The organism is Taklimakanibacter deserti (genome assembly GCA_003574785.1).
In genome coordinates, this window is record QORU01000020.1 from 56,988 (window position 1) to 110,968 (window position 53,981).

At 63.8% G+C, this 53,981-nt stretch carries 61 protein-coding genes and 1 tRNA gene (2 of these 62 cut by a window edge); 36 read left to right on the forward strand and 26 right to left on the reverse strand.

Annotated elements, in window-relative coordinates:
- Positions 1-648: the 5' portion of a FadR/GntR family transcriptional regulator gene (locus DS839_RS31570; protein WP_119274525.1), read on the reverse strand. Its footprint begins 36 nt before the window's first position; 648 of the gene's 684 nt are visible here — the first part of the coding sequence; it begins with the start codon at positions 646-648; its stop codon lies off the left edge, out of view.
- 201 nt (positions 649-849) lie between these two features.
- On the opposite strand from DS839_RS31570, the gene DS839_RS31575 reads away from it, so the two are divergent.
- The 5 genes from DS839_RS31575 (at position 850) to DS839_RS31595 (ending at position 5,079) form a co-directional block, all read left to right on the forward strand.
- Positions 850-1,833: an ABC transporter substrate-binding protein gene (locus DS839_RS31575; protein WP_368912030.1), complete on the forward strand. Its 984-nt coding sequence runs from the start codon at positions 850-852 to the stop codon at positions 1,831-1,833.
- A gap of 162 nt (positions 1,834-1,995) precedes the next feature.
- Positions 1,996-2,808: an ABC transporter permease gene (locus DS839_RS31580; protein WP_119274526.1), complete on the forward strand. Its 813-nt coding sequence runs from the start codon at positions 1,996-1,998 to the stop codon at positions 2,806-2,808.
- Positions 2,805-3,599 carry an ABC transporter ATP-binding protein gene (locus tag DS839_RS31585; RefSeq protein ID WP_119274527.1) on the forward strand — a complete coding sequence of 265 codons (795 nt, stop codon included), beginning with the start codon at positions 2,805-2,807 and terminating at the stop codon, positions 3,597-3,599. The genes DS839_RS31580 and DS839_RS31585 overlap by 4 nt, the downstream gene beginning before the upstream one ends.
- Before the next feature lie 8 nt (positions 3,600-3,607).
- Entirely contained in the window at positions 3,608-4,366 is a 759-nt protein-coding gene (locus DS839_RS31590) for an ABC transporter permease (RefSeq protein ID WP_368912031.1), read from the forward strand.
- Between the two features lie 29 nt (positions 4,367-4,395).
- The gene (locus tag DS839_RS31595) at positions 4,396-5,079 is read left to right on the forward strand and encodes a fumarylacetoacetate hydrolase family protein (RefSeq protein ID WP_119274528.1); all 684 of its coding nucleotides are present in this window, start codon (positions 4,396-4,398) and stop codon (positions 5,077-5,079) included.
- An 18-nt stretch (positions 5,080-5,097) separates the two neighbouring features.
- On the opposite strand, the gene DS839_RS31600 is transcribed toward DS839_RS31595, so the two are convergent.
- The 6 genes from DS839_RS31600 to DS839_RS37075 form a co-directional block, all read right to left on the reverse strand.
- Positions 5,098-5,820, reverse strand: coding sequence for a hypothetical protein (locus DS839_RS31600; RefSeq protein ID WP_119274529.1), 723 nt, complete (start codon positions 5,818-5,820; stop codon positions 5,098-5,100).
- 15 nt (positions 5,821-5,835) lie between these two features.
- On the reverse strand, positions 5,836-7,023 hold the full coding sequence (locus DS839_RS31605; RefSeq protein ID WP_162918931.1) for a gluzincin family metallopeptidase: 1,188 nt from the start codon (positions 7,021-7,023) through the stop codon (positions 5,836-5,838).
- 62 nt (positions 7,024-7,085) lie between these two features.
- Positions 7,086-7,811 carry a TfuA-like protein gene (locus DS839_RS31610; RefSeq protein WP_119274531.1) on the reverse strand — a complete coding sequence of 242 codons (726 nt, stop codon included), beginning with the start codon at positions 7,809-7,811 and terminating at the stop codon, positions 7,086-7,088.
- Positions 7,812-8,969, reverse strand: coding sequence for a YcaO-like family protein (locus tag DS839_RS31615; RefSeq protein WP_162918932.1), 1,158 nt, complete (start codon positions 8,967-8,969; stop codon positions 7,812-7,814). It lies immediately after the preceding gene.
- The gene (locus tag DS839_RS31620) at positions 8,962-12,111 is read right to left on the reverse strand and encodes an ATP-binding protein (RefSeq protein WP_119274533.1); all 3,150 of its coding nucleotides are present in this window, start codon (positions 12,109-12,111) and stop codon (positions 8,962-8,964) included. The genes DS839_RS31615 and DS839_RS31620 overlap by 8 nt, the downstream gene beginning before the upstream one ends.
- Before the next feature lie 10 nt (positions 12,112-12,121).
- Positions 12,122-12,253, reverse strand: a complete 132-nt coding sequence (locus DS839_RS37075; RefSeq protein WP_368912032.1) for a hypothetical protein — start codon at positions 12,251-12,253, stop codon at positions 12,122-12,124.
- 133 nt (positions 12,254-12,386) lie between these two features.
- On the opposite strand from DS839_RS37075, the gene DS839_RS31625 reads away from it, so the two are divergent.
- The 8 genes from DS839_RS31625 (at position 12,387) to DS839_RS31660 (ending at position 20,304) form a co-directional block, all read left to right on the forward strand.
- Positions 12,387-13,121, forward strand: coding sequence for a GntR family transcriptional regulator (locus DS839_RS31625; protein ID WP_119274534.1), 735 nt, complete (start codon positions 12,387-12,389; stop codon positions 13,119-13,121).
- 24 nt (positions 13,122-13,145) lie between these two features.
- Positions 13,146-14,183 (forward strand): extracellular solute-binding protein, encoded by a 1,038-nt coding sequence (locus DS839_RS31630; protein WP_119274535.1) that lies wholly within the window; start codon positions 13,146-13,148, stop codon positions 14,181-14,183.
- 234 nt (positions 14,184-14,417) lie between these two features.
- On the forward strand, positions 14,418-15,638 hold the full coding sequence (locus DS839_RS31635) for a mandelate racemase/muconate lactonizing enzyme family protein (protein ID WP_119274536.1): 1,221 nt from the start codon (positions 14,418-14,420) through the stop codon (positions 15,636-15,638).
- 16 nt (positions 15,639-15,654) lie between these two features.
- Entirely contained in the window at positions 15,655-16,716 is a 1,062-nt protein-coding gene (locus DS839_RS31640) for an ABC transporter ATP-binding protein (RefSeq protein WP_119274537.1), read from the forward strand.
- On the forward strand, positions 16,716-17,558 hold the full coding sequence (locus DS839_RS31645; RefSeq protein WP_119274538.1) for an ABC transporter permease: 843 nt from the start codon (positions 16,716-16,718) through the stop codon (positions 17,556-17,558). The genes DS839_RS31640 and DS839_RS31645 overlap by 1 nt, the downstream gene beginning before the upstream one ends.
- The gene (locus DS839_RS31650) at positions 17,559-18,359 is read left to right on the forward strand and encodes an ABC transporter permease (protein ID WP_119274539.1); all 801 of its coding nucleotides are present in this window, start codon (positions 17,559-17,561) and stop codon (positions 18,357-18,359) included. It begins immediately after the preceding gene.
- Between the two features lie 2 nt (positions 18,360-18,361).
- A complete protein-coding gene (locus tag DS839_RS31655) occupies positions 18,362-19,138 on the forward strand; it encodes an SDR family NAD(P)-dependent oxidoreductase (RefSeq protein WP_119274540.1) in 777 nt (258 codons plus the stop codon).
- 23 nt (positions 19,139-19,161) lie between these two features.
- A complete protein-coding gene (locus tag DS839_RS31660; RefSeq protein ID WP_119274541.1) occupies positions 19,162-20,304 on the forward strand; it encodes a mandelate racemase/muconate lactonizing enzyme family protein in 1,143 nt (380 codons plus the stop codon).
- A gap of 52 nt (positions 20,305-20,356) precedes the next feature.
- On the opposite strand, the gene DS839_RS31665 is transcribed toward DS839_RS31660, so the two are convergent.
- Entirely contained in the window at positions 20,357-20,770 is a 414-nt protein-coding gene (locus DS839_RS31665; RefSeq protein WP_119274542.1) for a hypothetical protein, read from the reverse strand.
- 145 nt (positions 20,771-20,915) lie between these two features.
- Positions 20,916-21,275, reverse strand: coding sequence for a hypothetical protein (locus tag DS839_RS31670; RefSeq protein ID WP_162918933.1), 360 nt, complete (start codon positions 21,273-21,275; stop codon positions 20,916-20,918).
- A gap of 430 nt (positions 21,276-21,705) precedes the next feature.
- On the opposite strand from DS839_RS31670, the gene DS839_RS31675 reads away from it, so the two are divergent.
- Both DS839_RS31675 and DS839_RS31685 read left to right on the forward strand, forming a co-directional pair.
- Complete coding sequence (locus DS839_RS31675; RefSeq protein WP_119274544.1) at positions 21,706-21,966, forward strand: hypothetical protein; 261 nt, start codon at positions 21,706-21,708, stop codon at positions 21,964-21,966.
- 385 nt (positions 21,967-22,351) lie between these two features.
- On the forward strand, positions 22,352-24,241 hold the full coding sequence (locus DS839_RS31685) for a CHASE2 domain-containing protein (RefSeq protein WP_162918934.1): 1,890 nt from the start codon (positions 22,352-22,354) through the stop codon (positions 24,239-24,241).
- A gap of 21 nt (positions 24,242-24,262) precedes the next feature.
- Here DS839_RS31685 and DS839_RS31690 read toward each other — a convergent pair whose 3' ends face one another.
- From DS839_RS31690 to DS839_RS37085, 3 genes are all read right to left on the reverse strand, one after another.
- Positions 24,263-24,889, reverse strand: a complete 627-nt coding sequence (locus DS839_RS31690) for a FecR family protein (RefSeq protein WP_119274547.1) — start codon at positions 24,887-24,889, stop codon at positions 24,263-24,265.
- A 74-nt stretch (positions 24,890-24,963) separates the two neighbouring features.
- On the reverse strand, positions 24,964-25,587 hold the full coding sequence (locus DS839_RS37080) for a hypothetical protein (protein ID WP_368912033.1): 624 nt from the start codon (positions 25,585-25,587) through the stop codon (positions 24,964-24,966).
- 12 nt (positions 25,588-25,599) lie between these two features.
- Positions 25,600-26,166 (reverse strand): NAD(P)/FAD-dependent oxidoreductase, encoded by a 567-nt coding sequence (locus DS839_RS37085; protein WP_368912034.1) that lies wholly within the window; start codon positions 26,164-26,166, stop codon positions 25,600-25,602.
- Positions 26,167-26,290: 124 nt separating this feature from the next.
- Here DS839_RS37085 and DS839_RS31700 point away from each other — a divergent pair, with 124 nt between their 5' ends.
- Positions 26,291-27,367: an AraC family transcriptional regulator gene (locus DS839_RS31700; RefSeq protein ID WP_119274548.1), complete on the forward strand. Its 1,077-nt coding sequence runs from the start codon at positions 26,291-26,293 to the stop codon at positions 27,365-27,367.
- Positions 27,368-27,436: 69 nt separating this feature from the next.
- Here DS839_RS31700 and DS839_RS31705 read toward each other — a convergent pair whose 3' ends face one another.
- Positions 27,437-28,396: a hypothetical protein gene (locus tag DS839_RS31705; protein WP_162918935.1), complete on the reverse strand. Its 960-nt coding sequence runs from the start codon at positions 28,394-28,396 to the stop codon at positions 27,437-27,439.
- A 138-nt stretch (positions 28,397-28,534) separates the two neighbouring features.
- On the opposite strand from DS839_RS31705, the gene DS839_RS31710 reads away from it, so the two are divergent.
- The 8 genes from DS839_RS31710 to DS839_RS31745 all read left to right on the forward strand — a co-directional run bounded on the left by DS839_RS31710 (position 28,535) and on the right by DS839_RS31745 (position 37,037).
- Positions 28,535-30,064 carry an N-acetylmuramic acid 6-phosphate etherase family protein gene (locus DS839_RS31710; RefSeq protein ID WP_162918936.1) on the forward strand — a complete coding sequence of 510 codons (1,530 nt, stop codon included), beginning with the start codon at positions 28,535-28,537 and terminating at the stop codon, positions 30,062-30,064.
- 156 nt (positions 30,065-30,220) lie between these two features.
- Entirely contained in the window at positions 30,221-31,915 is a 1,695-nt protein-coding gene (locus DS839_RS31715) for a pyruvate kinase (protein WP_368912035.1), read from the forward strand.
- Entirely contained in the window at positions 31,915-33,240 is a 1,326-nt protein-coding gene (locus DS839_RS31720) for a cation:proton antiporter (RefSeq protein ID WP_119274552.1), read from the forward strand. The genes DS839_RS31715 and DS839_RS31720 overlap by 1 nt, the downstream gene beginning before the upstream one ends.
- A gap of 12 nt (positions 33,241-33,252) precedes the next feature.
- The gene (locus DS839_RS31725; RefSeq protein ID WP_119274553.1) at positions 33,253-33,780 is read left to right on the forward strand and encodes a Cache 3/Cache 2 fusion domain-containing protein; all 528 of its coding nucleotides are present in this window, start codon (positions 33,253-33,255) and stop codon (positions 33,778-33,780) included.
- Positions 33,781-33,813: 33 nt separating this feature from the next.
- Positions 33,814-34,305 (forward strand): Crp/Fnr family transcriptional regulator, encoded by a 492-nt coding sequence (locus DS839_RS31730; RefSeq protein ID WP_119274554.1) that lies wholly within the window; start codon positions 33,814-33,816, stop codon positions 34,303-34,305.
- 52 nt (positions 34,306-34,357) lie between these two features.
- A complete protein-coding gene (locus DS839_RS31735) occupies positions 34,358-34,882 on the forward strand; it encodes a cupin domain-containing protein (RefSeq protein ID WP_162918937.1) in 525 nt (174 codons plus the stop codon).
- A gap of 121 nt (positions 34,883-35,003) precedes the next feature.
- On the forward strand, positions 35,004-36,215 hold the full coding sequence (locus DS839_RS31740; RefSeq protein WP_119274556.1) for a hypothetical protein: 1,212 nt from the start codon (positions 35,004-35,006) through the stop codon (positions 36,213-36,215).
- A 3-nt stretch (positions 36,216-36,218) separates the two neighbouring features.
- Positions 36,219-37,037, forward strand: coding sequence for a hypothetical protein (locus DS839_RS31745; protein ID WP_162918938.1), 819 nt, complete (start codon positions 36,219-36,221; stop codon positions 37,035-37,037).
- 40 nt (positions 37,038-37,077) lie between these two features.
- Here DS839_RS31745 and DS839_RS31750 read toward each other — a convergent pair whose 3' ends face one another.
- Entirely contained in the window at positions 37,078-38,085 is a 1,008-nt protein-coding gene (locus tag DS839_RS31750) for a L,D-transpeptidase (protein WP_119274558.1), read from the reverse strand.
- Between the two features lie 226 nt (positions 38,086-38,311).
- Here DS839_RS31750 and DS839_RS31755 point away from each other — a divergent pair.
- From DS839_RS31755 to DS839_RS31770, 4 genes are all read left to right on the forward strand, one after another.
- A tRNA-Arg gene (locus tag DS839_RS31755) sits at positions 38,312-38,388 on the forward strand.
- Positions 38,389-38,660: 272 nt separating this feature from the next.
- A complete protein-coding gene (locus DS839_RS31760; protein ID WP_162918939.1) occupies positions 38,661-39,785 on the forward strand; it encodes a hypothetical protein in 1,125 nt (374 codons plus the stop codon).
- A 90-nt stretch (positions 39,786-39,875) separates the two neighbouring features.
- Positions 39,876-40,397 (forward strand): DedA family protein, encoded by a 522-nt coding sequence (locus tag DS839_RS31765; protein WP_368912036.1) that lies wholly within the window; start codon positions 39,876-39,878, stop codon positions 40,395-40,397.
- A gap of 277 nt (positions 40,398-40,674) precedes the next feature.
- Complete coding sequence (locus DS839_RS31770; protein ID WP_119274560.1) at positions 40,675-41,490, forward strand: class I SAM-dependent methyltransferase; 816 nt, start codon at positions 40,675-40,677, stop codon at positions 41,488-41,490.
- 52 nt (positions 41,491-41,542) lie between these two features.
- Here the strand turns inward: DS839_RS31770 and DS839_RS31775 are convergent, their stop codons facing one another.
- Entirely contained in the window at positions 41,543-42,448 is a 906-nt protein-coding gene (locus tag DS839_RS31775) for a YihY/virulence factor BrkB family protein (RefSeq protein ID WP_119274561.1), read from the reverse strand.
- 206 nt (positions 42,449-42,654) lie between these two features.
- Here DS839_RS31775 and DS839_RS31780 point away from each other — a divergent pair, with 206 nt between their 5' ends.
- On the forward strand, positions 42,655-43,173 hold the full coding sequence (locus tag DS839_RS31780) for a c-type cytochrome (RefSeq protein ID WP_119274562.1): 519 nt from the start codon (positions 42,655-42,657) through the stop codon (positions 43,171-43,173).
- 6 nt (positions 43,174-43,179) lie between these two features.
- Here the strand turns inward: DS839_RS31780 and DS839_RS31785 are convergent, their stop codons facing one another.
- From DS839_RS31785 to DS839_RS31795, 3 genes are all read right to left on the reverse strand, one after another.
- Positions 43,180-44,061 carry an alpha/beta hydrolase gene (locus DS839_RS31785; protein ID WP_119274563.1) on the reverse strand — a complete coding sequence of 294 codons (882 nt, stop codon included), beginning with the start codon at positions 44,059-44,061 and terminating at the stop codon, positions 43,180-43,182.
- 223 nt (positions 44,062-44,284) lie between these two features.
- On the reverse strand, positions 44,285-44,620 hold the full coding sequence (locus DS839_RS31790) for a hypothetical protein (protein ID WP_162918940.1): 336 nt from the start codon (positions 44,618-44,620) through the stop codon (positions 44,285-44,287).
- A 17-nt stretch (positions 44,621-44,637) separates the two neighbouring features.
- Complete coding sequence (locus DS839_RS31795) at positions 44,638-44,958, reverse strand: hypothetical protein (protein WP_119274565.1); 321 nt, start codon at positions 44,956-44,958, stop codon at positions 44,638-44,640.
- 157 nt (positions 44,959-45,115) lie between these two features.
- On the opposite strand from DS839_RS31795, the gene DS839_RS31800 reads away from it, so the two are divergent.
- Both DS839_RS31800 and DS839_RS31805 read left to right on the forward strand, forming a co-directional pair.
- Positions 45,116-45,349 (forward strand): hypothetical protein, encoded by a 234-nt coding sequence (locus tag DS839_RS31800; RefSeq protein ID WP_119274566.1) that lies wholly within the window; start codon positions 45,116-45,118, stop codon positions 45,347-45,349.
- A 194-nt stretch (positions 45,350-45,543) separates the two neighbouring features.
- Complete coding sequence (locus DS839_RS31805) at positions 45,544-46,584, forward strand: hypothetical protein (RefSeq protein WP_162918941.1); 1,041 nt, start codon at positions 45,544-45,546, stop codon at positions 46,582-46,584.
- Here the strand turns inward: DS839_RS31805 and DS839_RS31810 are convergent.
- From DS839_RS31810 to DS839_RS31825, 4 genes are all read right to left on the reverse strand, one after another.
- On the reverse strand, positions 46,581-46,862 hold the full coding sequence (locus DS839_RS31810; protein ID WP_119274568.1) for a hypothetical protein: 282 nt from the start codon (positions 46,860-46,862) through the stop codon (positions 46,581-46,583). The two genes, DS839_RS31805 and DS839_RS31810, sit on opposite strands and share 4 nt — an antisense overlap.
- A gap of 170 nt (positions 46,863-47,032) precedes the next feature.
- Positions 47,033-47,218 carry a hypothetical protein gene (locus DS839_RS31815; RefSeq protein WP_119274569.1) on the reverse strand — a complete coding sequence of 62 codons (186 nt, stop codon included), beginning with the start codon at positions 47,216-47,218 and terminating at the stop codon, positions 47,033-47,035.
- Between the two features lie 34 nt (positions 47,219-47,252).
- Entirely contained in the window at positions 47,253-47,471 is a 219-nt protein-coding gene (locus tag DS839_RS31820; RefSeq protein ID WP_119274570.1) for a hypothetical protein, read from the reverse strand.
- Positions 47,461-47,673 carry a hypothetical protein gene (locus DS839_RS31825; RefSeq protein ID WP_119274571.1) on the reverse strand — a complete coding sequence of 71 codons (213 nt, stop codon included), beginning with the start codon at positions 47,671-47,673 and terminating at the stop codon, positions 47,461-47,463. Before DS839_RS31825 ends, DS839_RS31820 begins: the two co-directional genes overlap by 11 nt.
- 409 nt (positions 47,674-48,082) lie before the next feature.
- On the opposite strand from DS839_RS31825, the gene DS839_RS31830 reads away from it, so the two are divergent.
- Together DS839_RS31830 and DS839_RS31835 are read left to right on the forward strand one after the other, a co-directional pair.
- Positions 48,083-48,358, forward strand: coding sequence for a hypothetical protein (locus tag DS839_RS31830; protein ID WP_119274572.1), 276 nt, complete (start codon positions 48,083-48,085; stop codon positions 48,356-48,358).
- The gene (locus tag DS839_RS31835; RefSeq protein ID WP_119274573.1) at positions 48,355-48,753 is read left to right on the forward strand and encodes a hypothetical protein; all 399 of its coding nucleotides are present in this window, start codon (positions 48,355-48,357) and stop codon (positions 48,751-48,753) included. Before DS839_RS31830 ends, DS839_RS31835 begins: the two co-directional genes overlap by 4 nt.
- A 10-nt stretch (positions 48,754-48,763) precedes the next feature.
- Here DS839_RS31835 and DS839_RS31840 read toward each other — a convergent pair whose 3' ends face one another.
- Both DS839_RS31840 and DS839_RS31845 read right to left on the reverse strand, forming a co-directional pair.
- Positions 48,764-49,006: a hypothetical protein gene (locus DS839_RS31840; RefSeq protein ID WP_119274574.1), complete on the reverse strand. Its 243-nt coding sequence runs from the start codon at positions 49,004-49,006 to the stop codon at positions 48,764-48,766.
- Positions 49,007-49,210: 204 nt separating this feature from the next.
- Positions 49,211-49,900, reverse strand: coding sequence for a DUF899 family protein (locus tag DS839_RS31845; RefSeq protein ID WP_119274575.1), 690 nt, complete (start codon positions 49,898-49,900; stop codon positions 49,211-49,213).
- A gap of 338 nt (positions 49,901-50,238) precedes the next feature.
- Here DS839_RS31845 and DS839_RS31850 point away from each other — a divergent pair, with 338 nt between their 5' ends.
- Complete coding sequence (locus DS839_RS31850) at positions 50,239-51,273, forward strand: methyltransferase (protein ID WP_119274576.1); 1,035 nt, start codon at positions 50,239-50,241, stop codon at positions 51,271-51,273.
- A gap of 64 nt (positions 51,274-51,337) precedes the next feature.
- On the opposite strand, the gene DS839_RS31855 is transcribed toward DS839_RS31850, so the two are convergent.
- A complete protein-coding gene (locus DS839_RS31855; protein WP_119274577.1) occupies positions 51,338-52,639 on the reverse strand; it encodes an MFS transporter in 1,302 nt (433 codons plus the stop codon).
- Positions 52,640-52,777: 138 nt separating this feature from the next.
- On the opposite strand from DS839_RS31855, the gene DS839_RS31860 reads away from it, so the two are divergent.
- Both DS839_RS31860 and DS839_RS31865 read left to right on the forward strand, forming a co-directional pair.
- Positions 52,778-53,137, forward strand: coding sequence for a DUF488 domain-containing protein (locus tag DS839_RS31860; protein ID WP_119274578.1), 360 nt, complete (start codon positions 52,778-52,780; stop codon positions 53,135-53,137).
- 8 nt (positions 53,138-53,145) lie between these two features.
- Positions 53,146-53,574: a VOC family protein gene (locus tag DS839_RS31865; RefSeq protein WP_119274579.1), complete on the forward strand. Its 429-nt coding sequence runs from the start codon at positions 53,146-53,148 to the stop codon at positions 53,572-53,574.
- Here the strand turns inward: DS839_RS31865 and DS839_RS31870 are convergent.
- Positions 53,571-53,981: the 3' portion of a GNAT family N-acetyltransferase gene (locus tag DS839_RS31870; RefSeq protein WP_119274580.1), read on the reverse strand. It continues 342 nt past the right edge of the window; only the last 411 of its 753 coding nucleotides appear in the window; its start codon lies off the right edge, out of view; it ends in the stop codon at positions 53,571-53,573. The genes DS839_RS31865 and DS839_RS31870 overlap by 4 nt on opposite strands.

Sequence of the window (53,981 nt, forward strand, 5' to 3'; positions counted from 1 at the left end):
TTCCACCGAACGGAGATGCCGGTCCATGGCCAGAGCCGCCGCCTTGAGATCGCGCTCGGTGATCGCCTCGACCAATAGCTCATGCTCATGGAAGCTGTGGTGATCGGGCGGCGGGCGCATGCCATTGTGGCGCAACCTTCCCCAGACAACGGCGCGCCGCACGGCATTGAGGGTGTCGAACAGGGCGATCAGCACCGTATTGTGCGACGCTTCCGCCACCAGCCGGTGCAGGCGGTTGTCGCAATTCTCATATTGGCGCCAGGTCTCGGCAAGGCGCGAGGCCTCGAGGCACTGACGCATCTCGGCGATGTCGGCGGAGGTCGCATGCAGTGCCGCCTCGCGGGCGAGGATCGGCTCGATCGCCAGGCGCGCCTCCATGATCTCGCGCGGATTGCTGGCGGCGGCGAGATCGGCGACGGTCTTGAACTCCTCGACGGGGCGGGCGCCGATGAACGTGCCCTTGCCGACATGGCGCCACAGTTCGCCATTGCCTTCGAGAACCGCGAGCGCCTTGCGCAACTCGCCGCGCGACACGCCGAGCAGGTCGCAAAGCTCGCGTTCCGGCGGCAATTGCGCGTTCGCCGGCAGATCATGCTGGGCGAGATACGCCCGCAGCTGCGTCAAGGCGCCCCCAACCTCATCGCTCATCGTCCCAGGGTCCCGAGCCCCATTTGTCCGTCCGGCCTGCGCATAGGAGCTTCACCTTTTGCCGTCAATATTCTTGACCAATCTTCTTTTCTTGTCAAACCAATCTAGAATTGGTTAAATTCTCCTCGGGTACCCGAAAGACGCGGAATGCGCGAGCGGTCGCCCCAGCAATTGATCGAGAAGCACATGGGAGGTCTTCAGATGAAACCAATTCCAAGAATCCTGTCAGGCCTCGCCGCCGCAGGCTTCATGCTCACTTTGGCGGTCACGGCGGAAGCGGCCGAGAAAGTGCGCGTGGCGCTGGGCGATGTCGTCTCGGTCGAGACGCTCGCTTTCGTGGTGGCGATGGAACGCGCCAAGGACCGCGGCGTCGATTACGAGCTCACTTCCTTTGCCAAGGAGGAGCTTGCCATCCAGTCGATGATCAATGGCCAGTCGGACCTGGGCGTCGGCACGCCCTATGCCGTGATCCAGAAGTCCAAGCTGCCGCTCAAGAACATCTATCAGATGTCGCGGCTCGTCTTCTTCCCGGTCGCGTCCAAGGAATACAAGACCTGGAAGGACATGAACGGCCAGCCCATCACCTTCCATGCCCGCGGCACCGGCACCGAGGCGATCGGCAATATCATCGCCAAGCGCGAGGGCATCGAATTCGGCGAGAGAAGCTACGTGCCGGGCTCCGAGAACCGCATCATCGCCATGATGAACGGGCAGATCAAGGCGACCGTCGTCGATCTCGCCAACAAGAATGTGCTGCTGGCGAAAGCCGGCGACCGCTTCCATGTGCTGCCGGGGCTCGAGGAGCCGGCGAGCGACGAGCTCGTCTTCGCCAGCGAGGCCTGGCTCAAGGACAATCGCGAGACGGCCAATATCATCGTCGAGGAGCTGCACAAGTTATGGCGCGAGATGAAGGCCAATCCGGCCATCATCGAGACCGAGCGCGCCAAGCGCAATCTGATCGCCGACCAGCCGAAGGAAGTGCTCGCCGAAGTCGTGCCCTTCTATACCGAGGCGACCAAGGAGGGCGTCTATGCGCCCCTCGAAAACCCCGCCGACGTGGCCAAGGTCGATTTCCTCTTCTACACCGAAGCGGGCATGATGGAAGGATCGGCCGAGACGCTGAAGGTCGAGGAATTCTGGGACCTGGGCCCGCTCGAGGCCGCGAAGAAGAAACTCGGCGATTGACTTGATCCTCTCTCCCCCTGCGGGGAAGAGGGTTAGGGTGAGGGGGAAGCAGCGGAAAGGTTAGTCGGCGATGCAAGAAGCAATTCACGTCTGTTCCCCCTCACCCTCCCATTGCTGCGCAATGGGTCCCTCCCTCTCCCCCGGAGGGGGCGAGGGTAATCCATGACTCTCATCGCCGAGACGAAGCTCCATCATCGGGCCGGATCCACCTGGGGAGATCTCCTCACCCATCCGGCTGTCCTGTGGCTCGTCTCGGCGGTGATCGTCGCTGCGAGCTGGGAGATCGCCGGGCGCTGGCCGATCAGCCCGGCTTTCCCGCCTTTCTCCGACACCATGGCGGCACTCTTGGGCCTCATCGCCGACGGCTCGCTCGGCAAGGCGCTGCTCATCACGCTGAAGCCGCTCGCCATCGGCCTCATCGCCTCGATCACTGTGGGTGTGGGCCTCGGCGTCCTGATGGGCCTTAACCGCTTCGCCGAGTGGCTGGGCTCGCCCGTCTTCGTCATCGCGCAATCGGCGCCGCTCGCCGCCCTCATCCCGATCCTCACTTTCGCCTATGGCATCGGCTTGACCGCGAAAGTGCTGACCGTCTGCATCATGGCCATGCCGGTCATCGTGCTGAACTCGCTCAATGCGGTGCGCCACACGCCGCAGACATTGCTCGACATGGGCCATGCCTTCCTTGCCTCGCGCCGGCAGATCATCTTCAAGATCATCCTGCCGGCCGCGAGCCCCGTGATCTTCGCCGGCTTGCGGCTCGGCTGCGCGGCGGGCTTCATCGGCGTGGTCCTGGCCGAGCTCCTCATCACGCCGACCGGCATCGGCGACATCATCACCTACAACCAGTCGGTGGCCGAATATGAGAAGATGTATGCGGCGATCTTCGCCATCATCGCGCTGTCGGTGCTGTTCATTTCAGGCTTGGAGATCATCGAGACCACCTTGTTCCGCCCTGAGAAAAGAGGCCGCTCATGAGCCCGCAAGCTGCCCGCAAGGCTGAGCCCGCATCCCGGCCGATGGTCCAGGTGCACCGCGTGTCGAAGATCTATCCGGGCGGCGTCGAGGCGCTCTCCGGCATCTCGGTCGACTTCCCGGAAGGCCAGCTCACCTCGCTGCTCGGACCTTCCGGCTGCGGCAAGACCACCTTGCTCAAGATCATCGCCGGCCTCATCCCCGCGACCTCGGGTCTGGTCGAAGTGGACGGCAAGACGGTGACCGGACCCGGACCCGAGCGCGCTTTCGTGTTCCAGGATTTTGCGCTCATGCCCTGGGCCACCGTGATGCGCAATGTCGCCTTCGGCCTCGAGCTCAAGGGCGTGGCGCAGAGCGAGCGCGAGGCGGTGGCGGAGAAATATATCGCGAGCGTCGGCCTCAAAGGTTTCGAGCGCGCCTTTCCGCATGAGCTTTCGGGCGGCATGCGCCAGCGTGTCGGCCTTGCCCGGGCCCTCTGCGTCAATGCCAAGGTGCTGCTCATGGACGAGCCCTTCTCGGCGGTCGATGAGCAGACCAGGCGCAAATTCCAGGAGGACCTGCTCGAGCTCATCGCGCGCGAGCACAAGACGTTCCTGTTCGTGACCCATTCGATCGAGGAGGCGGTCTATGTATCGGACCGCATCGTCACCCTGTCGCGCCGACCGAGCCAGGTCTCGTCCATCGTCGAGCCGCAGATCGCGCGCGGTCGCGATCCCGACCAGATCCGCCGCGACTCCGCCTATCTCGATACGGTGGAGACGATCTGGCAGAGCCTCAAGCGCTATCTCGACTGAGGAGGGCCATGATAACCATCGGCAAGTTCCGTCTCCCGATCATGAGCTCGCTCCTCATCTGGGCGCTGCTGTGGGAGATCGTCGGACGGTCGGGCGCTTCCTTCGTCATCCCGCCGCTCTCCGCCATTCTGGCGCGCATGGTCGAGATCGTGCCGACCGCCACCTTCGGCGAGGCCCTGTGGATCACGGGCAAAGCCTTCATCATCGGCACGCTCGTCGCCATCGTCATCGGCATACCGCTCGGCGTGCTGATGGGACGCTCGCTCCTTGCCGATCGCATCTTCCTGCCCTGGGTCAATCTGTTCCTGTCGGCGCCGCTCTCGGCGCTGGTGCCGGTCATCATGGTGATCTTCGGGGCGGGCCAGACCACCATCATCCTTACCGTCGTGCTCTTCGCCATCTGGATCATCGTGCTCGATGCGCGCGCCGGTGTGCGCAGCATCACGCCGTCCCTCGTCGAGATGGCGCGGAGCTTCGGCGCCACGCCGCTGCAGGCCTTCGCCAAGATCTATGTCTGGGCGGCGCTGCCCGAAATCCTCTCGGGCGTCAGGCTCGGCCTCATCCGCGCGGTCAAGGGCGTCGTCATCGGCCAGATGCTGGTGTCGATCATCGGCTTCGGCCGCCTGTTCGAGCTTTATTCCTCGCGCTTCCTGATGGAGCATTTCTGGGCGCTGCTCTTCGTGCTGTTCGCCTTTGCCTTCGCGATCAACGAGGCCCTGGCCTGGCTCGAGCGGCGCTTCGAGTATTTCGCCTCATCACGCAACTGAACCTCATCGCAACAAGGAGCAGATAGAATATGGATTTCGTGATCGTCCAGCCGCGACAGGCGAGCCTCAAGGTGAAGGGCACAAGCTCATCCTTTCCGGTGCACCGCATCTATTGCGTGGGGCGCAATTATGCGGCGCATGCGATCGAGATGGGCCACGATCCCAATCGCGAGGCGCCTTTCTTCTTCCAGAAGAATCCCGACAATCTGGTCGAGGACGGCCGGTTCCCCTATCCGCCCGCCTCGAATGACGTCCACCACGAGATCGAGCTCATCGTGGCGCTGAAGGACGGCGGCAAGGATATCCCGCTCGGCCAGGCCCTCGATCGTGTCTATGGCTATGGCGTCGGCCTCGACATGACGCGCCGCGATCTCCAGGGCAAGGCCAAGGATGCGGGCCGGCCCTGGGAAATCGGCAAGGCGTTTGAATCCTCCGCTCCCGCGAGCGCCCTGGTGCCGGCCGATGAGATCGGCCATCCCGCGCAAGGCGCCATCTGGCTCGATGTCAATGGCGAGCGCAAGCAAACCGGCGACCTCAACCAGATGATCTGGAAGGTACCGGAGATGATCAGCTATCTCTCCGGCCTCTTCGTGCTGCAGCCCGGCGATCTCATCTTCTCCGGCACGCCTTCAGGGGTCGGACCGGTGAAGCGCGGCGACCGGCTCCTTGGCCACATCGACGGCATCGGCGATCTCGAGGTGCTCGTGGTCTGAGCGGGCCGGTGGGCTTCGCTATTCCGTCAGCCGGCCGCCGCGATGGGCGAGGTTCATCACGGCCTTATACGCGGTCGGCGAGCGCTTGCCGGGCATGTTGGCTTCCAGAACGAGTTCGTCGATGAAGCCCTGGCTGACTTCCACCTCCACGCAATGATCAAGCTTGTCGACCAGCCACACCCGATAGCCCTCTGCATATTTGTCCTGGTAGCCTGAATCATCATTCGGGATCCGGCCAACCAGGGGAAGAGAGGGTACCAGCATGATCTTGGGCTTGGGGAAATCATAGGTATGCCCTTCATAGGCATAACCGAACATGATTCCCGACGACAGCTTGTCGCCCTTCGTTTCGGTGCCGAGGAGAACCGTGCCCAGGAGCTTCATGGCCAGCCCCAGTTGAAAGGTGGCCCCGGTTGAGTTGGGAGTGGGTCCGGAAGGCCAGAGGGATTGGATGTCGATCGGCTTCCCGGGATTCTTGCGCAAAGTCGTGAGCACCTTGATGACGCGGTCGATCTCTTCCTTGACCCGCTCCGGTTCGCTGAGATCGAACCTGATATTCATGCTCTTGCTCGCACCTTCATTGAAGGACGAGATGGTCACCTTGGGTCCGTCAAAAACGATACCTGGCCTGCCGGGGATGCCGTACAGCCGGACCTGCGTCGGATTGTAGTGACCATCGGCATTGGTCGGCTTGTTGCTGGCATCGGCGGATGTATAGGTCGGTCTATGGTAATCGCTCATGGCCTCTCCTTCTGATCACAAAATCTCGCGCCACAGGAAATTCGCTTCGAACCGCGCTGCCAGCTCCGGCGAGGCGGCATCGCCACATTCGCACAAGGTCATCGCGGCTTCAGCGAAGCTCAAGCGATCGGGATCGAGGCGCTGCCATGCCTGCACCAGGGCCAGCGCCACTTCATCGCGCGCTTCGACGAGCGCCGTCTTGAACAAATAAGGCCGGGCGCGGAAAGCCCCCGCCGTGAACTGCGACAGGCGCTGCATCTGGGCCGCGTCCACGTCATGAATATCGATCTCGAGAAGCCGCGCATCGGCGAGCTCGCGCTCGGCCAGGCGCGCATGGAAGCCCGAGACGATCGTGTCGAAGACGGCGCCGGTGAAAGGCCGCGACTGATCGTGGATCTCGCCCGAGACCTCGCTCATACGGCGTGAATTCCCGGCGAGCCTGATCTGCCGGTCGCCGGTCAGCTCGGCGATGCGGTTGAGCTCGTTGAGCATCAGGAGATTGCCTTCGCAATGGCGCAACAAGCGGTCGAGGCCGGTATCGAAATGCATGAAGCAGAGAAGCGAGATCAGGTCCGAATTCGATTCGTGGAAGGCACCGAAGTCGCCCCTATCGAGGCCGCTTTCCGGCATGCCGAACAAAGAGAACAGGACGGCATGGCCGACCTCATGGGCGATGACATCGAAATTGAGGGCGAAGGGAGCTGCCTCGCCATCGGCGCCGCGGTCGACACCGAGCTCGAGAAAACCGTAGCCCGATTGGGCGTTGCGCCATTCGACCCAGGGAATGATCTCGAGGCTGTCATAGGTGCCGGCGAAGTGCCAGACGATCTCATGGCCGAGATAGCTCTCGACGATGTCAAGCACGCGCTGGACGGAAGCGAAGGCATGGGCGGCGATGAACTGTCGCGTGCCCGGGCTCAGATGATCGAAATGACCGTCGGGCCCCGCTTCCGCCGGCGGATAGACCTCGCCGACGAAGGGCGGCAGGTAGGGGTACTCGTATGGCTCTTTTTCCAGGAGCGGATCGCGCACATGGAGGCGGCGGTTGGCCGGGCCCGGCCGCAGCCGGTCGGGCGGTGTCGATATCCATACGGGCTCGGGCTTGTCATAGCCCGACACATAGGGCGCCTGCGGATAGAGAAGAAAGCGCGTGCCGAGCGGCGAGCTCACACGGTCTTCGCCCGCAGCAGAGGAATCGTCCATTCTGTAACCCCGCATCCGCGGAACCTACCATACGGTCATTTCGTTGGGAACAGACCCGAGGATCATGCATCGGCCGGCAGAGCAATGTTCGCGTGACGAAGGTCGCGAACAAATGCGGTTGTCCAGGTAAAGGGTCGAGGCGTGGGAGGCGGCATGGCGTTAACCTTATCCAGGAAGCGCAAGGCCTGCACGGCGTCATCGCGCTTTTGCTCGACGATATGCCGCTCGAGCATGGCGTAATCCGCCGCGGTCCCGGCCTCCCTCATCACATTGACAAGCGTGCGCTCGCGATAGTTGAGCCGGCGCGCTGCGGTCTCGAGATGCCGGCGCTGCACGTTGTCGATGACGCCCAGGCGCTCGGCGCGCTTGACCGTCTGCACGAGATCGACAAGGGCCAGCGTCATTGCCGCCGATCCGAGCTCCTCCGGCATATGCAGAACCGCCACCGCGTCATCGGGCGCGAAAGCATGGCGGCGGTACCAGCGATAGATGAGGCCTATGCCGATCATGCCATGGCCGTGGAGCTCGGCCGCCCGCAAGGCGCCCATGCTGGCGGCGCCCAAGACCCTGACGCCGCGCGCCATCGCCCATAGGATCTCCTTGTGCCGGACCGCGGGCGCGGACTGGAAGGTGCCATCGATGATGAGGAGCGCGCGGGGTTCATATCGTTGCACGGCCGAGATGACCGAGCCCTGCGCCGCCGGCGGCAGATAGATCGCATCGCATATGTCCTTCGCGGTGGAAAGCGGCAACGAGGGACCAAGGAATATGATGGGCGGCTGCTCCATTCATCCCTCGCTCAAAGGCAAAAGCTCGGGCGCCAAAACCTTGACCGCCGAGAGCCCGGCAAAGGGATGCGTATCGAGGTGCTTGACGAGAAGCGAGGCGAGACCATCGGCGGAGGCCTGCGCGATCAGAAGCTCGAGCCAGTTCGCTCCGGCTTCCGGCGGTGGCGCAAGTACCGAGAAGTCGATCGGGCGCGGCCCCTCCTTGAGCAACTTGCGATGCGCTTCGATCATCGCCCAATCGGGATAGCGGGGATAAGCCAGCCGGGTGATGTCTTCGCGCGCACCGGAAATGGCGGCGAGCCGCGATTGCGCCGCCTCCTGGATCGCCCGGCAGGCCGCGGCGGCGGGATCGAGGCTCGCGGCCGAGCCTTCCGCGGGAAAAGGAATGAGCGTGCCTTGTCCACGATCCTCTTCGAGGAGATGGCACCAGATGACGGATACGCAGGCGCGGGCCTCGACCCGCCAGAGACCGACCAGGAGCCCGGCGCTTTGAACGCGATCGAGAAGATCGTTGAGGACCGGATCGTCGATGGTCGCGCGATCGATGCGGAAGCGCTGGAAGAAGCCATGGGTGCGGTTGGCGGCGGCCAAGGCATCGCGTTCGAAACATTCGAGGAGCCCATGCAGCACGGCGTCATGTTCATTGAGCGCCACCGCGAGACCCGAGGTGGAGGCCTCGAAATAGGCATCTTGGGGATTGAAGGGATAGGTGAAAGCGGTGTGGACGAGGCTGAGCGGAATCATCCGCGATGTGTCGGAGAGAAGGTCGCTCGCCGCCGTCCAGCCCAGGGCTTCGGCGTGCCAGTCGCGCGGACAGTCATTCGAAAGATGCGGGACGAACTGCGCGGGGGGAATTCCGAGGTCGTCCGCCGAGGCGGTGACGGCCTCGAAATGCGAAAGCCGCTCGGCGAAGAAGCATTCCGCCGCTTCGAGTATAGCCGAGACGGCGGCGGCTTCAGGCGTGAAGCCCTTGCCTTGAGCCACCGAATTCGACAGCGACAGAGGGCGCGTGGCCTGCATGACGGGAATGCCGACCCGGTCGAGGCCGGTGATGTCGCCGATGCGGGTGATGCCCAGGGCGTCGATATCCGGCATGAGCCGACGCAGGATCTCGCCGGCCATGGGGCCTTGTCGGCCGTCGCGGCCCGGTTCAGCCATGCGGCAAGGATTCCGGATTGACGATGAGCGTGCATCCGGCCTCGACCGCGAGCTTCGCCCGTTCCACATGCGGAAGGTAGCGCGCGGCGAGATCCGGCGAGAAGCCGAGCGCTTCGATGGTGCGATAGGCGCTGAGCAGCAGGGTTATGGCGTTCTGCTCGAGCGCGATGCCGAGGCTCGCCTCGGCGGCCTCGGTCATCGGTGCGATGTCGGCACCGCTTTGGGCGAGAAGCCGCAGGCGGCGATGATGCAATTCAGCGAGCCAGTAGCGGTGCCCGCTCTTCTCGACCTCGGCGACGGCCGAAGCGACGAGCTCCAGGGCGCCTGCGACATCGCCGGTGCGGGCCAGCAATTCCGCCAGCATGTCATTGTAGACGGGAAGGTCCTCGGGCGTCTCGATCTCGGCGTGGACGGCAAGCCCCTCTTCCATCATTTTCCGCCCGGCGCGCGGATTGGAACGGGCCCCGAGACACCAGCCTTCGAAGATCGTGGTCTTCGCGGCGAGCGATGGCCTGTTATGCCTCACGGCAAGGTCGCGCATGCGCTGGATGAGCGCGCCAAGAGCGTCGAAATCGCGCCGGTAGCGATGGAACATGGCGGCGATGTCATAGGCATGGGCGATGCTGCCGAGATGTGTCGTGGTCTCGGCCCAGGCGCAGGATTGCCTGACCGATTCGACCGCGCGGTTGCCCTGGCCGGTCAGCCACAGGGACAGGCCGCGCTGGCCGAGGCCGCAGACCTTGGCATCGTGGCCGCCGAAAAGAGTGAAGTTTTCTGCCCCGCGGCCGGCCTCGTAATAGGCCATGCCGCCATTGACCGCGTCGATGCAGCTCGCATGATGGCCAAGGTTGAAATCGATGGCCCACACACAGTGGCGCACCTGCAACTGCACTTCGGCGTCGGCGACCTCCCTGAGGTCGGCGAGGATGATCTGGGCGCGCTCGCGATAACCGGCGAAGTCGGGAGAGGTGAACCACCAGCCCCAATAGACAGGGAACAGTTTTGGCTGGTCTTCGGCCTTCTGACGTCTGGCGAGCGCCACACCTTCCGCATAGAGGCGCGCGACCTCGGGCGATTTCTTGCCCTCGATACCGGCGAGGACGGGGCACAAGGCGGCGATCACCTGGAGCTTCAGCTCATCGCGGCGTTCCGGCGGCGCCGTCTCGATCAGGCCCAGCGCATGCTCCAGCATCTGGCGCGCCTCGGTGAGAGCCGACTGCGCCGAGCTTTCCTTCCCGGCGGTGACGAACGCCTCGACCGCTTCCTCCATCCAGCCGGCGCTCTCGGCATGGGCGGCAAGCGCCGCCGAGCCGATCCACGGCGCCAGATCGCGGTTCTCCGCCACCAGGCGGAAGATGCGGCCATGCACCGCCTGGCGCGTCTTGCGCAGCAGGCTCGCATAGATCGTCTCCTGGATGAGCGCATGGCGGAAGGAGAAGGCGGGATAGCCCGGGATGCGGTTGCGCAGCAGGATGCCGGCATCGCCCAAGGCGCGCAGTGCGTCCAGTATGCCCGCGGCATTGACATCGGGCAGGATGCCGCAGAGCAGCGAATAATCGACATCGCGGCCCATCACCGCGGCATAGCGGGCGATCTCCTGGGCCGGACCCAGATTGGCGAGGCGTGCCGACAATATGTTCTCGAAGGCATCGGGACGCGCCGACGACGGTCGCTTGGTCAGCACTTCCGCCGCCTCGATGCGGTTCTCGCTCATCCACTGGCAGAATTCCTCGACGAACAGCGGATTGCCGGCCGTCACCTGATGGATCGGCTCGAACAGGCCGGAAGGCAGGGCCTCGGCGGTTTCGGGCCAGCTCTGCTCGATGGCGAGCCGCGTCGCCTCGCGATCGAGAGGGCTGAGTGCCAGATGGCTCGTTCCGCCATTGCCTGGCCTCTGCAGCGGCTCGAAGCGGCGCGCGGTGACCACCAGCAGGGCGCGATGGCGCCTTACCGTGCGGGAGAGGGCTGAAAGGATGAGATAGGACGTCGGATCGATCCAATGCGCATCCTCGATGGCGATGAGGAGCGGACCCTCGGCCGAGAGGGCGGCGAGACAGCGCTCGGCGGCGCTCACGGCTTTCTCGCGGATGGCGTCGGGCGTGGCGGAAGCGAGGTCGTCATCCGCCTTGCCCTCGGCCCCGAGCAGGAAGGCGAAGACGCGTACCGCCTCCGGATCGTCGATGCCGTTGCGCCGGAACAACGCCTCGATGCGGGCCGGCGACGGCTTGCGGGCGGCGGTGAGGCCGGTATGCGAAAGGGCATGGAGCAGGGGGTGGAGCGTCTGATGGGCGCCGCCCGGGGCGCATTGCAGCAGCAAAAGGCGTTTACGGGTCGCGCGCGTGCTCTTGCGGATCTCATGCAGCAGGCGGGATTTGCCGATGCCGGCCTCGCCTTCGATCAACAGGACCTGGCCGTCGCCATGGAGCGCCTTCTGCCAGCAGTCGAAGGCATGGTCGAGCTCGCGCTCGCGCCCGACGATGCGCGAGGTCACTTTGCCGAAGGCGAAGAAGCGGTCGATATTGAGCTTGTGGCGCAATGCCTGCCAGGCATTCTCGGGCGCGAAGCCCTTGAGGGCCTGCTTGCCGAGGAAGCTGAAGGAAAAAGACCGCCCGGCGAGCTGGCGGGTGAGTTGCGAGACGACGACCGTGTCGGGCCGGGCGATCGCCTGGAGCCTCGCGGCAAGGGCGGGGGCGACACCGGTCACCTGCTCGGGCGCCTGGCCCGCCTCGGCCGCGGCAATGATCGCCATGGACGTGGCGATGCCGACCCGGACATGGAATTCGGAAAGCTTGCGCGCCTGGGCGAGCTTGCGGCAGCCTTCGGTCGTGTCGAGCCCTGCGGCGATGGCGAGCGAGGCGGTATCCTTGGGATCGGTCGGCGAGACGAACATGGCAAGACCGCCATCGCCATGCAGGTCGCGGATCACGCCCCGGTGGCGAGTCACCGCCTCGTTGACAATGGCATGGAAGGCCGCGATCAGTTCCTGGAAATCCTCGAGATCGAGACGCTGCATCATGTCGGTCGAGCCGACGAGATCGTAATAGAGCGCAGTGACCTGCCGGCGCTCGCCCGCCTTGGCGAGATCCGCTTCAGCGGCTTTCTTGCCGCCGGGGCTCAAGGGATTGACCGGTCGCGCTGCCATGCTGGCCTCTTCAGCGCCGCACCGGCAGCGGCGCGAGGGTCAGCGTTTCCGGCCGCGCAACCAGATCCAACCCATTCTTATTGTGGAGATAAAGGGGCTCGCGCTCTTGCTCCGCCGCACAGGAGCCTTCCGGCGTCATCATTCGAATCTTCAACCTGCCTTCGCCGTCTCCCGACATGAATGAAACCGTTTTGCTGGCTTTCCGCAAGGTTGTTGCGACAGATTTCTGGATAGAAGGGACTTGACTCCATGTATCATGTATACATAATCCATAAATGACTTTGAATGAACCTGTCCTTTCGGAGCCCGGCGGGACGTCTCTCGACCCGATCCGACCCCTGAGCCTGCCGCAAATGGTGGCCGACCGGATCGTCGAAGCCATTGGCGACCGGCGCATCCTGTCGGGCCAGCGCGTCTTCGAACTCGAGCTCGCCGAGCAGATGGCGGTAAGCCGGGTGCCGGTGCGCGAAGCCTTGCGCGTGCTGGAGAGCCAGGGCCTGGTCCGGGCGCAGCCGCGCCGCGGCGTCCATGTCATCGATCTCGACGAGCGCTGGGCGATGGAGATCTATGACACGCGCGCGGCGCTCGAGACGGTGGGCGCCCAGCGCACCGCCCAGAACATCCGCCGCCATCCGCCATTGGCGGCGCGGCTCGACGAGGCACTTGCGGCGATCGAGCGGGCGGCGCTGAAGCAGGATCGCATCGAGATCAATCGCGCCGACCTTGCCTTCCACACCCAGATCTATGCGCTCTCGGATTCGCCCTTGCTGCAAACCTTGTGGGCGGCCATGGCGCGCCATGTGCTGATCATGTTCGGCATCACCACCTTCAGGCGCACCGATTTCGACTACATCATCGAGGAGCACCGGCGGCTGCGCCGCGTGCTCGATCAAGGCTCGACCGAAGAGATCGCGGCCGAGATCCCTGTCCATATCGTCGGCCCGCATAAATCGCGCGAGGCCGCCGCCGCGCACTGGGCCGGCCAGGCCCGGGGCACGATCCAAGCCTGATAAAGATAACAGGAGGAAACAGCAATGAAACAGACCTTGACACGCCGTGACTTCATGGCCGTGGCCGGCGCCACCGCCGCAACACTCGCCGCACCGTCCATCTTGCGCGCGCAAGACAAGGCGCTGCGCATCCTGACCTGGGAAGGCTATGCCGAACCCGACTGGGTCGAGCCCTTCAAGCAAGCGACGGGCGCCAGCGTGAACATCGTCTATACGGGCTCGGTCGATGAGATGTTCGCCAAGATGCAGGGCTCGAAGGGCGCGGATTTCGACGTCGTCGCCTTCGATACCTCTTCCTTCGCGCGCTATATCGACGGCGACCTCATCCAGCCGCTCGACATGGCGAAGATCGCCAATGCGCAGCATATCGTGCCGTCCTTCCAGAAGGTCGAGCCGATCATGCGCGGCGATAAGCATTATGGCGTGCCCTTTGCCTGGGGCTCGCTGCCGCTCGTCTATGACACGGAAGCCTTCCCGTCGGCGCCCGAGAGCTGGGCCGTCATGTGGGACGAGCAATATGTGCAGCAGATGATCGCGCTCGATGACGCCAACAACTCCGTGGTGCTCGCCGCCCTCGTGCTCGGCCTCAAGGATCCCTACAAGCTCAGCGACGATGAGTTCAACCAGGTCAAGGAGAAGCTCATCGCCCAGAAGAAGCTGCTTCTCACTTACTACGCGGGCTTCGACGACGGCGTGAACATCTTCGCCCAGAACAAGATCAAGCTCATGTTCTCGATGGGCGAGCCGCAAGTGCCGGCGCTCCAGGCCAAGGGCGTCAAGGCAGCGCTCACCATCCCGAAGGAAGGCGCCATCGGCTGGCTCGACTGCTGGGTGGTGAGTGCCGGCGCCAAGGATGTCGACCTCGCCCATCAATGGATCAATGCCTGCCTCGACAAAAAGGTCGGCAATATCCTCACCACCAAGAAATCCTATGGCAACACCACCGACGATGCGGCCAACAAGAAGGCGGGCATGACCTATGGCGACCGCCTGTCCTGGCTGCTGACGCCGGAGAATTTCGAGAAGCGTGTCGCCTTGTGGAACGAGGTGAAGGCGAGCTGATCGCAAAAATACCCCTCACCCCCGCTCAGTCTCTCCCCTCTCCCGTTGCGAAGCAATGGGAGAGGGTGCCCGAAGGGCGGGTGAGGGCCCTTTGTTCAGCAAGGAATACTTGTCGAGATCAGCGCACACTACGCGAAAGAGCCCTCGTCCGGCCTTCGGCCATCTTCTCCCACGCATGCCGCGCGGGAGAAGGGGAATGAGGGAGAGAGAAGAGAAAGAAACAACGGGAAGACCATGCCGCTCAAGACGCTGTCGCCGGTGATCGCCGGCCCCCGCCCCAAGCTCAAGATCACCGATGTCGAATGCCATGTGCTGCTGGCGCCGGATTACGATCCGCAATTCACCTCCTCCGCCCAGGACAGCTTCGTCATCGTGCTCAGGACCGATCAAGGCATCGAGGGGATCGGCGAATGCGACGCCAATCCCTGGATGGCGAAAGCCTGCATCGATGCGCCGGGCACCCATACAATGGGATTGTCGATCCGCGAGATGCTCCTAGGCGCCGACCCCTTCGAGATCGGCGAGCTCTGGCGCAAGATCTATCTCGGCACCGCGATGAACGGCAGGCGCGGCATGGTCATCCATGCCCTCTCAGCCGTCGACATGGCGCTGTGGGACCTCTGCGGCAAGGCGCTGGGCAAGCCGGTGCATGAATTGCTGGGTGGTGCCACGCGCGATCATATCCTGCCCTATGCCTCGCTGCAGCCGGCGGGTCACCGCTTCGAGGAATATCGCGACGCGCTCTGCCTCTCGGCAGAAAAGGCGAAGAAGCTCGGCTTCAAGGCGATGAAGACCGAAGTGACGATGAACGGACCCTATGCCCATGGCGGCATGCGCGAGAGCTACGACCGCCACACCGAGGTGCTGGCGGCGGTAAGGAAGACGATCGGGCCCGACATCACGCTGATGGTCGATGTGCAGTATCTCTGGGAGGACGCGAAGACCTGCCTGTCGGTGATCAAGGACTGGCGCGATTTCAACTGCTATTTCCTCGAGACGCCGATCTGGTCGGACAATGTCGAAGAGATGGCGAAGCTCGCAGAGGCAGCGCCCATGCCCATCGCCTGCGGCGAGTGGCTGGCGACGCGCTTCGAATTCGAGGACCTCATGGACCGCGGCAAGGTCAAGGTGGCGCAACCCGATGTCGGGCGGGTCGGCGGCATCGGCGAAGCGAAGATCGTCTGCGACATGGCGAAGGATCGCGGCCTCACCATCGTGCCGCATTGCTGGAAGACCGGCATCTCCATTTCGGCCACCGCGCATCTCGCTTTCGTCACCGACACTTGCGCCTTCATCGAATACCTCCCACCACAGCTCTGCGTCGAACGCCTGCGCCGCGAGCTTGCACAAGAGGAGCTCGAATTCCGCTCCGACGGCACGATCCCGCTGCCGAAGAAACCCGGCCTCGGCGTCGAGATCGATTGGGACGTGGTGAAGAGGTACAAGGTGACGTGAATGGAGTCGCATCCCAATGCCGCTTGAGCTGATCGATCTGTCGAAGCGCTATGGGCCGGTGGAGGTCCTGCCGCCGCTCTCGCTTCAAATCGAGGATGGCGAGTTCCTGACGCTGCTCGGCCCTTCGGGCTCGGGCAAGACCACGGTGCTCAGGCTCATCGGCGGCTTCACCCAGGCGACGTCGGGCCGCGTCGTCTATAACGGCGCGGACGTGACGAAGTTGCCGCCGCATCAGCGGCCCTTCAACACCGTGTTCCAGGATTATGCCCTCTTCCCGCATATGAGCGTCCTCGACAATGTCTCCTATGGGCCGATGGTGCAGGGCAAGCGGAACGACCGGACGCGGAAGCTGATCGAGGAGACGCTCGCCGTCGTCGGCCTCGCCGAGATGAAGGGCCGCTATCCGGGCCAGCTCTCGGGCGGCCAGCGCCAGCGCGTGGCGCTCGCGCGCGCCATCGTCTGCGAGCCGAAGCTCATCCTGCTCGACGAGCCGCTCGCCGCGCTCGATGCGAATTTGCGCAAGCAGATGCAGCTCTTCCTCAAGCAATTGCAGCGCCGCATCAGCACCACTTTCGTCTTCGTCACCCATGACCAGGAAGAAGCGATCACCATGTCGGACCGCATCGTGGTGATGAAGGACGGGCGCATCGAGCAACTGGGCACAGCGAAGGACGTCTATTATGCGCCCAAGACGCGCTTCGTCGCCGCCTTCTTCGGCGAGAACAACCTCATCCCGGGCGCGGTCAGCGAGGCGGGCGCCCAAGGCACGACCGTCGATACGCCCTTGGGCGCGCTCAAAGCCCGCGCCGGCGACTTCGCGTCGGCTGCGAAAGTCATCCTGGCGATCCGGCCCGAGCGGCTGCGCCTCGCCGCCCAAGGAGAAAGCTCCTCCCTCACGGCGCGCATCGAGGAGGTCGTCTTCATCGGCGCCACCACGCGGTTGATCCTGAAGCCGTTGGCCTGCGATGATCTGAGCCTCGATGTCCGCATGCCGAGCGAGGTGAACCTCTCCTTCGCCAAGGGCGATCAAGTCCGCCTCGCCTATGATCCGGCCGACGCCGTGCTGGTCGAGGCCTGATGGAACGGCTGTCGACCAGATGGGCGCTCTTCGCTCTCGTCGCGGCGCTGCCCTCCACACTGGTGCTGGCGCCGATCGCGTCCTTCCTCGTCCTTTCCTTCTTCCGCGTCGAGGGCAACCAGATCGTGCGCGACGTAAGCCTCGTCAATTATGTCAATTTCTTCGGCAGCCCAACCTATTGGGGCACCTTCCTCGGCACGCTGTGGCTCTGCCTCGAGGTGATGGTCTTCGCCATCGCCATCGGCTATCCGGTGGCCTGGTTCGTGTGGAGGCGCCGCGGCCGCTCGCGCTATTTCCTCCTGCTCCTCACCGTGCTGCCGCTGTTCATGAGCTATATCGTCAAGCTCTATACGCTGCGCTCTATCCTGGGATTGAACGGCCTCCTCAACCAGACGCTCCTCGGCCTCAACCTCCTCGACAAGCCGAGCCTGCTCTTCCTCTATAACCAGCGCGCCGTGCTCCTGACGATGACGATCATCTATCTGCCTTTCGCCATATTGCCGATCTTCCTCACCCTGGAGCGCATCCCGCACAACCTGCTCCATGCCTCCTCCGATCTCGGCGCCGGGCCCGGCACCACCTTCCGGCGCGTGGTGCTGCCCTTGTCGCTGCCCGGCACCATCGCCGGCAGCCTCTTCGTCTTCGTGCTGGCGCTCGGCGATTTCGTGACGCCGCAAATGGTCGGCGGCACGTCGGGCTTCACCTTCGGCCGGGTGATCTGGTCGCAATTCGGCCTCGCCTATAACTGGCCCTTCGGCGCCGCCATGGCGGGCATCTTGCTCCTGACGGCGCTCGCCGTCATCGGGCTCGCGGGCTATGTCGCCTCCTTGAGGAGAGTCTAGATGAAGGGCCGCGGTGAAACTCTCGCCGATTGCCTCGCCGGGCTCGTCACCCTCCTGGTGCTGGCAGTGCTCTATGCGCCCGTCATCATCAGCGCGCTGTTCTCGGTCGTCGACATCCACAACGGCAAGATCGACTGGGCGAGCTTCTCGCTCTCGCGCTATGTGACCTTGTGGGACAATCCCTCGATCCTCCAGGCCCTCGCCAATACCGCGATCGTCGCCTTGATCGCGGTCGTCATCGCCATGGCGCTGGCAGTGCTCCTGGCGCTCTATGCGCAATGGGAAGGCGCCATCGGAAGGAAGCTCCTCGAGCTCGTGATCTACCTGCCCTTCCTGTTGCCGCCGATCGTCACCGGCCTGTCGCTGCTCGTCGCTTCGAGCGAGATCGGCCTGGCGCGCGGGCTGATGACGGTCGTCATCGGCCATACCGTCTTCGTGCTCGCCGTCGCCTATCGCCTGGTGCTGACGCGGCTCGAGGCCATGCCGGCCTCGCTTGTCGAAGCCTCTTCCGATCTCGGCGCGAGCCGGCTCCAGACCTTCCGCCATGTGCTGCTGCCGCATCTCGCCTCGGCCATCGTCACCGGCGCAGTCCTGGCGCTGACGCTCTCCTTCGACGAGACGTTGATCACCGTGTTCCTGGCGGGCGAGGTGACGACGCTACCTTTAAGGCTGTGGGCGATGATGCGGGTCGGTTTCTCGCCGGAGATCAACGCGCTGGTGACCCTGGTGCTGGTGATCTCGCTGGCGCTCGCCGGCGTCGTCGCCTGGCGCATGCGGCCCGAAGGACAGACAGAGGAGTGACGATGGCTGCGGCACAGAGACTGAAGGACCGTGTGGCGCTGGTGACGGGTGGGGCGCAAGGCATTGGCGCCGCGATCGCGCGGCGCCTCGCCGAAGAGGGTGCCCGGGTGGTGATCGGCGATGTCGACGACGCAAAGGCTAAAACCACGGCACGCGAGATCGGCGGCGAGACACTGCGCGTCGACATTGCCGATGACACAACGGTCACGGCGCTGGCGCAGGCCATCGACAAAGCGCATGGCCGGCTCGACATCCTTGTCAACAATGCCGCCATCCTCGATGCGACGCCTTTCGATGAGCTCACCATGACGCGCTTTGCAAAGGTGCTCGACATCAATCTCAAAGGCGCGCTCGCCGTGACGCTCGCCACGGCGCCCTTGCTGCGCAAGGCCACGAAGGGCGGACGGGTGCTCAACATCGCCTCCATCATGGGCGTGCGCGGCTCCGTCGCCTCGCTTGCCTATTCGACGGCGAAAGGCGGGCTCGTCAATATGACGCGCTGCCTCGCCTGCGACCTCGCCCCCGACCGCATCACCGCCAATGCCCTCTGCCCGGGGTTCATCAATACCCGCATGGCGCTCTTGCCCGACGGCAGCGGCCATGAGCATGAGACGGACTGGTTCAAGGACATCTATCTCAAATATGGCCGCATCCCCGTCGGCCGCGCCGGCCTTCCCGAAGACATCGCAGGGCCAGCCTATTTCCTGGTCAGCGACGATGCAGCCTATGTGACCGGCCAGGTGCTGCTGGTCGATGGCGGCGTGTCGGCGACTTTCTGAACACCAACGAAAAGAGCAACAACATGAAAATCACCCGCATCACCGCAGCCCCTCTTCTCGGCGAGAGTCCGAAAGGCGGCTGGTCGCACGAGATCCGCCCTGAAGATTCCGTCCACACGCTGATCGCCGTCCATACGAGCGAAGGCATCACCGGCTTCGGCAGCGCCTTCACCAATGGCGGGCTGGTCGAGGCGGCGCTGAAAGTACTGGAGCCCCTCTACAAGGACGAGAACGCGCTCGAGCCTGAGCGGGTGACGGAGAAGCTCAACCAGCACACTTTCTGGATGGGGCGCGGCGGCACGCTGACCCATGCGATCAGCGGCATCGACATCGCGCTGTGGGATATTTGCGGCAAGGCACTGGGGCAGCCGGTCGGACGTTTGCTGGGCGGTGTCTATCGCACGCGCGCGAAGCCCTATTGCTCGCTCCTGATGGAAGAGCCCCGGCAGATGAAGGACGTGGTCCAGCGCTTCCATGCCCAGGGTTTCCGGGCCTTCAAGATCGGCTGGGGGCCGTTCGGCCGCAGCGATGATGCCAAGCTCGACGAGGCGATCGTGCGCGCGGCGCGGGAGGGCATTGGCGATGCGGCCGAGCTCTTCGTCGATGCCGGCGGCAGCGATGCCTATTGGCGCCAGGGCCTCAACTGGGCGGTGCGCACGGCGGAGATGCTCTCCCAATATAATGTCGGCTGGTTCGAAGAGGCGCTGCGGCCCGATGCGCTGGAAGATCATTGCGAATTGCGCAGGCGCAGCAAAGTGCCGATCGCCGGCGGCGAAGTGCTGACAAGGCGGCAGACCTTCCTGCCCTGGTTCGTCAAGGGCGCCTTCGACATCGTGCAGCCCGATGCGACCAAGGTCGGCGGCATCAGCGAGCAGCGGCGCATCGCCTGGATGGCGGACGAGTTCGGCATCCGCTATGTCGGCCATGGCTGGAACACGGCGCTGGGGGTCGCGGCCGATCTGCAGCTTGCCGCCGCGATGCCCAATACGGAGCTCGTCGAATTCATCGGCGGCAGCCCCTATGTCGACGGCATCCTCGCCACACCCTTCACGCTCGACAAGGACGGCTATCTGCCCATTCCGGATGCGCCGGGCCTCGGTGTCGCTCTCGATCCCGACAAGGTCGGGCACTATTCGCCCAAGGCACGCGAGCTCTTCGTACGGTGACGGGTCGAGCTTGGCGTGCCATCTCCACCAGCAAGACTGTCGTCCAGTGCAATCAGTGATGCATGGGAGGACTGTCGATCTGCTCGATGCTCTGGAGGTCTTCGAGAATCTGCTTGGCCATATCGAACAGATCGCGCCGCGTGATGCTGAAGACTAGGGCCAAACCGCCGGTCTGAGCCACCAGCACAGGGCCGGCGGCGGTATTGCCAAAGCCGATCCCGGCGCCAGGGATAAACACCCGAGTAGATGCCAGCTCAGCTCTGCGGGTTGTCGTTTCATCAAGTGTCCGTCCTACTGATGTAATGAGGCTGGCAACCAGATTGCCGGCATCCGTCGAAGCAATGGCGGCCTGATATTCGGCGTCATCGGCATTCCTGACAGTGAGAACAATAGTGCTCGGCTCGCGTTCGAAGCGGCCAATCGCAATTTCTTTGATTTTGGGTAATGGCTTTGCTGGGGAGTTCATTGGCTACCAATTTGATGACGAAAAAGGGGGCGTGGTCGCCACGTTCGGCTCGTTCGTAGGGAAGAGGGGACCGGACCTCAAGGGGGCTCAATGCCCGGCCCCCGCCTGCCTAGGTGTTTCGACCTAAGACAAGCGCAGTCCCTTGCTAGAACTTGGCCTTGCTGATCAAATCGGCGCAGGCTCTGGCAACACCGGGATTTGCATTCGTGCTTCCCGGCATCGTCGCCCATCCCGCCTTTTCTATGAGTGACTCGCGCTCGTAGGTACTTATCTTTTTCAGCTCTTCCTGTTTAGTCGTCGTGTCTCCGGCAACCTGAAACTGAGTGAGGCAGATCGGTGCCAGAGCAGCGACAACAGCGTTCGACGCACGTTGTTCGGCCGTTCGCTCAGCGGTGCCGGCTGTCATCCAGCCGCCGAAGGTAAAGCCGACAAGGGCTAAGAGGCCAGCGCCCAATGCCGCGCCCCATAGTGTGGGTTTAAGATTTGATGGAAGTTGCATCGTCATTTCCTTTCTTGAAATGAGCCTCGCGCTATTCAGCCGGGACGTGCGCGAAATCGGCCGCCCCGAGGCAACGAGCACTCGTGCGTTGTTGAGGGATCTCAGTACTGATAACGCGGTAGCAGCGGTTCAGTCGGGAAAAGCACCGCGTTGCCCCTGAACCGCTTTCTCAGTGGAGACCTAGGCTCCGGAAAATGCGGAAGAAAGACCATCTCATGAGAAAGCCTCCATTGCCGACAGGCGGGAGTCGCTATCTCTCAGTCATCTGCGTGCCAGTGGTCGAAACAGATAATCCCATCACCATGCGCCTCTTCTTCGGTTTGTCCTAGCGAAATCGTCCGCGCAGTGAATAAAAGCCGGAAGTGCGTCATTCTGCTTGCAATAGCGTCCCGAAATCCACATGTGAAATACCATTGCAATCAGGGCGAAACAGTCCATGCAAAATCGTACCACGCGCTTCATCTACTCATTTCCGACGCCATTCAAGCTCACCGGAATGGACGAGATCTGCGCTGCGGGAGATTATGAAGTAATCACTGAAGAGGAGCCGATCGGCGATCTTATCGTGCCGGCTTATCGCCGAATTTCCACGACAATCTATATCCCTCCCCCGGTCGGTCGTCCCGGCATCGGACAGATTGTGGAAATCAACCCGGAAGAATTGATCGCGCCGGTTCTCAAACCCTCTTCGCCATGAACAAGGCGTCATGATGAATGCGGTATTTACAGCTGTTGAGCGCAATCTTCTGAGTGACGTTCTACGACAAGCCTGTGCGGACATCGGACCCGTGAATAACGAGATCAGGTCCAAGATTGCGAACCGCATCCTGAGCATGGCGTGCGACGGTGAGAGGGATTTCGAAACCCTGAGGTGTCGCGCCACCTTGGGTCTTGTCCGTTCCGGATGATGCAATCCAGGTGATGCGATATCGACAGTTCCGCGGCGTGGCTTGCTTGCGCGTTTCGTTGCCCGTCTATAGCGGAGGTGCCAATCTCGGAAGTGGACAATCGACCCATCTCGCGGTTTCCGGGCCGCGTTGCCATGCTATGGTCCACAATCTTGGATGATCTTCGGGCTCCTCATGAAGCCGATAAAATCAAGCGCCGGTCTGGTCGCTCTGGTGGGGGGCCTCTGTCTCCTCGCGGCGCTCGCGGCGGCGCTCCTCGACCCCGGCAAGGTCGTGCGGAATCTGCGCGAGGGCGTCTTCGACCGGCTGCTCCTCTGGTCGCCCCGCGCCAATGAAGAGAGCCCGGTCGTGGTCATCGACATCGGCCGCGACGCGCTCGAGGCCATCGGACCCTGGCCCTGGCCGCGCGACCGCCTGGCCGACCTCGTCAACAAGATCGCCGAAGCTAGACCTGCGGCGCTTGCCATCAACATCCTGCTTCCGGCACGCGAGCCGCCGATAGCGGATCCCGCCGATGACCGCGTGGCGCAAGCCATCGCGCGGGTTCCTACCGTCCTCGCCATGCTGCTCGATCCGGCCCCCGATCCGGAGAGCATCATGATCTCACCGACACCGGTCGCGACCCAGGGCGAGGTCGCGGTGCCGGATCTGCTGCAGATGCCGGGCGTGGTGGCGCCGGCACCCGCCTTCGCGGCCAATGCCAAGGGGCTGGGCGTCGTCTCGCTGCCGGCGGCCGAAGGCCAGCCGGTGCGCTCGGTCTATCTCCTCGCCGTGGGCGCAAAGTCGCTTTTCGCAGGCTTCGCCGTCGAAACACTGCGGGCGGATGAAGGCGGCAGCACGCTGATCGCCTCCGCCCCGCCGCAGGTCCTGCGCATCGGCAGCCACGCCGTGCCGCTTCCGGCCGATGGGACGATGCGGCTTCATTTCACGACGAAGACAAGCCGCGAGGCGCGGACGGTGCCCGCCGAGCTGCTGCTCAAGGGCGGCGCGCCGGCGCCGGACCTTGCGGGCAAGATCGTGATGCTGGGCGCCAGCGCGCCCGAAGCCGGCGGTTTGCGGCTGACGCCGGCCGACCCCTTCATGCCCTCCGTCGAGATCGAAGCCGAGGCTGTCGAGCAGATGCTGAGCGGGCACATTCCGACGCGCCCGCCTTCCATGGACTGGATGGAAGCGGTAGTGGGAGGCCTTATCGGACTCCTCGGCATCTTCGCCGTCATCCGCCTTTCGCCGGGTGGTGCCGCCTTGACCGTGCTGGCGCTTAGCGCTCTCTGGGCGGCGGCGGCGATAGCGCTCTCGACGAAATGGCTCCTCCTCACCGATCCGCTCATCCCCCTGCTCATCGCAGCAATCGCGGTCCAGGGTGCGGCCCTGACCCAGTTTGCCCGGACCTATCGCCAGCGGCTCGCCATCGAGAGACGCTTTTCCATGCATCTGACGCCGGAAATGGTGCGTCGCATCGTCGAGAATCCAGGCGAGATCCGCTTCGCCGGCGAGACGCGCATGATCACCGCGCTGATGACCGACATCGAGGGCTTCACCGCGCTCACCGAACGCGTGGGCGCCGAGGCGACGATCGCGCTCCTCGACCGCTATATCGACACGGTCGCCGGCATCGTGATCAGCCATGGCGGCATGGTGGACAAGATCGTGGGCGACGGGCTGCACGCCTTCTTCAACGCGCCGCTCGATCTGCCCGATCATGCGGAGAGGGCCGTCGCTTGCGCCATCGCCATCGTGAAAGCGAGCGAGGCGCTGCGGCGCGAGCCGGCACTTGCCGCCATCGGGCTCGGGCGCACCCGCATCGGCATCGAGACGGGGCCGGCGGTGCTGGGCGATGTCGGGCGCGGGGCCAGGCGCGATTATACGGCCTATGGCAGTGCGGTGAACCTGGCCTCCAGGCTCGAGGGTGCCAACAAGCGCCTCGGCACGACGGTGCTCATCGGGCCAGGCACCGCCGAGGCGCTCGATGGCCGCATCGCCTTGCGCAGCTTAGGCCCGATCGCCATCAGCGGGCTCGACGAGGAGATCGAAGTGTTCGAGCCGGAAGGCGTGGCGGTGAGATAGACACATCTCTCTCGTCACGCCCTACTGCACCAGGGCCATCGCCTTGGCGATCTTGGGGGCGCCCCATTTCTTGACGGGTCCCGGCGGAGCGCCGGCGCGGGCGATGTCGGTGCCTTCGCCGAGGCTGAGCCGGACCGTGCTGCCTCCGGCCGTGACGTCGACGGCGCCTCTCGCGACGAACACGCCGAATATGCCGTCGATGGGACCGGCGAAGAAACGCGTGCCGCGCACCGCGATGAGGGCGAAGGGGGACTCGACCTCGAGGTGGTTCAGCAGCTTGCCCCTGGTATCGAGCAGGAGCGTGCCGCTGTCGAGCACGAGCTCGCCGCCCTGCTCGACGATGAAGCGGTCGATCCGGATCGAGGTCTCGGCCCCCAGCCGCAAATTCGTCTTGCGCGCGAGCAAGGCCCGGAGCCTGGAGCTCGCCGCCGTCCTCAGCGTGTCGCCGAGAAAGATGGATGATTTGCGCTTCAGCTTGCGGCGCTGATCGTCGATCTCGGCGACGGCATCGCCGGTGATTTCGGACACCGAGCCGACGACCGTTTCGGCCGCGAGAACGGGCCGCACGGCCGTGACTGCAGCACCTAAGGCAAATCCTTGCAGCAACAGTCGGCGATCAAGGACGCGCCGGAGATTGGAACCACGCATGAACTCTCCATCCTTTGGAACTCGGGGACCTCATGCATAGTACAACCTCGGCCCGAGCAGGGCCAGAATTCTGCTTAACCCGCCGACATGATCTCGGCGACGCTCTCCGGCGCAAAGAATTCCGCAGGCCTGATCGTTCCGGCGTTCATTTGCGCAAACCGGTTCATCGCCTTCCGGTTGCCGTGAACGGCCTGAAAGAGCTCACCCATTTCAGGCGGCGGAGGTTCGAGCGTCGCGAGCCCGCAGGTGAAGTCATACATGGATTTCACCTGCGCATCGCGTTGCCGCTGATAGTCCGCCATCGCCGCGTCGAAGGCGCGCTGACCGCTCAAGGCCAGATCCAAAGCGGCGGCGCAGAGCTCGCTGTCGCGGAAGGCGTCGAGGATGCCTTGCCCGGTGATGAAATCCCTGTTGTAGCCGGCATCGCCCACCAAGGCGAAGCCCGGCCCATAGGGCTTGCGGAAATAATTCGGTACCGCGGCGCCGGCATAGCGCGTCATCCGTTTCGCATCCGCAAGCCGCGGGGCGAAGGGTTCCGCCATCGCGATCGTCTTCAGGTAGTTGCCTTCGATGTCCTCCTTGTTGGCCGCGAATTCGGCATAGGGCCAGCCGACAATGACCATGGTCATCCCATCATGCGTCGGGGCCGCGGCAAAGCCGCGCCTTTCGCGAATATAGGTCTCGAACCGACCATCCATGGGAAGCCCGCTCTAGTAAGCATAATAGGCCGCGAGCAAGGGCGGCTTCTCATCATAACTCTCAGGGTTTAGCGCCTCGGCCACGAATGATTGCCTGCCATCGGCGCCGACGACGACCTTTGCTCTTTCACTGACCGGCGCGCCGCCGCGGGAATGGCCCTTGATGCCGACCGCCCGGCCGTTCTCGATCAGCACCTCATCGACGGTGAAGCCTTCGCGCAGCTCGACACCGGCCGCCCGCGCCGCATCGACGAGAATCTTATCGAGGACGGTTCGCCGTGGACAGTAGGCGACGGGAGCCTCCTTGGTACCCGGAGCGCCGGCGATCGTGAAGGGGCCGAAATCGAACGCATAGGTGTCGATGGGCGGGCATCCCGTTTCCTCGAGGGCCTTCAGAAGACCCCAGTTCGACAGCGCGCGCACCGCCAGCGGATGCACCATATGGGTGGAGACCGTGTCGCTCGGAAAGGTCGCGCGGTCGACGGCAAGGACGCGATAGCCCTTGCGCGCCAGGAGCATCGCCGTCGGCGCGCCGGCGCAGCGCGTACCCACGATGATGACGTCAAATGCGTCGGTCATTTTCACCTCGCTTCGCGCCCTGCCCGCTGATCGTCAGGCTAGTCCAATCCCGCAATCCAAACTTTGCCGGAATTCCGTGTTTCTTTGCCGTGAGCTCAATCTCCTGGAGGAGAGGCGGAAGCGAATGGATGCGCTATCCGAGGCATTGCGGTCTGTCCGCATGACCGGCGCCATCTTCTATCACGCCGAATGCACGGCGCCGTGGGGCTTCCGCGTGCCCCATGTCAAGGACGTCGCGCATGTGCTGGCGCCCGGAACCGAAAGGCTGGTCAGCTACCACCTGGTGACCGAGGGCAACGCCATCGTCGGGTTCCCCGATGCGGCGATACCGGTCGCGGCCGGCGATGTCCTGATCATCCCGCATGGCGATGCGCATACGGTCTCGAACGGATCGCCCTCCACATTCATCGACAGCGGCAGCACGCTCGACAAGTTCCTGGCCGGCGATCTCAAGACCATGCGGCTCGGTGGCGGCGGCGAGATGACGCGCTTCGTCTGCGGCTATTTCGGCTGCGAGAAGCATGCCGACAGGCTGTTCCTCGCCGGCCTGCCGCTGATGATCAAGGTCAGCATTCGCGGCGATGCGGCGGGCGAGTGGCTGGAGCACTCGGTGCGCCATCTGGTGTCCGAATCGGGATCGGGCCGGCCGGGGCAATCCGTTCTTCTGTCCAAGATGGCGGAAGCTTTGTTCATCGAGACATTGCGGCGCTACATGGAGCAGCTGCCGGCGGAGCAGACCGGGTGGCTCGCGGGCGCCAGGGACGCGGTGGTCGGCGGCGCCCTCGCCCTCATGCATGCGCGACCCTTCCAGCACTGGACGCTTGCCGGCCTCGCCCAGGAGGCGGGAGCGTCGCGATCGGTGCTCGCCCAGCGCTTTCAACTCTATCTGGACGAGTCGCCGCTCGCCTATCTGGCGCGCTGGCGATTGCAGCTTGCCGCGCGGCTTCTGCAAACGACCCGGCAGCCGGTGCTCCAGATCGCGATGCATGTCGGCTACGAGTCGGAAGCCGCTTTCAATCGCGCTTTCAAGCGCGAGTTTTCCACAGCGCCGGGACAGTTCAGGAAAGCGATGCCGCCTGGCGGAGATTCGCAACGAAGTTCCGGTATCCCTGCTCGTCGGGCAGGCGCAGCGGGAATGAGGGATGCACCGTCACGAAGCCTTGGGACCCGCCGAACATCCGGGAGCCGCGCTCCTTCGTGACGAAGAGGAGCTCGCGCAGGAAGTAGTCATTCCGCTTGGGCTCGCGCTCACACCGCGCAGGGCCGCTCGTCATGCGCTTGGCGCGCATGTCGGCATGACAAGCTCCCCGATCTGATTGGTGACGGTCCTCGCATCCACTCTCCGGCCGGACCAGACCTCGAATTTGCGGCGGACCTCATCGGCAACCTGCGACCGGCGCGCGACGATCAGCTCTTTCGACGTCAGGACGTCGGCGAGGATGTCAGCGTATTTGGAAGCGGTGACCGGATCTGCAAACATGATGAGGGGAACAAAGGGACCCTCTCTGCCGCGCTTCGAGATCACCACCGTGTCCGTTTGCGCGAACGCGGCCGACTTCTCGGCAAGCTTCTTCAGGTTCGCATCGCGCACGCCGCCTTTCTCCGCGCATCGGTTGAGAAGCTTGATCGAAGCGGCAACGAGCCTCGCGTCATCCTCCTTGACCTGCCCGTCCAGAACCACGAACGCGACGAGCGGATTGCTGCCGAAGAAGCCCCGGATGAAACCCTGGAAGAACGTCTCTTCGAGATCGCGGGCGTTTCTGATCTCGACGGATGCCGCGAGCTTTTTCAGCCACTGATCGTGCACGGGGTTCGATGCCAGCTCGAAAGTCCGGGCTGCCCGGTCAAACCAGGGAGACCGCGGCGCATCCGGCACGAGCAGGCTTGCGTCGGTGGGCGCGGCGGGGTCGACCCGTTGCAGCGGGTCGTATATTCCGGCCTTGCCGGCAAAAGCCGTCGTGATCAAGGCGGGGGCAGCAATGCCCGTCACGAAACATTGCCAGTCATCCTGAAGATTGCGGTGCAGATAGACGACGAAGCCGCCGATGATGAACAGCAGGATGCTGCGAATGCCCCAGCCCATGACGACGCTGGTTTTCGGATTTTCGAAGAAGGTGGTAAAATCGGCGCTGAGGGCGGCAATCACGATCGGCATCAGCGCCCCGATCCCGCCCAGCAACCAGCGACGAGAGGCTGCAATTGCGGGTGAGGTTGGTGGCTTGTTCTTCATCAACGACCCTGAATGGCGTAAGCTTACTCTAAGGCAGTGAGTTGATCCAGTTTCTTCTCCGGGAAGACGATTTTCCTGACCGAATATTAACTTGTGCGTAGCGTCAGACGAGAGAACTAAACTGCCGGGATGATTCTCATGAACACGGCGAACGAGTTTCTGGCGCAAAAGAAAATATTCCGGCTCGGCGACCTGCCGACCGAGGCGCCGCATCCCAAAACGGCACAGCTTTCCGATTGGGCGAAAGGCGATCTCGCGCGCGGCCTCAAGGTTTTGCGCGAGGTGGACCTCGACGCCCTCAATCGCATCCTGGACTTGCGCGCCGAGCTCGGCGCTTTCTTCGCGTCCGTGGCCGCGACGCTTGAAAGCGGTGACCGGATCTTCCTCGTCGGCTGCGGCGCCACCGGCCGGCTTTCGCTGTCGCTCGATCATCTGTGGCGGCGGAAATTTCCGGGATCGGCGCAAGTCTCATCGCTGATGGCGGGCGGCGATGTGGCGCTCGTCCATTCGCTGGAGGGCTTCGAGGACTTCCCCGACTATGGCGCGCGCCATCTGCTCGAGCTCGGCTTCGGTCCGAACGACCTCGTGATCGGCGCGACGGAAGGCGGCGAGACGCCCTATGTGATCGGCGCCGTCGAGAAAGCGGCGGAGATGTCGCGGCGCGCGCCGCAGTTCCTGTGCTGCAATCCGCGGCCGCTTCTCATGGCGAAGGTGGAGCGCTCGCGCCGCGTGCTCGCCGATCCGCGCATCTCATCCTTCTGTCTCGACACCGGCCCGATGGCCTTGACCGGCAGCACCCGCATGCAGGCCTCGAGCGTGCTGATGCTGGTGATCGGCCTCGCTCTGGATTTCGGCCGCGACGTGGACGGGGCCTTCGCGGCGCTGGTGCGGTGGATCGATTATCTGAGCCGCCAGGATGTGACGCCTCTCGAGGCTTTCATCGTCCATGAGGCCAACGCCTATCAGGGCGGCGGACACACGATCTATGCGAGCGACGAGTATGCCATCACGGTCATCACCGACACGACCGAGCGGGCGCCGACCTTCAACCTGGCGCCTTTCGACAATCCGCACTATCCGACCGGCCGCCATTCCTTGACCTATCTGACCATCCCCGCAGCGGCGACGGCCAAGGAAAGCTGGCGCCATCTTCTGGCGCGCGAGCCCAAGCCGCTCGAATGGCCCGAGATCCATCCCAAGACGACGAAGGACTATCTCCTCAGCTTCGATTTCGGCCGCAAGGCGCTGGAGATTCGCCAAGGTCTTCCGGGCCCGCTTCAGGTGTTCGAGATCGATACCGCCGAAAAACACCTGCGCCTGCGTTTCATGGGCGTCGAGGAGCGTTTCGCCGTGCCGGATTTCGGCGGCTCGCTTCTCGATCATCTGACGCTGAAGCTCCTCCTGAACATGCATTCGACGCTGGTCATGGGCCGGCTCGGCCGCTTCGAGGGCAATCTGATGACCTGGGTCTATCCCTCCAACGGCAAGCTGATCGACCGCGCCGCGCGCTATACGGAAATACTGTTGCGCCGGCAGGGCCAGGACGATTTCACCTATGACGAGATCGTCCGCGCTCAATTCGCCTGCAAGAGCACGCTCAGCCCGGCGGAGTCGATCGTCCACAAGACGATGGCGAAGTTGCTCGGCGATCGCGTGCGACGGCCTTGAGGGTTTGGGCGGATGCGTGGTCTGACGGGAACTCCACAAGACAGCGCAGGCGCAACGCGGCTGTTGAAGCGCCGGATGCGAGCCTTGTCAGGTGAGTGACGCTATGGCAGGCTCGGTGGCTCGGGGACAGGGAGCGGCACCGTTAAGACTCGTTTCATCTGCACGATCGGTCCGAAGACTGGCGATCAGGACTCTCTTGCGCGCCTCCACGCGGCCGGCATGAACATAGCGCGCGTCAACGGCGCGCATGGCTCGCTCGACGACGTCAAGGCGATGATCCTCGGGCTCAAGCGCGACTTGCCGAAGGGCGTCGAGATCCTCCTCGATCTTCCGGGAAACAAGATCCGCACCGACAATATCGGCGAGCCCTTGGCGCTTGCTGCCGGACAGGAATTCGTCCTTAAGCCCGAAAACCTCACCTACCGCCCGCTCTATAAGAGCCTGAAGCAGGGCGACATGATCTCGGCGGCCGACGGCACCATCCGCCTTCAGGTTCTCGGCGTCGAGGGCGAGGAGGTCAAGACGCAAGTCATCGTCGGCGGCAGGCTCGGCAACCGCAAGGGTGTCAATGTCCGCGGCATCCACGCCAACATCCCCTTCGATTTCGAGCGCGACATCGCGCTCCTCAACATCGCCATCGAGACCCGGATCGACTATGTCGGCCTCTCCTTCGTCCGCAAGGTCGAGCATGTGCGGCGCATCCGGGCCGAGCTCGTCGGCACCGGCATCAGGACGCTGGCCAAGATCGAGACCAGCGAGGCCCTGGAGCATCTCGACCAGATCCTCAAGGAATCCGACCTCGTCATGCTCGACCGCGGCGACCTCGAAGCCGACATCGGCCGGGAGAACGTGCCTCTGACGCAAAAGCTGGTGCTCAGGCGGGCCGAGGTGCTGGGGGTTCCCGTCGTCATCGCCTCGCAGTTCCTGACCTCGATGATGGCAAAACCGCTGCCCTTCATGGCCGAGGTCTCCGATGTCGCCAATGCGGTGCTCGACGGCGCCTCGATCCTCATGCTCTCCGAGGAGACCGCGGTCGGCGACTATCCGTTCGATTGCATCGCCACGATGAAGAGCGTCGCCCAGGCGGTCGAGGGGCGCCTGGCGGGCGAGCACGAGGCGGTCATCCTCGCGGCCGGACCGTCCAAAGGTTTCGGCGCGCTCACGGCGAACAAGCACAAATGCATGCTCGATGTCGGCGGCACGACGATCATCGGGCACCAGATCGAGAATCTGAAAGCCACCGGGATCCCGTCGCGCGCCATCTGCGTGGTCACCGGGCACCATCACCGCCAGATCGAGCATTATCTGCGCGCCGAGGGTTTTGGCGGCACCTTCGCCTTCAACCCGTGGTACCAGACGACGAACATCGCGACCGGGCTCTGGCTGACGAAGAAGAGCGAGTCGAACCTGGTGATCCTCGCGAGCGACGTCATCTTCGATCCGGCGATCCTGAGCGACCTCCTGGCGGCGGAGGGCGACGTGGTGCTCGCCGTCGATCACCGCACGAAATTCGATGAAGAGGACGAGAAGGTCGTCCTCGCCAAGGACCGCGTCATGCGCGCCTCGAAGGATCTGCCGCTCGGCGAGGCGCATGGCGAGTTCATCGGCCTGGCCAAGCTGACGCGCAAGGGCGCGGGGCTGCTCTGGGCGGAGATCGACGGGCTGATCCGGGCCGGCAACATGACGGCCTATCTCACCGAGGCTTTCGAGCAGCTCGCGGCACGGGGCGTCGAGGTCCGCGCCGTCTTCACCAACGGGCGCGCCTGGAGCGACAACGACAATCTGCGCGATCTCGAGACCTCGCGCGAGAGCGTCTATCCGCGCATCCGCGACGCGAAAGGACCACAGTGATGGATACGGACTCGCTGACCCGGTTTCTTCTCTCGCTGGTGATCCTGGTCGTCGCGGCGCATTTCTTCGGCCACTGGTTCGAGCGGCTCAAGCTGCCGCGCGTCATCGGCGAGATCAGTGCCGGGATCTTCCTCGGCCCCTCGGTGCTGGGGGCGCTCTCCTGGGGCGCCTACGATCTCTTCCTGTTCGATGAATTCGTCGGCCACAAGGTGCTGCTCAACGCCTTCTACTGGCTCGGCCTGTGCATGCTGATGTTCACCTCGGGCTTCCACATCCAGCGCCGGTTCCCGGCCGATGAGCGCCGCGACATCAGCCTCCTGGTGATCATCACCAGCACCATCCCCTTCGCGCTCGGCTGGTGGGCGGTCTCCTTCATCCCGGTCGAGCACTACATGCAGCACACCGCCAACATCCTGGCATTCAAGATCGTTTTCGCCGTGTCCGTCACGGTGACCTCGATCCCGGTCATCTCGAAGATCTTTTCCGATCTCCGGCTCATCCAGACCAAGTTCGCCAAGGTCGTGGTGGCGACGGCGACGCTGCACGACATCGTGCTGTGGACCGCGATCGCGGTGGCGACGACGGTGCAGAGCCGGGGCGACGTCCATGTCGGCGAGCTCATCCTCGCCGCCGTCATATGCCTCGTTTTTATCGCCTTCTTCCTGGTGGCGGGGCCCTGGCTCATCGACCTCATCATCCGCCTGGCACCGAGATTCTCGCATGTCTATCCGGTGGGCTATCTCATCATCGTGTGCCTGGCGCTCGCCGCCCTTGCCTCCTATATCGATGTTGGCGCGGTGTTCGGCGCGCTGATCGCCGGGATGCTGTTCGGCTCCCTCACCCAGCCCGAATTCCAGGAAGCGCGAGAGACGATCAGGACCTTCTCGATGTCGTTCTTCGTTCCCGTCTACTTCGCCATGGTGGGGCTGCAGATCAACTTCGCCGGCAACCTCGATCTTCTCCTGACCCTCGAATATCTCGTGTTTTCGAGCGCGGTCGTCGTCCTGACGGTGTGGCCCGCTATGCGGCTCGCCGGCCATTCCGGCATGGCCGCGTGGAATTTCAGCGTCGCCATGACGACACGCGGCGGCCCCGGCATCGTGCTGGCGAGCCTCGCTTACAGCATCGGCATCATCAACCAGATCTTCTTCGTCACGCTGATCATCACGGCGCTGGTGACGAGCCTTCTGTGCGGCATCTGGTTCCGCTTCGTGATCGACCGGCGCCTCGAACTCTATGAGGGGGCGCCGGCGCCCATGGCCCCGGACAAGGCCCCGCGCGAGGCGGGCCACGCTCCGCCGCGGGAAACCGCGGTCCGTCCATAGGAGCCCGCGCCCATGAAAACCGGCATCCTCATCGCCCTCATCATCGTCGCCGCATCGACACTGATGCCCGGTATAGCGCGGGCCCAGGAAGACGAGCGGATCGCCAAATCCATGGAAAGCCTCAAGGCGATGACCGCCAGCCTGGGACCGCCCCGGCTCGAAGGGACGGAAGCCGTCGGCGGCACGGAGGCGCCGGCCCTCTATTTCGGCACGACCAGGATCAACAATAATTTCGACATCGTCGATGCGGTGGGACGCGAAGACGGCAGCGGGATGACGGCGACGCTCTTCGTGAAGAGCGGCGATGACTATATCCGCGTCTCGACCAGCGTGCCCCAGCCCGACGGCAGCCGGGCGCAGGGCACCCTGCTCGAGGGACCGGCGCTCGAGGCGATCAAGGCCGGCAAGGCCTTCTACGGCCAGGTGCCCATTCTGGGCCGCCCCTATATCACCGGCTATGAACCGATGAAGGACAGTTCCGGGGCCCAGATCGGCATTTACTATGTGGGCTATTTTCATTGCTGGTATTGCCAGCGCTGATGCGACAAGGCGCGAGATCGAGAGGACCAACCCATGCCATTCATTCCGGACCGTGACGCGTTCAAGGAAAGCATCGCCTCGCTACCGATAGCGGTTTATGTGCCCGGCGAAACCGTGCTCGATGCCGGGTCGACGAGCGGGCGATTGTTCATCCTCAAGACGGGTCAGGTCGAGGTCCTGCGCGACGGCCAGCAGATCGCCGTCGTTTCCGAGCCCGGCGCCGTCTTCGGCGAGCTCGCCGTCATCCTAGGCAAGCCCCATACCGCCGATGTGCGCGCTATGGAGCGCTCCGAATTCCATGCCGCCGACGCGTCCACGCTCCTGAGCGAGAACAAGGCGGCCTTGCTGTACGTGACCGCGCTCCTGGCCCAGCGGCTCGACACCGCCAATGAAGCCATCGTCGAGATCAAGCGGGATCTGGAAAGCGGCCACCCTCCCGGCGCGATCAGGAAGGCGTTCAGGAAGCTGGAGAAGCTCCTGACCCCCACCGGCCCCATACCGGAATATTACTACTACCCCTATTGAACGCTGCCTGCGGACAGGGCGGCTTGGCACAAACCTGGCGAGGAGGCTGGCTGTGGGTGAAAAGACTGTGACTGAGATGGAGAGCGAGGCGACGGCGAAGCGATGGCGGCCCATCGCCGGTGGGCGTGGTTCAAGCTTTGCCGCGGGATTTCTGCTGGCGCTCGCTTGTGTCGCCGCCGTTCTGAGCCTGGCGCCGGCGCCGCTGCGCGCCTATGACGCGACAGCCTCGCAGACCGACAGCATCTTCACCAGCAACCAGACCATCATCGGGCAGACCATCGCCTATCCCGCCGGCACGCCCATGCTTCGCACCATCATCCTCACCGTCCCGCCCGGCGGTCAGAATGCCTGGCACAGCCATGAGACGCCGGTCTTCGGCTATATGCTCGAAGGCGAGCTCACCATCGACTATGGCTCGAAAGGGGTAAGGGTCTATCGCGCCGGCGACGCCCTGCTCGAGGCGATCGACTGGCCGCATCAGGCGAGCAACCGCGGCACCGTTCCGGCCCGCATCCTCGCGCTCAATATCGGCACCGAGAGCGGCACCTTCGCCGTGCCGGCAGCGGGCGCCAAATAGGCCGCGCGCGGGCTCACCCAAGGGATGAGGAAAAGGGGGCTGGTCATCGCGGCCGGTCCCAAAGTATGCTGGGCCCCTACGTCACTTCGCCAGACCCGTCGAGGCAACCAGGTCCGGAACCATGACCGTCGCGATCTGCATCAACTGTGGCACGCAGAAAGAGGGCAGCTTCACCAAATGCCCCGCTTGCGATTTCGGTCCCGTATCGGATCGCGAGCTCATCTATTCGCTGGCCTTCTCCGACAATAATTACTCGGCCGACACGCTGGCCCGGATCGGCGCCGAGATCGCCGAGACCGGGACCGTTCCGGCTCTGCCGCCCGATCAGGAAGCCGCTCTCAAGAAGAAGGTCTCGGCCTATCCCTTGAAGAAGGTCATCGTCGCCGACAACAAGGAAACGAACGAAGCCGCCATGGCCAAGGCCGCGCTTCCGGCCGAGGCCTATGCGCATCTGCAGCTCCTGCCGCATCTCATCTTCGCGCTCGTCGCCGGCGCCGATGCGAAGATCGACCGCAAGGAAGAGGCGGCGTTCGACAACATGCTGCGCGTTCCGATCTGCCGCGACACCTTCGGCAGCCCGCTCTTCAAATCCCTGATCTATTTCGGCGCCGAGCCCCGGGGCGACAAGAAGAAGCAGAAGCTCAACGATGCCTATCTGACGCAGACGCGCGCCATCCTCCACAAGCACCTCTCGCCCGAGGAATATAACGAGTTCCGCGAGGACGTGCTGACCTTCGGCTCGATCATCGCCGCGGCGTCGGGCGGCATGCTGGGGCTCGGCAACAAGGTGAGCAAGCTCGAGAAGGCGGCGCTCTATCTGCTCGAAAGCTATTTCCCGCAGCGCGCATCGCCCACCGGCGAGTACAGCCCGGTCCTGAGCGTGATGACCGAGCCCTGGGTGCACAAGCTCGACGACACCATGTTCAAGAGCTTCGGCTTCCGGCCGTCCAAGATCCAGATCGGCGTCTATATCTCGTCCATCCAGGATCTGGTCGGCAAGATATCGCTGAGCAAGCCCTCCTATCTCATCGAGCGGGGCGAGATCCTGCATACGACATCGGCGCTGGTCAGCCTTGCCCCCAACGACCTCGCGGCACTGTTGACGAAGCAAGGCCCGCTCTACGCCTCGCTGACCCGCTCGGCCCTCAGGGCCATGTCGACCAGCGACAAGGCGCAGATCGAATCGGCGCTCAAGCAGCTGGCCTGGGAGTTCCACGACAAATGCTACCGGCGTGATCCTTTGGGCCATATGGTCCAGCTCCTGACCGTCCTCGCGCCCACGATGATGGAGTTCACCTTCGAGACACTGAGCAAGGTGAAGACGGGGCGGTAGCGCGTGAGTGATCTGCCATCAGGAGAAAGCGTGTTCTGCTCGATCCTGAGAGGCGCAACGCTCCTGATCCTGCTTCTGCTCTCCGGCTGCGGCATGCCGTCGACCGGAACCCAGATCCAGGCGACGGCGGAGGGCAAGCTTCTGCAAAGCTTCATCGACAAGCTGCAGGCGGGCGATCTTTCAGGGCTCAATATGCTGATCGATCCTCAGGCCAGCAACCGGCCCGATGTGGTGAAGGCCCTCGAGCAATCGGCCGAGATATTGCCGGATGAGTCACCGAAATCGACCGAATTCCTGAACTGGTGGGTGAACACGGACAACACATCCGGCCGGACCTCGGGCGCTTCCGCCCAGCTCGACTACCCGACGCGCTGGGTGCTGGTGACGGCAAGCTTTGCCGGCCAGCCGGAAACCATGAAGGTCACTGCCTTCAGGGTCGACTTTGCGGTCAAGGGTAAGGACGGGGCATCTCCCTTCACGTCCATGGCCGGCGCCGGCGGATCAGCCGGCATCGCGAATCTGGCCGCGGCCTGGATAACCGTGGCCGTTCTGCTGGTGGCCGCCGTCACCTGCGTGCTCGTCCGGGGATTGAACCGGAAATGGCTGTGGATGCTGGTCATCCTCTTCGTGACGCCCGGCATCGAGGTGGAGCCCGCGAACGGCATCTATCGCTTCAACTTCATCGATTTCGGATGGGCGGATGGCAGCTGGTTCCAGCCGCAACCCGGCTGGCACATCGTCGTTCCGCTGGGCGCCGTCGTTTTCTTCCTGAAGCTGTGGAGCCAGAGGCCTGTGGCGAACCGGCCGGCAAGCGGCACATAACTCCTCACCCTGAGGTGGCCGCGTAGCGGCCCTCGAAGGGCTAGCTCGCCGCCGCATTGCTCATGACGACGAAGCCATTGGCGCTCCGCGTCACCGAGGAGGCCGGCTTGTCGGTCAGCACCAGGACCATGCCGGGATGCATTCTTGACTGCATCGCGGTGATGAAGGCGGGTGCGGCGCGGATGCGCTTGATCACATCGATATTGGGCTCAGGCGCCGTGCCGCCCTCATCGTGATGATAGCCATAGGCATGCCAGACCAGCCCCTTCGAGCCGTCATCGGGGCGCGCCAATGTGAACATGTGCGAGCCGAGCGGCGTTCCGGGATTGTCGATGACGACAGTGCCTTCCGCGACCTCGGCGCCGTTCTCGAACAGATAGCCCTTTTTGTCGGCCGAGCTGATGATGGCGGCGAGCGGCACGGGAGTCGGCCCCGTAGACGCATGCTGCACCGGGCTCGGCGTGTTCTTCTTCACATGGCCGGAGACCGCATCGAATTCGTGCTCGGCATAGGCGCTGAGCGTCATGCCGGGATGCGTCACCTCGGCGGGCTGCGTCGCCGCATTGGCGATGATCACCGGCGTGCCGACATGGGTGATGCTGAAGAGCAGAGCGGAGAAGTCGAGCGGCAGCCGCACGCAGCCATGGCTTGCGGGATAGCCCGGCAGGTTGCCGGCATGAAGCGCGATCCCCTTCCAGGTCAGGCGGTTCATATTGGGCATCGGCGCATTGTCATAGGTGCCCGAATGATGATCCTTATCCTTCTCAAGGATGGTGAAGATGCCGGTCGGCGTCGTATGGCCGGGACGGCCGGTGGAGCAGGTCGAGCTCGCGACCCGGATGCCGTTGCGATAGACGAAGACCAGCTGCTCCGGCAGCGAGACGATGATGGCAAGCGGCCCGGCGCCGGTGCGCTCGGGATGCCAGGTGTATTCGCCGGGCTTCAGCGCATAGGGGTCCTTGTCGACCAGCTGGCCGCGCACCGCGGAAGCAGGGCAGAGAGCGACGCCGAGCAGCGCAATCACCGCGCGGCGGGAGATGTGTGGCATGTTGGGGTCCCGGTTGTTGGTTGGGGTCGTCGTCGGTTTCAGGCTACACCACCCCTTACCGCTGGGTAAAGCCAGTCCCCGACCAATCGCTCGCGGTCCATTTTGTCGAGCCTATACAATTGGTTATACGGAAATTCCGATGCGTCTCAACCGATGAGGGCGCGCCGAGCCAAGCCTCGGTTGCGGCGCGCCTCAAGCTTCGGCTATATGGTCTCACTTTGCGGAAGCACCCGTAGCTCAGCTGGATAGAGTGCTGCCCTCCGAAGGCAGAGGTCACAGGTTCGAATCCTGTCGGGTGCGCCATTATTGTTTCGATAGCTTACAAGATATTTTGCTGGGCATTTTGCCTTACTCAATGTTGGCGTGGGGTTGCTCCAGGTCTGAGCTGCCGCCCGACATTTAAGCAGACCTTAAGATCGATGATGGACGCTTAGAATCGCATCTGAGCAGGAGCATTAAGGATGATACTTGCACGACAGGGGCGGCTGATGGGAGTCACAGCCGCTGCAGCGTATCTGCTCCTGCTTCTTGCGACGCCTACAGGTCAAGCTGCCGAATTTGAAACGCTGCCGACAGTGAGCGCCAGGGCGATCCTGGGCGACAAAGTCGGGGGCCCGAACTACTATGTCGACGAGGCCGTGCAAAGCGATGGATATGTGGAGATTTTCACGCTCGTCACTAAATACGGCCGCTTCACCATCCAAGGCCGCGCTCTGCTCGTCCGAAGGCTCGACGAGCTCAGGGCGATAGTGGCTATCGAAAGAATGAGCAAGTCGAAGGCCTTTGTGAAGGCGCTCGCAACATCCGCTATTGCGCCGGCGCGGCTCGCCGTCGAAACGGTGAAGAATCCGGTTAAAACGGTGAAACAGACAGTGAGCGGGGTCGGGGCATTTTTCGATCGCCTGGGATCGGGACTGAGGAATGCCGGCAGCGACGACTCCGACGGCCTAATCGAGGGCGCGCTCGGGGCCAGCTCAGCCAAGCGCCAGATCGCCAATGAACTGGGCGTCGATCCCTATACCGACTTCAAGCCTTTGGCGACCCGGCTCGATCAGCTGGCAGCCGCAACGGCGGCAGGCGGGCTCCTTCCCCAAGCCGCATTTACCGCCATCGGCGGCCCCGCGGGAACAGCGCTCTCGTCGACTAGCTCTGTCGAAGGTGTTCGCGTGCTTGTCCTTGACCAGACGCCGGCCCAGCTTCGCGATCTCAACCGCGCGAGGCTCACGGAAATGGGCGTGGGCAAGGCTGCCGCCAGCCGGTTTCTCAACAACCCATTGTACACGCCGACCGACAAGGTGGCGTTGGTCGCCGCGCTCCGCAGCCTCAAGGGGGTGGAGAACCGCAGCCTCTATATCGATCGCGCCGGGCAGGCGAAACGCCGCGATGCCGCTCTCTTCCTGGTGAAGCGTGCCGAGCTTATTGCCCAATATCAGAGATCGACTGGAGGGATCGTGCGTTTCATATCTCTAGGAGGTATGCCGCTCAATCAACTCGAGGATGGCCGTATCTTGGCGGTGATGCCCTTCGATCGGCTTGTTCTGACCGAAGAGGTGAGCCGCACTTTCGCGACCGCGACTGAAGATATGCGTAAACTCGAGAGACGCCCAACCGGCGAGCTGCGCATCACCGGACAAGTGACGAAGAAGGCGCGACGGAAGCTGAGAGAGTTGGGGTGGACGGTCGCGGAACGCGGACCGTGACGGTGTGGTTCCAGGGCTGAGCGATCATCAGTCGGTGGAACATGCGCGGTGCTGCGGCGCACGGAGGGCGGAGCGATCGTCGGCGATTTCCTGAGCTTTCTGCACGACGCAGGCCACGTGCTCGAGCCCTACATCCGGCACTTCGGCCTGCCGGCGCTGTTTGTCATCGTCTATCTGGAAGCGCTCGGCGCACCGGTTCCGGGCGAAAGCGCACTGGTGGTCTCGTCACTGCTTGCCGCCAACGGCGAGTTCTCCGTGTGGGCCTTGGTCGCGGTCGTCTGGGCCGCTGCAGTGCTTGGCGACAGCACCGGCTACGCCATCGGCCGGTTCGGCAGCCGCCCCTTGCTTCTCAAATACGGCTGGCTCGTCAAGCTCACGCCGAAGCGCCTGGCTCATATCGAAGAGCTTTTCAAGCGCCACGGCCCGCTGATCGTGGTCGGTGCCCGCTTCGTGGTCGTGCTCAGGCAACTCAACGGCATTGTCGCGGGTTCGATGAGCATGGCTTGGCCGCGCTTCCTTGCAGCCAATGCGCTGGGCGGTGCGCTATGGGCGCTAATCTGGGGCCTTGGACCCTATCTGGTCGGAGACTGGTTCGGGCTGAAGCACCGCTGAGCCGGGGCGAATTCCCGTCGCGAGATCATCTGGCTGGGCGAGGAGAAGGCGGTCTTCACCTTCGGCATCGAGGCTCGCGACGCGCGGCGATACGCAGTCTCGCCTCCGTTGTCAGGACGAGCAAGCGCATTCGGCCATAAGGGAAATACTGTGCGGTCTATTGCGCAAGAAGCTCCGTATACGTCTTAAAATCGCTCTTCAAAGCCTGTTTTCGCTTGCTTCCTCAACCCATTTCGAATATGCGCGCCCATCGCAAAATCTGGATGGAGCAATCCCCATGAATCCGAACAAGGCGCTTTGGGAGAAAGGTGATTTCACGCGCATCGCCGCGAGCATGCGCGAGAGCGGCGATGAGCTGGTCGAGAAGCTCGGCATCAAGAAAGGCATGAAGGTGCTCGATCTCGGCTGCGGCGACGGGACCACGGCGGTGCCGGAAGCGAAGCGCGGCGCCGACGTGCTGGGCGTCGATATCGCGCGCAACCTCGTCGAGGCCGGCAACAAGCGGGCGCGCGAGATGGGCCTTGCGAATCTCAAATTCGAGGAAGGCGATGCCACCGACCTGAAGCCCCTCAAGGACAAGAGCTTCGATCTCGTGGTCAGCATCTTCGGCGCCATGTTCGCGCCGAAGCCCTTCGATGTCGCGAAGGAGATGGTGCGCGTGACCAAACCGGGGGGAAAAATCGTCATGGGCAACTGGATCCCCAACGACCCGACCCTCGTCGCGCAGATCCTGAAGATCAGCGGCGCCTATACGCCGCCGCCGCCCGAGGGCTTCGTCAGCCCGATGCTGTGGGGCGTCGAAACCAATGTGGTGGAGCGCTTCGTCCAGGCCGGCGTCAAAAAGGAGAACGTGTCCTGCGTGCGCGATACGTTCCGGTTCAAGAATTCGCGTCCCCCTTCGGCCTTCGTCGATGACTTCAAGACCTATTACGGCCCGACGATGAACGCCTTCGAGGCGGCCGAGCAATCCGGCCGTTCGGTTGAGCTCAAGAAGGAATTGGACAAGCTCTTCGAGAGCCAGAATACGAGCCCGGCCAAAAGCGAGACGTCGATCGCTGCGACCTATCTGCGGGTGACGGTGAATGTAGGATAAGCGAAGCCGAGGCTTCGTTTCGGCGCAGCAAGGTCGGGCAGCTGACCCGGCCTCAGCTTGCGCTTCGCCGCTCGGCATAGGCGCGGGTGATCTCGGCGCCGAAGAGGACGAGCTGCGCCGAATAATAGACCCAGATCAGGACGACGACGAGCGAGGCGGCGGCGCCATAGGTCGATTCGAGGCCCTGCTTGCCGATATAGACGCCGATCAGGAATTTCCCCAGCTCGAACAGGAGCGCGGTGATGAAGGCGCCGGGCAGTACATCGCGCCACAGGACGTCGATGTCAGGCAGGAACCTGAACATCATGGCGAAGAGCAGCGTGGTGACGAGAAGCGACACGCAAAGGCTCACCAGCTGGAAGAGCGCCTCGGGGAAATAGCCCGACAGCGCTTCGCCCATGGCCGACAGAAGCGCCGTAATCAGGAGCGACACCAGCAGCAGAAAGCCCATGGCGAGCACGCCCGCGAGCGAGACGGCATATTTGCGGATGAAGCCCAGTACGCCCGAAGCGGGCTTCGCCTCGGCGCTCCAGACGAGATTGAGCGCGTCCTTGAGCTGGACGACGACGGTCACGGCGGCGATGAGCATGGCGGCAACGCCCACCAGGCCGGTGAGGAGGCCCTCGCGCGGCCGCCCTGCGCCTGCGAGCAGGCTCTCGATGACCCTGGCGCCCTGCTCGCCCACGAGGCTCGCGAGCTGCACGCTCACCTGCCCGCGCACCGCCTCCGCGCCGAAGACCAGACCGGCGATCGAGATCGAGATCAGCATCACGGGGCCCAGTGCGAAGAGCGAATAGAAGGCAAGCGCTGCCCCTTGCGTCGACATGCCATGGGCGAGCCAGCCAGAGCCTGCGTCCTTGAGAAGCGCCCACCAGGCATGGGGCCCGAGCAGGCCAGGCCATGACGGACGAGCGCCGGTCGCGCGCGTCTTCCAGGAGGTGCCTGAGCGGGAGTCCATGATGAATTTCACCTAAAACGATAATCGGCATTCATGCCCGAGAGTTCCGCTCCGTCTCGTCGTGCCGCGATGGGGGTGAACGCTACCCAGGCAGGAACCTTTCCGGCCCGCGCCGCATTGACGTTCGTCAGACGGCGAAATCCTGAAACATGTGAGGATGCGCGCGGCATCCGGGGACAAATCAAGAATCAGCGAAGGAGGAAGCCATGTTCGGGTCTGCCATTCGCATCGCCTTCTTGACTGCATCAGTGCTCATCCCATCCCTCGCCATTGCCGACACGCCCGCCAAGCGCGGCGAATATCTCGTCACGGTCACCGGCTGCAACGACTGCCACACGCCCGGCTATTTCTTCGGCAAGCCCGATACGGAGCGGTTCCTCGGCGGATCGGATGTCGGCTTCGAGATTCCGGGCCTCGGCGTCTTCGTCGGCCCCAACATCACGCCCGACAGGAAGACCGGCATCGGCAGCTGGACGCCGGAGCAGATCACCGCCGCGATCCAGAGCGGGATGAGACCGGACGGCCGCGTCCTGGCGCCGATCATGCCCTGGCATGCTTTTGCCCATCTGACCAAGGACGACGCGATGGCGATCACGGCCTATCTGCAAAGCCTGCCGCCGGTCGTGAACAAGGTCCCCGGTCCGTTCAAACCGGGCGAGAAGGTCACGAGCTTCACGTTCCGGATCCTGCCGCCCGGCGAAACCGCAGCCGCCGCGCCGAAATAGGTGGGGCTACTGCTTCGTGTCACCCGCCATCATGTCGGCGGCGGAGAGCCAGTCGCTCACCACCTTGACGTCCTCATCGCCGAGCAAATGCCCGGCCGCCACCTGGCGCGCATCGACGGTCGCACCCCGGTTGCGCAGCAGGGCTTCGAGCACCGGAGCGAAGGGCGCATAGATCCTGTCCTTCTCGCCGGAGACGGTGAGGAAACGAACCCTACGCAAATCGGTCTCGGGCGCTTTGGTCAGGACCGGCATGGCGCGCAGCAGCACGGCGCGTTCGATGAGGCCGGGATAGAGCAGGCTCACCGCCGCGATCAGATTGGCGCCGTTGGAATAGCCGATGAAGACGGTGTGCTCGAGATCGAGCTTTTCCGCCGCCATCCGACTTTTGAGAAAATCGACGAAGGCCTTCGCCTCCTTGCGGATGTCGGCCTGGTCGAACTCGGTCGGCGTGATGCGCGCATACCAGCGCTTGATGCCCTTCTGCACGATGCGGCCGCGCACGCCCAAGAGCGTCGCGTCGGGCGCCACGCGCAAAGCGAGCTTGAACAGGCTCGCCTCGTCGCCGCCCGAGCCATGCAACAGGACGATCGTCTCGGTCGAGGGCGCCTCGGGGCGCAGCAGGCGATAGACGAAATGCCGGGCATGGGTGATCGGCCCGGCGATGACCGGCGTCGTCGCGGCCGCGTCGTGGCGCAGCACCGGCTGCGCCGCCGAGGCGGTTGCGGGCTCGCCCTTGGCTTCGGGGCAAGGCTCGGGCTTAGCGCCTGCCGCCAGCCCCGTTGGATCCTTTTGCGCGCAGAGAGATGAATCGCGGGCCTCAGCGAGGCCTGCGCATCCCAAGAAGGCGGTCAGGATTAGAACCAGCGCAGCGAGACGATTATTGTCCATGAAGCGATATCCAGCCGTTGCCTTTCCGAAACATCTTCGAGATGCGAGCGGTCCCCGCTCGTCAAACTGGCCGCCGATATCACGGTTCTAGGAGTTCCCCGGCCTCGCGCCGCAGCGCTCGAGTTCGCGGGCGGCGGCGCTTGATAGCAAGTTTCTCGCCGATGTCACGTGAAAATTGCACGGCATGGATGTTCCCCTGCCGGAACTTTCTTGGGCGCCTCTCCTATTGGCGCGACGTCTTGCCTTTGCCCGTCCGCCTGGTGATCTGCTTCAGCCGCTTCGTCTCGACGTCGACGCAATGAGTCTCGGCATCGATGTCGTCCTCGGCCTCGGTCTCGACCGCGAGTAGGCGGGAAACGACGACGCCCTGCGCACGGGCGTTCAGCGTCCGCGCCAGCTCGAGCGCGCGTAGGGCGGCGGCACCTTCGGCCGGACGCGGCGCGCCATCGAGGGTGCGGATCTCGTGCACATGCACGATGCGGCCCGACTTCCCGTCATAGACCACGGCGCGGGCGCGGTGGACCAGGCGCTCGGCGCTCTCGTCATGGATCGGCAGCATGGGGGCCTCCTTCATCATCAGAACTCGTAACGGGTGAAAACCGCTTTCGCGGCCTGGTCCTTGCCGGTCGCGACGCCGACCGTCACCGAGGACATGCGCTGGCGGAACACCGAAGAGCGCCATTGCTCCCAACCGCCGAAAGTCTCCGTCACTTCCTGCCCGTCGATCTGAGGGCGCGAGCGCACCGAGACGATGCCGGCGAATTGCGTGCCCTCGCCGATCGTGCCCGTGAGCGAGGCGATGACGAAGGTCGAGCGCGGCGCGAAATTGATGTCGGCCGTGTGGATCTGGCCGCCCGATTGCTTCCAGGCCGTGGTCGCCATGTTGATGACGGGCATGAGGGCCTCCTCGCTTTCGCCTGCGCAACCACTATCTCGTCCTATCTTGGCGGTCTGTGGGCAAACTCACAGGGCACGCCGGTTACTTGTCGTAACATTCATTGAAGGAACCGGCGGCTCACCCCGCCGGTTGGTTCCGGCAAGCGCGGAGGAGCGGATGCGAAACAAAGCCAAAACCGGCGCCAGCGATGCGCCCTATGCCACGACCGGTGCCGTCCTTCTGTCGGGAACCCCCTCCGCCAGTGTCGCGTTCGTCAGCCGACGGACGGAACCGGAAGCGGCCAACGGCGTCGACCGGCCGTTCTTCCTCTGGCTGCTCGCCGCCCTCATCGCCGCGACCCTCGTCTCAGGCGTCATCGCCATGTCGGCCGTGGTGCGGATCGGACCCTGATCCTGCTTCGCGCCAGGGCGCTTCGCAGGACCGAGCCCTCCTAAGCTTCCTGCTTCGGCTGCTGTCTCAAGCGTCCCCTTCTCCCGCTTTGCGGGAGAAGGGAAACTGATGGAGGAATTTTCCTGTCACGACCGCTTAGATAATCTCACTGGCCGTCCTTCCGCTTTGCTGGCTCTCTCGGCAGAGCCATGGACATGACCACCAACGTGCCGACCCGCGCCTCAGGCCCGGCGCGGCCAGAGGCTTCAGCCTTGCGTATCGCGATCTATCCGGAGACGGCCAAGGTCGGGCTCAGGCTCGAGACCTTGCGCGCTTTCGCCACGGCCCTGGCCCACACACCCCATCAGGTCGATTGGGTGGAGGACAAGACCTACAGCCCGTGCGACGTCGCCATCCTCTATGGCGCGCCCGGCATCGGCGAAGGACGGCGGCGGCAGATCCGCCAGAAGATCCTCAACGAGCACAAGGGCCCGGTGCTCATCGTCGAAACCCCGCTCTTCGGCCGCAAGGTGCCGGCGATCGCCGCTGCGGCAGGCGGCCTGCTGAAAGGCGGGCTTCCCCACTTCCTGGCCAAGGCGCCGGCGGAAAGCTTTGGCCATTTCCGCATCTCCATCGGCGGCTCGTTCCACGACACCGGCCAGTTCTGCAACGAGCCGACCGATCCGCTCCGCTGGGACCGGCTCGCCGCCGAGCTCGGCCTCACGGTCAAACCCTGGCGTGCGACAGGTGAGCATATATTGCTCATCGGCCAGGTGCCGGGCGATGCCTCCTTGCGCGGCCTCGATGTGGTCAAATGGCTCGAAAGCACGGTCATCGATCTGCGCCTCATCACCAGGCGCCCGATCCTCATCCGCCCGCACCCGCTCTCGCCGCCGGCAGCATTGCGCAGCCTGAAACGCCGCCTGAAGCCCGACAAATCGGTGCGCTGGGACATGAAGCCCGGCACGCCTTTGCGCAGCAGCCTCAGCGCTGCCTGGGCGACCGTCACCTATTCATCGAGTGCCGCGATCGATTCCCTCATCTCCGGCGTGCCCGTCATCGCGCTTTCACCCGCGAGCCTCGCCTGGCCGGTCAGCGATCACGGGATCTCAGATGTTTTGGAGCCGACGCTCTACGACAGAAAACCCTGGCTCGACCGCCTCGCCCATTCGCAATGGTCGATCGAGGAGATCGAGAACGGCACGGTGTGGCGGCGTTTCGCCGGGAAGATCGGGGAGCTGGTCGCTGGCCGCTAGAGCGCGGGCGCCACCTTCTTTGCAGGTACTGCCGGCGCCTTGCGCGCATCGGGTGAGACCGCGCCGGAATCGCGCATCGGCCCATGGCCGTTCACCATGGTCGAGGTCTCGGCGAGGAGCCGGCGCGACCGCGCGATCAGCTCGCGCGATTCTTGCTCCAGCTTGCGCGAGGTCTCGATGCACCGCTGCATGCCGGCGAGCCGTCTTGCCAGAAAGACCTCGGCCGCGTGACGCTGACGATAGGCCTCTTCAATGAGGGTGAATGAGCTGTAAGACATATCGTGCTCCACGCTTGAGGCGGGAGCACAGGTCTCTCTCTGCCGTCAGCGCCCGGTTGCATCAAGCACGTGCCGACGATGATCCGAGCATAGGCCCTTTCCGCTCCGGGCCCAAGCTCCAAATCCTTCTTCCGCGAAGCCGCTGCATTTCGATCCGGCCTGATTTCCCGTCATGGACGACGGCTCGGGCGCGATGGGATCTCGCGCAGCCACCGCGAGTCCGAGACCGGCGCTTTCTTCACCAGCAAATGCTGATGCTCGCCGCACGCCCATTTGACGGGCACATCGTCGCTCGGCCGATAGCCGAAGGGCGCAGGGGCCGTGCAGCCTTCGACGAGGCAGTCTCTCTCTGTCATTCAGGGAGAGACCGCAAGCGCTTCCCGTGCCGGGTCAAGCCGTTTCGACAAGCCTGACACCGGCCTCGCGTCCCTTCCTGGTTGACGCTTCCATATTCCGTTCGCAAAGCCTGGCATGCAGTTCCAGCAGCTCCGCCACATGTTCCGAGCCGCATTGCGCGGCAAGCGCGCGCGCCCGCGCCGGCATCGACAGCGACGTGAGACGGCGCACCATGGCATTGTCGTTGCCGGGTGAAGATTTCCTATGCCGCATGGGGTTCCGTCCTCCGGGGCGCGCCGTAGAGCGCAAGGGATAGCAAGGTCGCAAAGTCGCGCTTTCCTTCGTCCACATGGCCAAGGATGCGGGCCGCGATGACGGCTCTGGTTGAATCGTCCGAATTGCCCAGCCGGAGGCAGGCTTGATCGACCACCTCGACCAGCAACGCCATTTCCTGGGGATCGAAAGAGTTTCGCATGGGCGGCTCCTTCCTACTATTAGGCGGGAGCGCACGCATCTCTCAGCCGTCAGTGCCTAGGTTGCAATCAGACCCGCTGACGATGAAAACACCTTCGCACCCGGCGGCAGGACAAGCAAGGTAAATCGGGTTTCCGCATGATTACATATCGGTGACCCCAACGCCGCTTCTTCTCGAGGATGCCAGCGCCGGCTCACAACAACGGATTAGGACAATCGGACGATCCGTGCGATAGGAGCCATCGTCAGGCCTCCCTTCATCTGCAGTCAGCCAAAGGCCCGAGGGAATCCTGCTGTCGCCGCCCGGCAATGCGAGAAGAGCGCCGGTCCCGTCTTGAGCATTGCGTCACTGCCGATTGCGCCGAACCCTTGCGGGATCCGGGCGCCTTGAACAAGGAAACTTGGTCCTCATGGCCACTCATCGCTTCGCCGTCGGCCAGAATGTGCGCCTCCTGCAAAGCGTGATCACGCGCGGCAAATCCATCGCCTGCGAAGTCGTGCAGATCATGCCGTTCGACGGCGCGTGCTTCCAGTATCGCATCAGGGCCGCGGATGAGCGTTTCGACAGGATCGCCAAGGAGCATGAGCTCGCCGAGGCCGCCCCGCCGCAAAGCGAGATGGACCATCCGGAACAGTCCGGATGGACCGACAAATTCACCTCAATCGCCAAAAAAGGAAATCAATGAACTTCTTCAAATCGACAGAAACGAGCAAATCACCGCGCGCCGCCGCCCAGAACGTGCTCAGGCAAAAACGCCTGGCGCATGAGCAGGCGCAAAAAGACGCCGGCGTCTGGGGCGACATGGCGGTCGGGCAGATCGTGGCTGAAAACAAAGTCTTCATGCATCACTGGAAGGGAAATGCGCTGACCGACCTTTTCGTCCTGGCGGGCAAGAAGCCGCGCGAGATGACGCCTGCCGAGCATGAAGCCCTCGTCGCCTGGCTGAAGTCACGCGCCTATGAGGGATTCACGCAAAGCCTAGTCGCCTGGAATATCAATGAAGGCGAGGCGCTCAGGGTCAAGAACGAGCATCTGGAAAAGCACCGCTCGAACGGCCTCGAAGTGATCAATCCGGCCTGAAGCCCGCTCGTCAGCCGGCCCGCTTCGACCGCACGCGCCGGCCGCGGGCGTCGCCCGATGGGGGAGCGGAAAGCGGCGTCTTCGAGCGCGGCAGCGCTACACGGTCGACCGTGCCGGCCTCCGCCTCGGCCGCAAGCCGCAACTGCCGGAGATGCTCGGTCTTGGCGGCGCGCGCACGCGCCTCCATCTCGATGATGCTCATCGCGGCATCATGGGTCGCCTTGGCTCTCAGCACACTGATTGAAGAAGACATAGCAGCTCTCTCTAAGGTTCTTTCAATAACAGTCGGCAGCGCAGCCGGTACATCCGCGGTCTACGCTGCTGACACGGATCTGGGACCCGTTATGATCGATGTTCCGAAATCGGTGATTTCTGCGCTCAAAGGCGCCGGCCCAACTAAGGTGGGGAAAACTTCGACGAACCCAATATGGTGTGCGCGCGCCGGATTACAAGATGCCTATTCCCCCTCCAGGTAATGCTCTTCCAGGAACCTGGAGCGGAAATTCTGCGGCGGGGTATCGAAGTCCGGGCGGCCCTCGGGCGTGAAGTCCAGCAAATTCCAGTAGGGCCACACCGTGTCGACATGGTTCGACGGCAGCTCGCTGGCCCAGAAATGAAAGATCTTGTCCGTTTCCCGCGTGAAGACATGCAGCATCGGCAATTGCATGTCGTCGGATTGGCGCTGGCATTTGTAATCGGCCTGGAAGGGAGAGGCATAGCCGGAGAGAAGTGCGATCTGCGACCAGCCGCGCGTCCTCGCCCAGTCATTGATCTTCTGAGGCGGCGCCTTGGCGATGGCGGCAAAAGCGGCGCTGCGCGTCACCGAATACCAGCTGCGGTCGAAGCCGTCGACCAGCGAGGTGCAGGAAGGACAGGGCTTGTCCCAATTGGGACCGAACATGAAGGAATAAAGCAGCAGCGTGTCCTTGTCGGCGAACAACTCGGAGAATCTCACGCTTTCGCCGACCTTCCCGTCATTGGCCCATTGGAAGACATAGTCTTGCTTCAGCTCGCCGCCCTGCGGCAGCGTGCGGCGTTTCGCGGCCACGGCTTTCACCTTGTCGACCAGCGCCTGCTCCTCCTTCAGCAACTCGTCCCGCGCCGCGCGATAGGCCTTGCTTTCATTCGGATATTGCAGCTCGCTCATCGTCGTCTCCTTGGCTTCTTCGCCGCTCGACTAAGCAAAAAGAGCGCCCGCGCCTTTTGTTCCCCGCCGGGGCTTGCCTTTGTGGGCCAAAGCGTGCGAGTTGGGAAATCTCAGCATGCGGGACTGAGCCTCGGGCAAAGCTGGAAATCCCTGCTCGCGGATCGATAATTCCCTGCTCGTTTTTCTAAGCCCTTGATATTGCTCAGGCCGGCAATTTTTTCGAAAAGTTCCCTGATATTCCCTGAAAATCCCTGATATTCGCTGTTCTTTGCTTTGGACTGCACCCCACGGGTGAGACAGGTTTAATTGAGTGACACGGGTTTTTGAGGAGGGACGGCATGCCCGATCGAACGAAGCCTGAAGGCGAGGCGCTTCCGCCCGCGGCGCAACTGGTGCAGATGGCATCCGGCTATTGGGTGTCGTGCATCGTCCATGCTGCAGCGACGCTCGGCCTCGCCGACAGGCTGGCGGAAGGCCCGAAGAGTGCCCAGGAGATCGCCGGCACGGCGGAGTGCAATCCTCGCGCTTTGCACCGGCTGATGCGCAGCCTCGCGAGCCTCGGCCTCCTCACCGAGACGGAGGGCGGGCGCTTCGCCTTGACGCCGCTCGGTGCGGCGCTGAAGACGGGCGCACCCGGTTCGGCGCGCGCCTCCGTCCTCACCTTGTGCAGCCCGTGGTTCGCGCATGCCATGGAAGAGCTCCCCTACAGCGTGCGCACCGGCAAGACGGCCTTCGAGAAGATCAACGGCATGCCGGTGTTCGATTATCTGGGCCAGCATCCGGAGGCCGCCTCGCTCTTCAGCGAGACGATGATCGGCATCCATGGCAGCGAGCCGCTGGCTGTCGCCGAGGCCTACGATTTCTCACAGCTCGGAACCCTCATCGATGTCGGCGGTGCCAGCGGCAACCTGCTGGCCGAGATCCTGATGCGCCACAAGGGCCCACGCGGCATATTGGCCGACCTGCCGCATGTGGTGAAGGACGCGCCGGCCTTGCTCGAGGCCAAGGGCGTCGCCGATCGCGTCGCCATCGAGGCGCATGACTTCTTCAAGTCGGTCCCGCAAGGCGGCGATGCCTATATCCTCTCGCATGTCATCCATGACTGGAGCGAGGCGCAGTGCCTGACGATTCTCGCAAACCTGCACAAGGCCATGAAGCCCGAGGCGCGCCTTCTCCTCGTCGAGATGGTGCTGCCCGGCAAGGACGAGCCGCATTTCGGCAAGATCCTGGACATGGTGATGCTGGCGCTGCCGGGCGGCGAGGAGCGGACGGCGGATGAATATGCGGCACTTCTCGCCAAAGCGGGCTTCAAGCTGACGCGCGTGGTGCCCACGCAATCGACCGTCAGCGTCATCGAGGCGCGAAAGGCGTGAGTCTTTTATCTGGCGCGTGATCGGACGGAAAACCGGTATCCACTTTTCCTGATCACGCGCTGCCTCACGCCGGCAGCACCGAATCCGACAAGGCCTGCCGCCGGCTCTCATGCAGCGACAGGACCGCGACAACCGATATGGCGGCGCAGGCCGTGATGTAATAGGCCGGCATCACCGGGTTGTTGGTCGTCTCGATCAGCCAGGTGGCGACGGCGGGCGCCGTGCCGCCGGCGAGGCCGACCGACAGATTATACGCCGCCGAAACCGCGGAGCAGCGCACATGGCGCGGAAACACCTCGCACAGGACGATCGGGTTGACCGAGCCATAGGAGCCGATCAGCAAGGTGAAGCCCAATTGGCCGAGGAAGACGTAGAGGCCGTCGCCGGTGCGCATTAATTCGAAGAGCGGCCAGGAGAAGAGCAGCAAGCCCAACGCCGCCGTGGCGAGGATCGGCTTGCGGCCGATGCGGTCGGAAAGACGCGACATGACGAGGACCACGCCGAGCAGGATCACCATGTTGAGCGAGTTGATCCACAGCGCCGTGCGGGCACCCATGTCCGCGGCAAGCTTCAGCCAGGAGATGAGATAGACGAAGATCAGATAGAAGGCGACGGCATTGACCAGGCTGATCGCCACCGCCTGCAGCATGGCGACGGGATGCTCGCGCAAGGCCTGCAGGAGCGGCGAGCCTTTCTTGGCCGCCGGCTTGTCGAAGGGCATGCGCCGTCTCAGCAGGAAGCCGGCGACGCCCACCAGCACGCCGAACAGGAAGGGGATGCGCCAGCCCCAGGCCACGACCTGATCGAGCGGCAGCGTGTTCATGACCAGCGCGCCGACGGCGGAACCGAGCAGGATGCCGCCCGTCGCGCCGAACACCGCCCAGGCGGTGGCGGCGCCGCGTTTGTCCGGATGCGCGGTCTCGGCGAGGAAGACGGCGGAGCTCGTATATTCGCCGCCCACCGCCAGGCCCTGCATCATGCGGCAGGCGAGCATCAGGACCGAAGCCCAGATGCCGATCTGGGCATAGGTCGGCAACAGGCCCATGATGAGAGTCGGCACCGCCATCGCCACCACCGACCAGAGCAAAGCGGGACCGCGGCCGACACGGTCGCCGATATGGCCGAAGAGGATGGCGCCCAGGGGCCGCATGAGGAAGCCGACGGCGAAGACCGCATAGGCGGCGAGCAGCGAGGTGCGCGGATCCTCGGCCGGGAAATAAAGACTGCCGATGGTGCGGGCGAAGAAGCCGTAAATGGCGAAATCGTACCATTCCATCACATTGCCGACGATGCCGGCCCAGACGATGCGCCGGCGGTGGCCGTGGTGGCTGTCCGCCGTCGACACCGGCTGTGCTGTGCTTGCCATGATCAGATCTCCCTCACGACATGCCCTTGCGCGTCATGGACCGGCCGGGCCGAATCTAGACCCCAGGTAAGCATAGGACCAAGGGCCGGGCAATGCGGGCTTTGACGGAACTCTCTGCCATCCTATCTTTTAGTAATCATGAGCCGGCTGCAGCTGAAACGCGTCTATGACGCACCCGGCAGGAGCGATGGCGCGCGTGTCCTGGTCGACCGCCTGTGGCCGCGCGGCATCGCCAAGGACAAGGCCGCCATCGACCTGTGGCTCAAGGACATCGCGCCGAGCAGCGACCTGCGCAAAAAGTTCCACGGCCATCCGGAAGCCTGGGACGATTTCGTCAGCGCCTACAAGCGGGAGCTCACCGGCACCGCGGCGCAACTCGCCGCGGCCGAACTCGAGGCGCTGATGCGCAAGGGGACGGTCACGCTCCTCTATGCGGCGCGCGACGACACCCACAACAACGCCGTGGCGCTCAAGACCTGGCTCGAGAAGAGGAGTTGAGGAACATCATGCTGCTGCACAGAGGCCGGCTCCTCGATCACGTCCACCTCAACGCCCGGGATCTCGAAGCGAGCAAGCGCTTCTACAAGGCCGTCATCGAGGCCTTGGGCAAGGACATCGCGGTGGTGGAAGGTCCGGGCTTCTTCTATGCCGATGAGCTCTGGGTCCAGGCCGTGACGGCGGGCAGCCAGGCGACAAGGGTCCATATCGCTTTCCAGGCCGAAGATCATGACACGGTGCGCCGCTTCCATGAGGCGGGCGTCGCGGCCGGCGGGCGCGACAATGGCGCACCTGGCCCCCGCAATTACCACCCCGGCTATTTCGCGGCCTTCCTCCTCGATCCCGACGGCAACAATGTCGAGGCCGTCTATCACGGCGAAGGCAAACGCTCGGCCGCATCGGTCGAGATCCTCGCGACGCTGCCGGGTGAGGATTAGACATCAAGCCTGAGGCTCGTGCCGATGCGGCGCAGATTGAGGCGCTCGATGACGCGGCGCGAGGCCTTGTTGTCCTGGGCCGCCGAATAGAACAAGGCGCGCGAGGCGAGCGCCGGGTGGTTCGACCAGGCCGCCGTTGCCAGCGCGGCAAAGCCGCGGCCGCGGAATTTGGGCACGGTGGCGAGGCCGAGTTCGGCGCCCTCGCCCGAAAGCCGCGCGGCAAAGGCGATCGAGGCCACTTCGCCCTGGCAAAGGAGCATGCACCAGGGCGGCCAGAGATCGCCCACTTCGCGCATCTTCAGTACGACGAGGTTCTCCGGCATGCCGCCTTCGGCGATCGCCGCCTCGAAGCGCAGGGCTGCGGCGCTGCCGGATGAGACGAGCTCATCGTCGCCAGTGACCGGCAG

Bases quoted from the DNA above. Each gene is read 5' to 3' on its own strand.
- DS839_RS31575 (WP_368912030.1), top strand. From the start codon at position 850: ATGAAACCAATTCCAAGAATCCTGTCAGGCCTCGCCGCCGCAGGCTTC.
- DS839_RS31580 (WP_119274526.1), top strand. From the start codon at position 1,996: ATGACTCTCATCGCCGAGACGAAGCTCCATCATCGGGCCGGATCCACC.
- DS839_RS31585 (WP_119274527.1), top strand. From the start codon at position 2,805: ATGAGCCCGCAAGCTGCCCGCAAGGCTGAGCCCGCATCCCGGCCGATG.
- DS839_RS31590 (WP_368912031.1), top strand. From the start codon at position 3,608: ATGATAACCATCGGCAAGTTCCGTCTCCCGATCATGAGCTCGCTCCTC.
- DS839_RS31595 (WP_119274528.1), top strand. From the start codon at position 4,396: ATGGATTTCGTGATCGTCCAGCCGCGACAGGCGAGCCTCAAGGTGAAG.
- DS839_RS31600 (WP_119274529.1), bottom strand. From the start codon at position 5,820: ATGAGCGATTACCATAGACCGACCTATACATCCGCCGATGCCAGCAAC.
- DS839_RS31605 (WP_162918931.1), bottom strand. From the start codon at position 7,023: ATGGACGATTCCTCTGCTGCGGGCGAAGACCGTGTGAGCTCGCCGCTC.
- DS839_RS31610 (WP_119274531.1), bottom strand. From the start codon at position 7,811: ATGGAGCAGCCGCCCATCATATTCCTTGGTCCCTCGTTGCCGCTTTCC.
- DS839_RS31615 (WP_162918932.1), bottom strand. From the start codon at position 8,969: ATGGCTGAACCGGGCCGCGACGGCCGACAAGGCCCCATGGCCGGCGAG.
- DS839_RS31620 (WP_119274533.1), bottom strand. From the start codon at position 12,111: ATGGCAGCGCGACCGGTCAATCCCTTGAGCCCCGGCGGCAAGAAAGCC.
- DS839_RS37075 (WP_368912032.1), bottom strand. From the start codon at position 12,253: ATGATGACGCCGGAAGGCTCCTGTGCGGCGGAGCAAGAGCGCGAGCCC.
- DS839_RS31625 (WP_119274534.1), top strand. From the start codon at position 12,387: ATGACTTTGAATGAACCTGTCCTTTCGGAGCCCGGCGGGACGTCTCTC.
- DS839_RS31630 (WP_119274535.1), top strand. From the start codon at position 13,146: ATGAAACAGACCTTGACACGCCGTGACTTCATGGCCGTGGCCGGCGCC.
- DS839_RS31635 (WP_119274536.1), top strand. From the start codon at position 14,418: ATGCCGCTCAAGACGCTGTCGCCGGTGATCGCCGGCCCCCGCCCCAAG.
- DS839_RS31640 (WP_119274537.1), top strand. From the start codon at position 15,655: ATGCCGCTTGAGCTGATCGATCTGTCGAAGCGCTATGGGCCGGTGGAG.
- DS839_RS31645 (WP_119274538.1), top strand. From the start codon at position 16,716: ATGGAACGGCTGTCGACCAGATGGGCGCTCTTCGCTCTCGTCGCGGCG.
- DS839_RS31650 (WP_119274539.1), top strand. From the start codon at position 17,559: ATGAAGGGCCGCGGTGAAACTCTCGCCGATTGCCTCGCCGGGCTCGTC.
- DS839_RS31655 (WP_119274540.1), top strand. From the start codon at position 18,362: ATGGCTGCGGCACAGAGACTGAAGGACCGTGTGGCGCTGGTGACGGGT.
- DS839_RS31660 (WP_119274541.1), top strand. From the start codon at position 19,162: ATGAAAATCACCCGCATCACCGCAGCCCCTCTTCTCGGCGAGAGTCCG.
- DS839_RS31665 (WP_119274542.1), bottom strand. From the start codon at position 20,770: ATGAACTCCCCAGCAAAGCCATTACCCAAAATCAAAGAAATTGCGATT.
- DS839_RS31670 (WP_162918933.1), bottom strand. From the start codon at position 21,275: ATGACGATGCAACTTCCATCAAATCTTAAACCCACACTATGGGGCGCG.
- DS839_RS31675 (WP_119274544.1), top strand. From the start codon at position 21,706: ATGCAAAATCGTACCACGCGCTTCATCTACTCATTTCCGACGCCATTC.
- DS839_RS31685 (WP_162918934.1), top strand. From the start codon at position 22,352: ATGAAGCCGATAAAATCAAGCGCCGGTCTGGTCGCTCTGGTGGGGGGC.
- DS839_RS31690 (WP_119274547.1), bottom strand. From the start codon at position 24,889: ATGCGTGGTTCCAATCTCCGGCGCGTCCTTGATCGCCGACTGTTGCTG.
- DS839_RS37080 (WP_368912033.1), bottom strand. From the start codon at position 25,587: ATGGATGGTCGGTTCGAGACCTATATTCGCGAAAGGCGCGGCTTTGCC.
- DS839_RS37085 (WP_368912034.1), bottom strand. From the start codon at position 26,166: ATGACCGACGCATTTGACGTCATCATCGTGGGTACGCGCTGCGCCGGC.
- DS839_RS31700 (WP_119274548.1), top strand. From the start codon at position 26,291: ATGGATGCGCTATCCGAGGCATTGCGGTCTGTCCGCATGACCGGCGCC.
- DS839_RS31705 (WP_162918935.1), bottom strand. From the start codon at position 28,396: ATGAAGAACAAGCCACCAACCTCACCCGCAATTGCAGCCTCTCGTCGC.
- DS839_RS31710 (WP_162918936.1), top strand. From the start codon at position 28,535: ATGAACACGGCGAACGAGTTTCTGGCGCAAAAGAAAATATTCCGGCTC.
- DS839_RS31720 (WP_119274552.1), top strand. From the start codon at position 31,915: ATGGATACGGACTCGCTGACCCGGTTTCTTCTCTCGCTGGTGATCCTG.
- DS839_RS31725 (WP_119274553.1), top strand. From the start codon at position 33,253: ATGAAAACCGGCATCCTCATCGCCCTCATCATCGTCGCCGCATCGACA.
- DS839_RS31730 (WP_119274554.1), top strand. From the start codon at position 33,814: ATGCCATTCATTCCGGACCGTGACGCGTTCAAGGAAAGCATCGCCTCG.
- DS839_RS31740 (WP_119274556.1), top strand. From the start codon at position 35,004: ATGACCGTCGCGATCTGCATCAACTGTGGCACGCAGAAAGAGGGCAGC.
- DS839_RS31750 (WP_119274558.1), bottom strand. From the start codon at position 38,085: ATGCCACACATCTCCCGCCGCGCGGTGATTGCGCTGCTCGGCGTCGCT.
- DS839_RS31770 (WP_119274560.1), top strand. From the start codon at position 40,675: ATGAATCCGAACAAGGCGCTTTGGGAGAAAGGTGATTTCACGCGCATC.
- DS839_RS31775 (WP_119274561.1), bottom strand. From the start codon at position 42,448: ATGGACTCCCGCTCAGGCACCTCCTGGAAGACGCGCGCGACCGGCGCT.
- DS839_RS31780 (WP_119274562.1), top strand. From the start codon at position 42,655: ATGTTCGGGTCTGCCATTCGCATCGCCTTCTTGACTGCATCAGTGCTC.
- DS839_RS31785 (WP_119274563.1), bottom strand. From the start codon at position 44,061: ATGGACAATAATCGTCTCGCTGCGCTGGTTCTAATCCTGACCGCCTTC.
- DS839_RS31790 (WP_162918940.1), bottom strand. From the start codon at position 44,620: ATGCTGCCGATCCATGACGAGAGCGCCGAGCGCCTGGTCCACCGCGCC.
- DS839_RS31795 (WP_119274565.1), bottom strand. From the start codon at position 44,958: ATGCCCGTCATCAACATGGCGACCACGGCCTGGAAGCAATCGGGCGGC.
- DS839_RS31800 (WP_119274566.1), top strand. From the start codon at position 45,116: ATGCGAAACAAAGCCAAAACCGGCGCCAGCGATGCGCCCTATGCCACG.
- DS839_RS31805 (WP_162918941.1), top strand. From the start codon at position 45,544: ATGACCACCAACGTGCCGACCCGCGCCTCAGGCCCGGCGCGGCCAGAG.
- DS839_RS31810 (WP_119274568.1), bottom strand. From the start codon at position 46,862: ATGTCTTACAGCTCATTCACCCTCATTGAAGAGGCCTATCGTCAGCGT.
- DS839_RS31815 (WP_119274569.1), bottom strand. From the start codon at position 47,218: ATGACAGAGAGAGACTGCCTCGTCGAAGGCTGCACGGCCCCTGCGCCC.
- DS839_RS31820 (WP_119274570.1), bottom strand. From the start codon at position 47,471: ATGCGGCATAGGAAATCTTCACCCGGCAACGACAATGCCATGGTGCGC.
- DS839_RS31825 (WP_119274571.1), bottom strand. From the start codon at position 47,673: ATGCGAAACTCTTTCGATCCCCAGGAAATGGCGTTGCTGGTCGAGGTG.
- DS839_RS31830 (WP_119274572.1), top strand. From the start codon at position 48,083: ATGGCCACTCATCGCTTCGCCGTCGGCCAGAATGTGCGCCTCCTGCAA.
- DS839_RS31835 (WP_119274573.1), top strand. From the start codon at position 48,355: ATGAACTTCTTCAAATCGACAGAAACGAGCAAATCACCGCGCGCCGCC.
- DS839_RS31840 (WP_119274574.1), bottom strand. From the start codon at position 49,006: ATGTCTTCTTCAATCAGTGTGCTGAGAGCCAAGGCGACCCATGATGCC.
- DS839_RS31845 (WP_119274575.1), bottom strand. From the start codon at position 49,900: ATGAGCGAGCTGCAATATCCGAATGAAAGCAAGGCCTATCGCGCGGCG.
- DS839_RS31850 (WP_119274576.1), top strand. From the start codon at position 50,239: ATGCCCGATCGAACGAAGCCTGAAGGCGAGGCGCTTCCGCCCGCGGCG.
- DS839_RS31855 (WP_119274577.1), bottom strand. From the start codon at position 52,639: ATGGCAAGCACAGCACAGCCGGTGTCGACGGCGGACAGCCACCACGGC.
- DS839_RS31860 (WP_119274578.1), top strand. From the start codon at position 52,778: ATGAGCCGGCTGCAGCTGAAACGCGTCTATGACGCACCCGGCAGGAGC.
- DS839_RS31865 (WP_119274579.1), top strand. From the start codon at position 53,146: ATGCTGCTGCACAGAGGCCGGCTCCTCGATCACGTCCACCTCAACGCC.